The 55,481-nt window shown below is 69.9% G+C and carries 51 protein-coding genes and 3 pseudogenes (2 of these 54 only partly in view); 26 read left to right on the top strand and 28 right to left on the bottom strand.

All coding sequences use genetic code 11. The annotated features are described in order from the left end of the window. Positions 1–483 carry the 5' end (the start) of an FMN-binding glutamate synthase family protein gene (locus tag ACFO3J_RS23765; protein ID WP_386432634.1) on the bottom strand. It extends 1,098 nt beyond the left edge of the window, so 483 of the gene's 1,581 nt are visible here — the first part of the coding sequence; the start codon lies at positions 481–483; its stop codon lies beyond the left edge, outside the window. Positions 484–1,190: 707 nt separating this feature from the next. Between ACFO3J_RS23765 and ACFO3J_RS23760 the strand changes: the two genes are divergently transcribed. The 5 genes from ACFO3J_RS23760 to ACFO3J_RS23740 all read left to right on the top strand — a co-directional run bounded on the left by ACFO3J_RS23760 (position 1,191) and on the right by ACFO3J_RS23740 (position 3,511). Next, positions 1,191–1,469, top strand: a complete 279-nt coding sequence (locus ACFO3J_RS23760) for a type II toxin-antitoxin system Phd/YefM family antitoxin (RefSeq protein WP_326450736.1) — start codon at positions 1,191–1,193, stop codon at positions 1,467–1,469. After that, a complete protein-coding gene (locus ACFO3J_RS23755) occupies positions 1,462–1,866 on the top strand; it encodes a type II toxin-antitoxin system VapC family toxin (RefSeq protein ID WP_386432631.1) in 405 nt (134 codons plus the stop codon). Before ACFO3J_RS23760 ends, ACFO3J_RS23755 begins: the two co-directional genes overlap by 8 nt. A gap of 507 nt (positions 1,867–2,373) precedes the next feature. Further along, positions 2,374–2,712, top strand: a complete 339-nt coding sequence (locus ACFO3J_RS23750) for a cyclic-phosphate processing receiver domain-containing protein (RefSeq protein ID WP_386432628.1) — start codon at positions 2,374–2,376, stop codon at positions 2,710–2,712. A 138-nt stretch (positions 2,713–2,850) separates the two neighbouring features. Continuing rightward, the gene (locus ACFO3J_RS23745) at positions 2,851–3,063 is read left to right on the top strand and encodes a prevent-host-death protein (protein WP_386432625.1); all 213 of its coding nucleotides are present in this window, start codon (positions 2,851–2,853) and stop codon (positions 3,061–3,063) included. Next, positions 3,053–3,511, top strand: a complete 459-nt coding sequence (locus tag ACFO3J_RS23740) for a type II toxin-antitoxin system VapC family toxin (protein ID WP_386432622.1) — start codon at positions 3,053–3,055, stop codon at positions 3,509–3,511. Before ACFO3J_RS23745 ends, ACFO3J_RS23740 begins: the two co-directional genes overlap by 11 nt. 365 nt (positions 3,512–3,876) lie before the next feature. Here the strand turns inward: ACFO3J_RS23740 and ACFO3J_RS23735 are convergent, their stop codons facing one another. The 4 genes from ACFO3J_RS23735 to ACFO3J_RS23720 form a co-directional block, all read right to left on the bottom strand. Continuing rightward, on the bottom strand, positions 3,877–4,305 hold the full coding sequence (locus tag ACFO3J_RS23735; RefSeq protein WP_386432619.1) for a type II toxin-antitoxin system VapC family toxin: 429 nt from the start codon (positions 4,303–4,305) through the stop codon (positions 3,877–3,879). Then, entirely contained in the window at positions 4,302–4,583 is a 282-nt protein-coding gene (locus tag ACFO3J_RS23730; protein ID WP_386432616.1) for a hypothetical protein, read from the bottom strand. The genes ACFO3J_RS23735 and ACFO3J_RS23730 overlap by 4 nt, the downstream gene beginning before the upstream one ends. A 1,006-nt stretch (positions 4,584–5,589) precedes the next feature. Continuing rightward, positions 5,590–6,378 carry a class I SAM-dependent methyltransferase gene (locus tag ACFO3J_RS23725; RefSeq protein ID WP_386432613.1) on the bottom strand — a complete coding sequence of 263 codons (789 nt, stop codon included), beginning with the start codon at positions 6,376–6,378 and terminating at the stop codon, positions 5,590–5,592. Positions 6,379–6,385: 7 nt separating this feature from the next. Beyond that, positions 6,386–6,523, bottom strand: coding sequence for a hypothetical protein (locus ACFO3J_RS23720; protein ID WP_386432610.1), 138 nt, complete (start codon positions 6,521–6,523; stop codon positions 6,386–6,388). 385 nt (positions 6,524–6,908) lie between these two features. Between ACFO3J_RS23720 and ACFO3J_RS23715 the strand changes: the two genes are divergently transcribed. Further along, a complete protein-coding gene (locus ACFO3J_RS23715) occupies positions 6,909–7,418 on the top strand; it encodes a DUF302 domain-containing protein (RefSeq protein ID WP_386432607.1) in 510 nt (169 codons plus the stop codon). Positions 7,419–7,869: 451 nt separating this feature from the next. On the opposite strand, the gene ACFO3J_RS23710 is transcribed toward ACFO3J_RS23715, so the two are convergent. From ACFO3J_RS23710 to ACFO3J_RS23700, 3 genes are read right to left on the bottom strand one after another with little or no spacing between them, the layout of a single operon-like run. Then, positions 7,870–8,397, bottom strand: a complete 528-nt coding sequence (locus ACFO3J_RS23710) for a hypothetical protein (RefSeq protein WP_386432604.1) — start codon at positions 8,395–8,397, stop codon at positions 7,870–7,872. Further along, on the bottom strand, positions 8,363–8,635 hold the full coding sequence (locus ACFO3J_RS23705; protein ID WP_386432602.1) for a hypothetical protein: 273 nt from the start codon (positions 8,633–8,635) through the stop codon (positions 8,363–8,365). The genes ACFO3J_RS23710 and ACFO3J_RS23705 overlap by 35 nt, the downstream gene beginning before the upstream one ends. A gap of 58 nt (positions 8,636–8,693) precedes the next feature. Then, entirely contained in the window at positions 8,694–9,395 is a 702-nt protein-coding gene (locus ACFO3J_RS23700; RefSeq protein ID WP_386432599.1) for a Crp/Fnr family transcriptional regulator, read from the bottom strand. A gap of 509 nt (positions 9,396–9,904) precedes the next feature. On the opposite strand from ACFO3J_RS23700, the pseudogene ACFO3J_RS23695 reads away from it, so the two are divergent. The 4 genes and pseudogenes from ACFO3J_RS23695 to ACFO3J_RS23680 form a co-directional block, all read left to right on the top strand. After that, a pseudogene (locus tag ACFO3J_RS23695) lies at positions 9,905–10,090 on the top strand (VapC toxin family PIN domain ribonuclease); the annotation flags it as partial. 325 nt (positions 10,091–10,415) lie between these two features. Then, positions 10,416–11,006: a hypothetical protein gene (locus ACFO3J_RS23690; RefSeq protein ID WP_386432596.1), complete on the top strand. Its 591-nt coding sequence runs from the start codon at positions 10,416–10,418 to the stop codon at positions 11,004–11,006. A 319-nt stretch (positions 11,007–11,325) separates the two neighbouring features. Then, complete coding sequence (locus ACFO3J_RS23685) at positions 11,326–11,982, top strand: hypothetical protein (RefSeq protein ID WP_386432593.1); 657 nt, start codon at positions 11,326–11,328, stop codon at positions 11,980–11,982. Positions 11,983–12,057: 75 nt separating this feature from the next. Further along, positions 12,058–13,146 (top strand): helix-turn-helix domain-containing protein, encoded by a 1,089-nt coding sequence (locus ACFO3J_RS23680; protein WP_386432590.1) that lies wholly within the window; start codon positions 12,058–12,060, stop codon positions 13,144–13,146. Between the two features lie 63 nt (positions 13,147–13,209). Here the strand turns inward: ACFO3J_RS23680 and ACFO3J_RS23675 are convergent, their stop codons facing one another. After that, positions 13,210–14,151 carry an ADP-ribosylglycohydrolase family protein gene (locus ACFO3J_RS23675; protein ID WP_386432587.1) on the bottom strand — a complete coding sequence of 314 codons (942 nt, stop codon included), beginning with the start codon at positions 14,149–14,151 and terminating at the stop codon, positions 13,210–13,212. A gap of 167 nt (positions 14,152–14,318) precedes the next feature. On the opposite strand from ACFO3J_RS23675, the gene ACFO3J_RS23670 reads away from it, so the two are divergent. From ACFO3J_RS23670 to ACFO3J_RS23660, 3 genes and pseudogenes are all read left to right on the top strand, one after another. Next, a complete protein-coding gene (locus tag ACFO3J_RS23670; protein ID WP_386432584.1) occupies positions 14,319–14,636 on the top strand; it encodes an exonuclease domain-containing protein in 318 nt (105 codons plus the stop codon). 160 nt (positions 14,637–14,796) lie between these two features. Next, positions 14,797–15,210, top strand: a pseudogene (locus ACFO3J_RS23665) (BRCT domain-containing protein); the annotation flags it as partial. A gap of 154 nt (positions 15,211–15,364) precedes the next feature. Continuing rightward, entirely contained in the window at positions 15,365–15,868 is a 504-nt protein-coding gene (locus ACFO3J_RS23660; RefSeq protein ID WP_386432581.1) for a hypothetical protein, read from the top strand. On the opposite strand, the pseudogene ACFO3J_RS23655 reads toward ACFO3J_RS23660, so the two are convergent. Continuing rightward, positions 15,825–16,623: pseudogene (locus ACFO3J_RS23655) on the bottom strand (IS5 family transposase). The gene ACFO3J_RS23660 and the pseudogene ACFO3J_RS23655 overlap by 44 nt on opposite strands. A gap of 334 nt (positions 16,624–16,957) precedes the next feature. Between ACFO3J_RS23655 and ACFO3J_RS23650 the strand changes: the two are divergent. Further along, positions 16,958–17,263, top strand: a complete 306-nt coding sequence (locus tag ACFO3J_RS23650; RefSeq protein ID WP_386432579.1) for a hypothetical protein — start codon at positions 16,958–16,960, stop codon at positions 17,261–17,263. A gap of 44 nt (positions 17,264–17,307) precedes the next feature. Here the strand turns inward: ACFO3J_RS23650 and ACFO3J_RS23645 are convergent, their stop codons facing one another. Then, positions 17,308–17,817 (bottom strand): DUF2199 domain-containing protein, encoded by a 510-nt coding sequence (locus ACFO3J_RS23645; RefSeq protein WP_386432577.1) that lies wholly within the window; start codon positions 17,815–17,817, stop codon positions 17,308–17,310. A 770-nt stretch (positions 17,818–18,587) separates the two neighbouring features. Here ACFO3J_RS23645 and ACFO3J_RS23640 point away from each other — a divergent pair. Continuing rightward, complete coding sequence (locus tag ACFO3J_RS23640) at positions 18,588–19,319, top strand: hypothetical protein (RefSeq protein WP_386432575.1); 732 nt, start codon at positions 18,588–18,590, stop codon at positions 19,317–19,319. 176 nt (positions 19,320–19,495) lie between these two features. Here the strand turns inward: ACFO3J_RS23640 and ACFO3J_RS23635 are convergent, their stop codons facing one another. The 3 genes from ACFO3J_RS23635 to ACFO3J_RS23625 all read right to left on the bottom strand — a co-directional run bounded on the left by ACFO3J_RS23635 (position 19,496) and on the right by ACFO3J_RS23625 (position 21,315). Continuing rightward, a complete protein-coding gene (locus ACFO3J_RS23635; protein WP_386432573.1) occupies positions 19,496–19,759 on the bottom strand; it encodes a hypothetical protein in 264 nt (87 codons plus the stop codon). A gap of 336 nt (positions 19,760–20,095) precedes the next feature. Then, positions 20,096–20,458 (bottom strand): VOC family protein, encoded by a 363-nt coding sequence (locus ACFO3J_RS23630; protein ID WP_386432571.1) that lies wholly within the window; start codon positions 20,456–20,458, stop codon positions 20,096–20,098. 119 nt (positions 20,459–20,577) lie between these two features. Continuing rightward, positions 20,578–21,315, bottom strand: a complete 738-nt coding sequence (locus ACFO3J_RS23625) for an SDR family NAD(P)-dependent oxidoreductase (protein WP_386432569.1) — start codon at positions 21,313–21,315, stop codon at positions 20,578–20,580. Positions 21,316–21,728: 413 nt separating this feature from the next. Between ACFO3J_RS23625 and ACFO3J_RS23620 the strand changes: the two genes are divergently transcribed. Further along, entirely contained in the window at positions 21,729–22,310 is a 582-nt protein-coding gene (locus ACFO3J_RS23620; RefSeq protein WP_386432567.1) for a TetR/AcrR family transcriptional regulator, read from the top strand. Between the two features lie 104 nt (positions 22,311–22,414). Here the strand turns inward: ACFO3J_RS23620 and ACFO3J_RS23615 are convergent, their stop codons facing one another. Next, the gene (locus tag ACFO3J_RS23615) at positions 22,415–23,500 is read right to left on the bottom strand and encodes a DUF5937 family protein (protein WP_386432565.1); all 1,086 of its coding nucleotides are present in this window, start codon (positions 23,498–23,500) and stop codon (positions 22,415–22,417) included. Positions 23,501–23,600: 100 nt separating this feature from the next. Between ACFO3J_RS23615 and ACFO3J_RS23610 the strand changes: the two genes are divergently transcribed. The 3 genes from ACFO3J_RS23610 to ACFO3J_RS23600 are packed head-to-tail and all read left to right on the top strand — an operon-like array spanning position 23,601 to position 25,643. After that, complete coding sequence (locus tag ACFO3J_RS23610) at positions 23,601–24,929, top strand: MFS transporter (protein ID WP_386432562.1); 1,329 nt, start codon at positions 23,601–23,603, stop codon at positions 24,927–24,929. Continuing rightward, the gene (locus ACFO3J_RS23605) at positions 24,926–25,195 is read left to right on the top strand and encodes a type II toxin-antitoxin system Phd/YefM family antitoxin (protein ID WP_386432560.1); all 270 of its coding nucleotides are present in this window, start codon (positions 24,926–24,928) and stop codon (positions 25,193–25,195) included. Before ACFO3J_RS23610 ends, ACFO3J_RS23605 begins: the two co-directional genes overlap by 4 nt. Beyond that, a complete protein-coding gene (locus ACFO3J_RS23600) occupies positions 25,185–25,643 on the top strand; it encodes a type II toxin-antitoxin system VapC family toxin (protein ID WP_386432558.1) in 459 nt (152 codons plus the stop codon). Before ACFO3J_RS23605 ends, ACFO3J_RS23600 begins: the two co-directional genes overlap by 11 nt. Before the next feature lie 241 nt (positions 25,644–25,884). Here ACFO3J_RS23600 and ACFO3J_RS23595 read toward each other — a convergent pair whose 3' ends face one another. The 7 genes from ACFO3J_RS23595 to ACFO3J_RS23565 form a co-directional block, all read right to left on the bottom strand. Beyond that, the gene (locus ACFO3J_RS23595; protein ID WP_386432555.1) at positions 25,885–27,822 is read right to left on the bottom strand and encodes a hypothetical protein; all 1,938 of its coding nucleotides are present in this window, start codon (positions 27,820–27,822) and stop codon (positions 25,885–25,887) included. Between the two features lie 216 nt (positions 27,823–28,038). Beyond that, complete coding sequence (locus ACFO3J_RS23590) at positions 28,039–28,569, bottom strand: hypothetical protein (protein WP_386432552.1); 531 nt, start codon at positions 28,567–28,569, stop codon at positions 28,039–28,041. A gap of 455 nt (positions 28,570–29,024) precedes the next feature. Then, positions 29,025–30,269 carry a vWA domain-containing protein gene (locus ACFO3J_RS23585; RefSeq protein WP_386433075.1) on the bottom strand — a complete coding sequence of 415 codons (1,245 nt, stop codon included), beginning with the start codon at positions 30,267–30,269 and terminating at the stop codon, positions 29,025–29,027. Positions 30,270–30,400: 131 nt separating this feature from the next. Next, positions 30,401–31,708, bottom strand: a complete 1,308-nt coding sequence (locus tag ACFO3J_RS23580; protein WP_386432549.1) for an AAA family ATPase — start codon at positions 31,706–31,708, stop codon at positions 30,401–30,403. Positions 31,709–31,835: 127 nt separating this feature from the next. After that, on the bottom strand, positions 31,836–33,392 hold the full coding sequence (locus ACFO3J_RS23575) for a hypothetical protein (RefSeq protein WP_386432546.1): 1,557 nt from the start codon (positions 33,390–33,392) through the stop codon (positions 31,836–31,838). 570 nt (positions 33,393–33,962) lie between these two features. Next, on the bottom strand, positions 33,963–34,721 hold the full coding sequence (locus ACFO3J_RS23570) for an alpha/beta hydrolase (RefSeq protein WP_386432543.1): 759 nt from the start codon (positions 34,719–34,721) through the stop codon (positions 33,963–33,965). A gap of 237 nt (positions 34,722–34,958) precedes the next feature. Continuing rightward, on the bottom strand, positions 34,959–40,784 hold the full coding sequence (locus ACFO3J_RS23565; RefSeq protein WP_386432540.1) for a WD40 domain-containing protein: 5,826 nt from the start codon (positions 40,782–40,784) through the stop codon (positions 34,959–34,961). 174 nt (positions 40,785–40,958) lie between these two features. On the opposite strand from ACFO3J_RS23565, the gene ACFO3J_RS23560 reads away from it, so the two are divergent. Beyond that, positions 40,959–42,149, top strand: a complete 1,191-nt coding sequence (locus ACFO3J_RS23560) for an ArsB/NhaD family transporter (protein WP_386432537.1) — start codon at positions 40,959–40,961, stop codon at positions 42,147–42,149. Positions 42,150–42,182: 33 nt separating this feature from the next. Here the strand turns inward: ACFO3J_RS23560 and ACFO3J_RS23555 are convergent, their stop codons facing one another. The 4 genes from ACFO3J_RS23555 to ACFO3J_RS23540 form a co-directional block, all read right to left on the bottom strand. Beyond that, complete coding sequence (locus ACFO3J_RS23555; protein WP_386432534.1) at positions 42,183–43,043, bottom strand: inositol monophosphatase family protein; 861 nt, start codon at positions 43,041–43,043, stop codon at positions 42,183–42,185. Next, on the bottom strand, positions 43,027–43,698 hold the full coding sequence (locus tag ACFO3J_RS23550) for a hypothetical protein (protein WP_386432531.1): 672 nt from the start codon (positions 43,696–43,698) through the stop codon (positions 43,027–43,029). Before ACFO3J_RS23550 ends, ACFO3J_RS23555 begins: the two co-directional genes overlap by 17 nt. A gap of 21 nt (positions 43,699–43,719) precedes the next feature. Continuing rightward, on the bottom strand, positions 43,720–44,667 hold the full coding sequence (locus tag ACFO3J_RS23545; RefSeq protein ID WP_386432528.1) for a hypothetical protein: 948 nt from the start codon (positions 44,665–44,667) through the stop codon (positions 43,720–43,722). A gap of 268 nt (positions 44,668–44,935) precedes the next feature. Beyond that, positions 44,936–45,583: a TetR/AcrR family transcriptional regulator gene (locus ACFO3J_RS23540; RefSeq protein WP_386433072.1), complete on the bottom strand. Its 648-nt coding sequence runs from the start codon at positions 45,581–45,583 to the stop codon at positions 44,936–44,938. Positions 45,584–45,738: 155 nt separating this feature from the next. On the opposite strand from ACFO3J_RS23540, the gene ACFO3J_RS23535 reads away from it, so the two are divergent. After that, positions 45,739–47,268 (top strand): MFS transporter, encoded by a 1,530-nt coding sequence (locus ACFO3J_RS23535; protein ID WP_386432526.1) that lies wholly within the window; start codon positions 45,739–45,741, stop codon positions 47,266–47,268. 280 nt (positions 47,269–47,548) lie between these two features. After that, the gene (locus tag ACFO3J_RS23530; RefSeq protein WP_386432523.1) at positions 47,549–47,938 is read left to right on the top strand and encodes a PPOX class F420-dependent oxidoreductase; all 390 of its coding nucleotides are present in this window, start codon (positions 47,549–47,551) and stop codon (positions 47,936–47,938) included. A gap of 72 nt (positions 47,939–48,010) precedes the next feature. Here the strand turns inward: ACFO3J_RS23530 and ACFO3J_RS23525 are convergent, their stop codons facing one another. Continuing rightward, a complete protein-coding gene (locus ACFO3J_RS23525) occupies positions 48,011–49,309 on the bottom strand; it encodes an NtaA/DmoA family FMN-dependent monooxygenase (RefSeq protein WP_386432520.1) in 1,299 nt (432 codons plus the stop codon). A 589-nt stretch (positions 49,310–49,898) separates the two neighbouring features. Between ACFO3J_RS23525 and ACFO3J_RS23520 the strand changes: the two genes are divergently transcribed. From ACFO3J_RS23520 to ACFO3J_RS23505, 4 genes are all read left to right on the top strand, one after another. Then, positions 49,899–50,549 (top strand): dihydrofolate reductase family protein, encoded by a 651-nt coding sequence (locus ACFO3J_RS23520; RefSeq protein WP_386432517.1) that lies wholly within the window; start codon positions 49,899–49,901, stop codon positions 50,547–50,549. A gap of 180 nt (positions 50,550–50,729) precedes the next feature. Beyond that, complete coding sequence (locus ACFO3J_RS23515; protein WP_386432514.1) at positions 50,730–50,957, top strand: hypothetical protein; 228 nt, start codon at positions 50,730–50,732, stop codon at positions 50,955–50,957. Positions 50,958–50,969: 12 nt separating this feature from the next. Continuing rightward, complete coding sequence (locus ACFO3J_RS23510; RefSeq protein WP_386432511.1) at positions 50,970–51,911, top strand: nitroreductase family protein; 942 nt, start codon at positions 50,970–50,972, stop codon at positions 51,909–51,911. After that, positions 51,908–53,698, top strand: coding sequence for a YcaO-like family protein (locus ACFO3J_RS23505; protein WP_386432508.1), 1,791 nt, complete (start codon positions 51,908–51,910; stop codon positions 53,696–53,698). The genes ACFO3J_RS23510 and ACFO3J_RS23505 overlap by 4 nt, the downstream gene beginning before the upstream one ends. Positions 53,699–53,767: 69 nt before the next feature. Here the strand turns inward: ACFO3J_RS23505 and ACFO3J_RS23500 are convergent, their stop codons facing one another. Next, positions 53,768–55,481 carry the 3' portion of an SAV_2336 N-terminal domain-related protein gene (locus ACFO3J_RS23500; protein WP_386432506.1) on the bottom strand. 2,351 nt of this gene lie beyond the right edge of the window, so only the last 1,714 of its 4,065 coding nucleotides appear in the window; its start codon lies off the right edge, out of view — the gene reads right to left on this strand; it ends in the stop codon at positions 53,768–53,770.

Below are 55,481 nucleotides of genomic sequence, written 5' to 3'. Positions count from 1 at the left end.
GAAGCTCATGGCGGATACGTTGAGCAGCGCCATGTCGTACGGCTTGGTGCAGTCCGCGCCGCCGATCCGCACGCGTGGCGCCTCGTCGGGCACCGGCCGCGGGGCTATCGACGGTACGAGGAACTCGTGGCCCGGGCGGTAGACATCGCGCTCGGTGCCGTAGGGCTCCTCGGCGTCGGTGCCTTTGGCGCGCTCGTAGACGATGCTTCGGGTGTCGCGGTCGAACGGCCGGCCGTCGAAGTTGCGCTCAATGAAGTACTGCTGCAACTCCGGGCGGATGCTCTCCAGCAGGAAGCGGGCGTGGCCGATCACCGGGTAGTTGCGCAGCACCGAGTGGCGCCGTTGCAGCAGGTCGTACGCGCCGAGGACTCCGAGGAGGGCGATAGGCACCGCGGCCATCCACCACCAGGGCGAGGTGCCGAGGGCTGCGAGGACAGCCCCGGCAGCCAGCAGAAGGGTCGCGACCACCGCGCCGAATCTCATCACCCCGGGCGCCTAGCCGGAGAACGCGCCTCCACGCCGCACGTAGTGTCAAGCTCTGGTCATGACCGTCAGCCCGGCACCGCCCTCGGGACAAGGCGCCCTGACGCCGCTGCTGGCACACGGACGAGCCGGACCCCGCACCACATCCGCACCACGCGCAGCGGTACGGCGCGGGCAACCACGGTCACCAACAGTCTCGTGCATGTGGACGCTTCAGCACCGGACGTCCCGCTGACCAGCGCGGACGCGGAGAGAGCCCCTGTGATTCCCAAGCTCGGAGCGCGGGTTCGATTCCCGTCATCCGCTCCATTACTAAGCCCCAGGTCGAAGACCTGGGGCTTAATTCCATTCGAGGCTCGATTACCTCCCCGCCAATTTCCCGGTGAAAGAAATTCCAACGCCTCCTCCTGCCGGAGTGCGGCGGCCCCGCCACCCAGATGTCTCCACGCTGCCGACTGGAACGTCCGAGCCGCACAGGAGTGTCGGGGCGGTCCGGTGGCTTTGGGCTGCGAGCGCCCCGGCATTGCCGGCGTTCGCTCCGGGTCTTGGCGCGTTCGCAGAGTCGGACAGTCGGCCTCCTCCTGGTCGTGGACCAGCTCCGGACCTCGACCACGGCAGCCACCCGGTGGTTACAGGGCCCGTTTGCCCACCGACACCGCCCCAAACGACTCGTAGCACCGCGAGACACGACGCGCTACACTCGAGTCATGAAGACCATCACCCAGCGCGAGTTCCGCAACAGATCCGCAGCGGTCATGGACGCCGTCGAAGCCGGCGAGACCTACCACATCACCCGTAACGGCACCGAGGTCGCAGAGCTGCGCCCCCTTCACCGCAGACGTCGCCTGAGCGCCGAAGAACTGGTGGAGCGGCATCGCAGACTGCCGCGCGTCGACGCCGCCCGAATGCGGCAGGAAGCGGACGAGTTCTTCGGGACAGAAGACCGCGCCGGCGAGGACGATCCCTGGCAGCGCAGCCATGGCTGACCGCCACCCGGCCGGGGTGCTCGACACCTGCACATACATCGATTTGGACGTACTCGACCCGGAGGACCTACCAGCGGTACCCGAACTCACCGCCATCACGATGGCCGAGTTGCAGCAGGGGGTCGCCATGGCCAAGGACGCTGCCGTCCGAGCTGCCCGCATGGAAAAACTGGGCGCGGCAGTCGCCGATTTCGACCCCCTCCCCTTTAACGGGGACGCAGCCGCCCGGTACGGCACGCTCGTAGCACTTGCCATCGCCGCAGGCCGCGATCCACGCCCCCGGAGGATGGATCTCATGATCGCCGCCATCGCCTCCGTCCAGGGCCTTCCTCTCTTCACCCGCAACGCCGACGACTTCAAGGGGCTGGACAGTTCCCTGACCGTCGTCGCCGTCTGACGGACCTGCCCTGCGCGGGTTACACCACATCCGCACCACTCGCAGCGGTACATGACGGTCACCCTCGGCCAGCGCTGGAGGCTACGGCGATACCCGCTGGTCAGCCCGAAACCGCGCTGACCAGCACCTACTTCAGGACGGCTCATGTGATTCCCAAGCTCAGAGCGCGGGTTCGATTCCCGTCATCCGCTCCAGAGAAAAGGCCCAGGTCAACGACCCGGGCCTTTGTTGTTGTCCAGACCAATTGAAGAACCCGCACCACTGCCGCACCACATATGGCGGTCAATTGGCGCTGAGCCCCCGGATACCAGGCCGGCCGACGCGGAAGATCCACCGCCCCCCAACCCACCACACCGCGCCGCGCGTACATATCCGCCCTGAAATCCTCTCCCTCCGACATAGCCAACACCCCGAAAGACGGGGGCGGCTGCGTCCGCTACCCGCCGCGACGCGTCCTCGCGTGCCCTCCGACGGTTCTTGCGACCGCTCTACTGTGATGATCGTGAGATGAAAGAGAGCCTGGCCGCACCGGCACCCGTCGTCCTCGGCATTGACGACCTTCGAGAACTGCCCAGAGCCACGCGGATCGCCCGCACCAGCCGCGAAGGCATCCGGCTCCTGGAGGAGTACGGCAACCGCTTCATCGACGAACTCTGGCTCGACCACGATCTCGGCGACGACGACACCATCATGCCCGTGGTGGCCCTCATGGAAGAAGCCGCCTTCAACGGACAGCCCTTCCACATCGGAACGGTCTTCGTTCACAGCGCCAACCCCATCGGCGCCGAAACCGTCGTCCGATCGCTCACACACTGGAACTACCGGGTACAGCGAGCAACGGTCTGAGCGAATCCGAAACGAGGTCAAGGCCACGGAGAACGGCATGGGCAAGGAGCACTCAGTAGCACCTGGTGCTACGCTGCCCTTAGGGCAGCTCAGCCCGAGATTACCCAGCGAGACCTGCGCAGCCGTTCCAAAGAGATCATGGACGCCGTCCAGAACGGGCAGTCCTTCACCGTCACCCGCGACGGGCACCAGATCGGCGAGCTGATCCCGCTGCGCCGCCGTCGGCGGTTCGTCCCCCGCTCGGAGTTCGCCGCGATGTCCCGTACAGCGTCGGACGTCTCCCTGGAAGCCTTCCGGTCCGACCAGGACGCCACCGCCGAGCAGGAGACGGACGACCCCTATGCCCGCTGAGTACGCCCAGGGCCTGCTCGACACCAACATCGTGATCCTGCGCAAGTGGCTGAATCCCGAGGAACTCCCCGCCGAGGTGGCGATCACCGCCATCACCCTGGCCGAACTCTCCGCCGGCCCACACGAGGTACGTCGCAATGAGAACCAGGACCACTACGACGAACACGCCGAACGCGCCCGCCGCCTCGACATCCTGCAACGCGCCGAGAACGAATTCGACCCCATCCCCTTCGACACCGAAGCCGCCCGCCTCTACGGCAGAATCTGCGCAGCCGTCATCAGCGCCGGCCGCAAACCCCGCCGCCGGGCCGCCGACCTCATGATCGCCGCCATCGCCATCGCCGAAGAACTCCCCCTCTTCACCACCAACCCCGACCACTACAAAGGCCTCGACGACCTCCTCACCGTCGTCCCCGTCACCCGGCCCACCGTCCTCCACGACCGGTGATGCCTGGCAGCCGCACCACATCCGCCCCAGGCGCAGCGGCACGGGGCGGTCAGCCACGGTCATCAACGGCACTGGTCACGTGGGTACTTCAGGGCAGCTCATGTCGCTGACCAGCACGGATGCCAGCAAATCCCCTGTGATTCCCAAGCTCAGAGCGCGGGTTCGATTCCCGCCATCCGCTCCACAAAGACGGCCCAGGTCATGGACTTGGGCCTTCGATGTTGTCTAGTCCAATTTGAGAACCCGCACCACTTCCGCACCACATCAGGCGGTCAATTGCAGCACTCACCAGGCTGGCGTTGCCAGGTGGAGGGCGAGGGCAGACTGTTCCGCTGCTGGACATTGGATCTGCTCCAGAGGGGCTGCTACGGGTTGAAGTCCCAGGGATTGATCACCGCGGCACCGGTGCGCTCCAGATGCTTGATGTTGCGACTGGCTACGGTCCAGCCGTTGGCCAGCGCGGTGGCGGCGATGAGGGCGTCCGGCGGGTCGATACTCGTGCCGGCGGCTTTCAGCGCTTTGTGGACGGCGAGGTAGGCGGCCGCCTCTCGTTCGCCGATCGGCGCAATACGGTCCCGGTACTCCAGCCGGGCAGCCGCGAGGACCTCGGCGTACCGGCCTTGCCGTACCGGGTCCGGGGTGGCCGCTACGCCGGCTTCGATCTCGGCCACAGTGATAACGCTCAGGAAGCGGTTGGGCCGCGCGGTCGAACGGAGCCAGGCCACGACACGGGGATCGGGCCGAAGGCGCGTGGTGAGTTCCGCAACGACGTTCGTATCGAGCAGGTAGATCACCGATCGCCCGCCTGGTCGTCGTCGTAGGAGCGTGCGCCGAACTCGAGGCCTTCGAAGGGCTGGGACAGCAGGAACTCCTCGAAGCCGTCGGTAGCCAGGCGAACCCACCGGCTCAGCATCTGCGGCAGCGCCTCAAGCTCGGTGTCAGCGAGCTCCGCGTCGAAGTGCCGGGCCTGGTCCTCCGGCAGGGACTCCCGGATGTCACGGATCGTCCGCAGCGGATGCGCCGTGCTCGCAGAACCGGACGAGCGCGGTGCGCCGCCAGGTGCAGTGGTCATGTTCATCCCCTTCGCCGCATACGGGCTGCCGTCTCGTACCAGGTTAAGGGCACCAGCCACCTCCACAGGAGAGGATCCCGGCCGAGGGCGCCCCGGGCGGAGAGCCGCCGCACCACCAACGCACGCGTCAGGGGTACGCCAGGGTCAACCACAGACAACGCGGGCCGGTAGCCGCTCACCCTCATCGAGCAGCCTCGACGAGGTGAGCTGGGCAAACGCGAACCGGACCCCCGTGATTCCCAAGCTCAGAGCGCGGGTCCGATTCCCGTCATCCGCTCCATTGATAAGCCCCAGGTCAATGACCTGGGGCTTTTTGCTGCCTGAGCCAATTCAAGAATTGTCGCGGAGCCAGCGGATATCCTTCATATCCTGGCTACCATCCGCGTCCAACCATCGGCCAACCGACGAGCACACAACGAAGGGCTGTCCGCCGAGCGCCCCCGCCTCAAAGCGGGTTGCGCTCAGAGGGAGTCGCCGCTGGGCCGGGCTCGCGGCGTGCCTCGGTCAAGGACGCGGGCGACTGACCATCGGCCCGGCCTGCGGGCGCTCCGGACGCCTGACACACTGCAGTGAGGCGCTGCCGGGAAACAGGCCACGTTCAGCGGGCCGCATGCGCGAAGGCGGGCGCTGAGCGGGCGCCCCTCCCTGGCTCGTATTCAGGTTGCGCTGCGTCGTCCGGCACCGCCGCGGCGACGCCCGCCCGCCCGCTGAAGCGATCCCTCCGCATCGGCCGCGCCCGATTCTGTGCTTGCTGATTACGGCGGCATGTCGTGGGCTGATCCGTGCTGCACCGTTCCTGAGAGAGCCGAAGGGTTGTGCCCAAGCGGTCCACTCGCGTTCGGAAACGACTCGCTGTTCTTCGATGTTCGAGGCCGGCAGAACCGCCAGCGACCATCATCGGTGCGTCTGCTGGCCGTCGGCGGCACGGCCAGGTACGGACGGGGCCGGCCCGTACCCGCGCCGACCGACCGTCAGAAGCGCGCGGCGTGACCGATGCGGGCCGGCATCACATCACTGTCGCGGTGGTCAGCGTGACGACGAGCGGCCTGGTGACCTGATCATCGAACTGCTGCCGGACAAAGTCCTCGATGTCATCGAGCAGCGGCTGCCTGGCCGACGCGGTCATCATCTGCATGGTGGAGTTGGAGAGCATCAGCTTGCGGTACTCGGCTGCGGTGTAGGTCTGGTTCCAGTCGTAGGCGCGGACCTTGACGTCCGTGAACCGCGGGTCGTCGCTCAGCGCGCGGCGGATCGGAGGGTCTACCGCGTTGCGCTCGGGAGCCTGCGGCCCGACATGCCCCTGGCCGTGCCGAACGAAGACGGGCTGTACCGCGGCGAAGAACCCCTTGTCGTCGAGCGAGGTCACCTGGTTCAGGTCGACGACCGCGAGCACGCCGCCGGGCCGGAGGATACTGGCCGGCTTGTCGACCTGGGCTTTCTGGGAGATCCAGTGGTAAGCGGTGGCCGAGAACACGGCATCAAAGCGGTCTTCCCCCACGTCAATCTGCTCGAAGTCGCCAACTGTGACCGTCAGAGCGGGTGACGGGAGAGCCTCGCACAGCTTGGCGGCCATCGCGGGGCCGATCTCGACGGCGTGAACGGTCGCCCCTCGGCCGAGAAGGTCACGGGTCGCCTGACCAGTGCCCGGCCCGACCTCCAGGATTGCCGGACGGGCAGGCAACAGTCGAAACAGATCCGCGAACATGGGTGCTGGATAGCCGGGCCGTATTTCATGGTAAATCTCTACGGCACCGTCAAAGGATCTGCGCCGCTCGGAGGCAGGAGTCTTCGTCACGACGCGATTATTCCACTTGCACCGTGTTGGTCAGGAAGCGGAGCGGCTCCTCGAACCACGGAATGATCTTCGCGAGGGTGACCGGGTCAGGTCGGGACTTCACCCCGGTGACCACCGCCGAGCAGGCCACCAGTGTGACAGCCACGAAAGGGTGACGCCGCCCAGGCCGGCACCGCGGATCGGCCAGCGTCCGCAGTCGATCGGCCAGGGGATCGATCGCGCGATGCCGACGGGTGGGCGACTTGGTCATGCAGACAGCGGGAGACTGGCGGCACACCGGAGCTCCGTTGGGCGAAGACGACTTGGGAAAGGTCACCTGCGCAACGGAGCTTCGGTGCGTACGTCGCGCGCCCACCGCACATTGTCACACCGCCGCGACTTGCACACCTACAAGATCTTCACGCCTTTGACATCGCCCTGGATACGAGTTGCGGAGGTTCGCCACGACGCCTAGCGTCGAAGTTCGTGGGAACGATTTTTGCCGGTGGCGAGGCGGTTCCCGCGCAATTGCGGCACTGGAGAGGATGGAAATGCCCAGCGAGATTATCACGGTCAAACGGGTTGATGTCCATACAGGTCTGCCGTATGCGGAGTTCGTCACCGCTCTGGAGAAAGCTGCTCCTCCTCTCGATCCGGGAGTGTTCGAACTCATTGAAGAAGAGGGCGGTAGCTGGGACGACGTTCGTGCGGCCATGGCGAAGATCGCTCCCCACCACCTGATTCGCTACTGGCGGATCAATGGTACGCAGGTACTGAAACTGGCCGGCGGCCCGACCAGGTCGGTCGAGTACCTGATCGGAAATCACGTGATTGCCCAGAGTATGTTCCAGTACAATCCTCGGGCATTGCTGTACGCGCCTCTGCGTATGATGGTATGGAGCGAAGACAACGGCGACGCCGTTTGCACCATGCACCGCCCCAGTGATGAATTCAGGAGTCTGGGAAACTCGGAAGTGGCGAAGATCGGCGAAGATCTCGACAGATATGTGATCGAGCTTTTCCGTCTGTGCGGGGTCGACGCGGAGCAGGACTTCGCCTGAGGTGGCAGCGATCACGTGGACGGAGACCGGAACTCTCCGGCACCGCGCCCGTCCCGTATGCCGACGGTTGGAGGGTACGAGCAGGGGGTGGTCCGGTTCGATTTCCCGTCATCCGCTCCACAAAGAAGGCCCAGGTCAATGACCCGGGCCTTTATTGTCATCTGAACCAATTGAAGAACCCGCACTGCTTCCGCATCAGACGCAGCGGTCCATCTCTGGGAGCAGCACTCGCCTTCCCAGATCCGCTTCAGCGGCCTGCGCGGACCGTCAACACCGACCCGGGGCATCACCGACCGCACCCGAACCTTCCTCGTCGAGGCCGGACACGACGACCGGGTGAACGTCGTCCTGGCCGAGGGCGATGAGGGCGCCCGCGAACACGCCCCCTACAACCGGACTTTTTTGACCGTTGCGGCCTGGACCCGTGAAAGGGAACAGCGGTCGGTTCCGGTCATGGGGTCCTTGAAACTGGCGGCGTGGAAACGAGCGAGCACATTGACGGGCATTGCTCACGCTGCATCGCGGCCGGAGCCGGCACCACGCCGAGGTCCTGCAACATTTCGATGTCCTGCTGGTCTTTTGGGCGGTTGAGGAGCTGCTTGTAGGCCAGGACGTTTTCGATCCGGGCGAACGGAAGGCCTCGGATGGTCTCGGCTCGGTCAATCAGCTCTGCGGCCTTCCAGTCATCCGATACCCATCCCGCGGAGAACTGGATACGGCCATCGCAGAACTGCGCGATGCGGGCATGGTTCGCCTGGCCGATGGATCGGGCACCGTGCCGTTTGACCCGGCACCAGGTCTTGCTGCGAGCGACGATGTCGAGGTCATGGATGTCCGCTCGCAGCCCCTTTGCCAGGAGGGGCCCGCTGCCAAAGATCACCATGTCGCTCAAGTCCAGGTCATACTCGTTGACCAGGGCGAGAAGATCATGAATGAGTGGATGCTCACGCAGGCGGGCGTTCTGTGAAAGATTGGGCATTTTCAGTCCTGGTGCGATCTTCGGTGCGGATGCTGCTGGATTCAGGCCCATGCTTGCTTTCCGGATGCTTTTCTGCCTCACCCCAGGCGCGGATGAGCTCCGCTCGCTGCTCCGGCTTGGAGTCCTTGACCGCACTCCCGAGCCGGATGGTGTAGGCGCGTTCCTTCACCCAGATGGTCAGCACTCGCGTGATCGCCAATGTGAGAGGAATGCAGGCGGTTGCGACGGTGTAGATCATGACGGTCCCCGGGCTCCAGGCGGCGGCAATGGCGTCGTCATTTGCTTAACCTGGACGCCTAACTGACCTGCTCAAGGCCGTCGGCGATGAAGCGCAGCGCCGACAGCTTGCGGATCGTGATTTCCAGCCGCCGGTCGGTGCCAAGGATACCCTTGTCCCTGAGCTTACCGATGGCCTTCTTGACCGATTGGAGCTTGCGCTCGCCGAGCAAGGACGAGATTTCCGCCTGGCTCATAGGCACTCGTGAGCTGTCCTCGTCATCTTCGGCGATCCGCTCTCCGACGCCGTAGTCGACCAGTTCGGTCAGCTCAATGGCGAGCTGCTGCTCAATCGGGAGTTCTGATTCGGCGCGCTTGGCATTTGCCCGCTCGGTTCGCTTGTACGCCGCCGCTGACACAGCGATGAGGATGTCCGGGTGGGCGTGAAGGAACTCCAACCATGGGCCCTTCGGCAGGTAGACGGCCCTGACATCGTTGAGTGCGATGATGCTTGCCGACCGCGGGTTCCCGCTGAACACGCCGGCTTCGCCGACGATCGCGCCCTTCCCTCGGATATCGATGATCCGTCCCGGGGCACCCTGCACGACCATGACATGGCCTTGCTTGATCAGCAGTGCATGGTCGCTCGTCTCGTGTTCCTTGAAAAACGGCTCCCGACGGGCGCGGCCGAGCAGGTGCCCGACGGCTTCCATGTCAGCCAGGTCTTTCTCGGAGCACTGGTCGCCGAGGTCATGCTCTCTCCAACGAGTTCCCCTGGACATGTACGAAAGTGTAGTCCGACACCTTCGTAGGCGCAAGCAGATCCCCGGCGACGTCTACACGTACTCCTCGCCCTCTGGGTCTCCAAGCGGCAAGCTTTGACCGTTCCCATGGCCCTGCTGTGCAGGTGGAAGTTGGCCTCGGGCCGAATCGTGATCACGTGCGGCCACATGGGGGTCTGCCGGTCTTCGGCAGCCCGGCCCTTTCTCTTCGATGTTCAGCCCAGGCGACGGTTCTCATCTGTCTGTGCGTCCACAGGCCAGACGTTGCTGCGGCACTTACCGCCGCTACCGCTGTCCCCAACGCACCGAGTACTGCGGCCCAATCGGATGGTCACAAGCGTGGACAAGCACAGCCTCTGACGTCGGGCGGATCGGTCAAACGCCGACCCATGCCGTGGCGCCGGCCGTGGCCGATCTTCAGCGACTCTCAGCAACGTACGGCTGGGCTACGCCGCCGTCGGCGGTTCGTCCCGCGTACGGAGTTCGCCGCGATGTCCGGTACAGCGTCGGTCTGCGCAGCGGTGATCGGCGCCGGCCGCAAACCACGCCGCCGCGTCGCCGACCTCATGATCGCCGCCATCGCCATCGCCGAAGAACTCCCCCTCTTCACCACCAACCCCGACGACTACAAGGGCCTCGACGGACTGCTTACCGTCGTACCCGTCACCCGGTCCACCGTCCTGCACGACCGGTAGGGCTTGGCAGCCGCACCACTTCCGCACCACGCACAGCGGTACAGGGCGGGCACCCACTTTCACCAACGGCACCGTTCCAGTGGGCACTTCAGGACCACACACGCCGCCGGCCAGTACGGATGCCGAGAAGACCCCCGTGATTCCCAAGCTCAGAGCGCGGATTCGATTCCCGTCATCCGCTCCATGAAGAAGGCCCAGGCCATGGACTTGAGCCTTTGTTGTTGTCTGGACCAATTGACGAACTCGCACCACTCCCGCATCAGACGCAGCGGTCCATCCCTCTGATGAACAAGCGAAGTCAGGCGCTCTGGAAGACTGGACCCTCATGACGAGGTTTTCCGAGGACCCCCGAACGCCGCCGCCGGTGGAACCTCTGCGCGGCCACGAACCTGTCCTCGGCGTGCCCGGTGCCGCCGTCATCGACTTCTGGCGATTCGCCATGCCGGACCTCAGGGTGAACAACACCCGTGGACTGTTCGCCGAGTTCCTCGTCCACCGGGCGGTCGGGTCGCACCGGCCTCGGGTGGAATGGGCCGGTCACGATGTCGAGACCGACGACGGACTCCGTGTCGAGGTGAAGGCCAGCGGCTACCTCCAGGCATGGGACCAGCGCTCACCCTCCGACATCCGCTTCAGCGGCCTGCGCGCCCGCACCTGGACACCGATCGGCGGGTACTCCGCCGCGCGCTCGTACAACGCCGACGTCTACGTCTTCGCCCTCGAAACCGCCCACGACCACGCCGACTACGACCCCCTCGACACCACCCAATGGGAGTTCTACGTCCTCCCCCGGTCCGCACTGGAAGCACTGGCGGTCAGCAGCCTGGGACTGGCCGGCGTCCGGGCCGCGGCCGGCGAGTCGGTGCCCTTCGCCGACCTCGGGTTCCGGATCCGAGCCGTCGGCAAGGCGCGCTGAGGGAATCTCCGCACAGCTTTCGCGGACTCGCGCCCCCAGGCCCTCCACGTCGCCGACCTTTTCGCGGTTCGTTTCCCCTTGGAGGGGATGCTCAGTCCTCGTGCTGCGTGCGGGGTACCGCTCGCGTGGGGTGCCGTGCTGCTTTGCCGCCCCCGCTCCGTGCAGCAGCGCACCGGACCGGGAAAAGCCCTTCGGACGACCGTTCCGATCGACCTCGAACGCCCCATCAACACGCGGCAGTTCTTATAAAGTCGCTCCCACAAGTGCGGTAGAGTCCTTATAAGATCAGCATTGATGGCATCTGGATACCGGAGGCTCCATGGCTCAGCCCTACGTCGCGCCGCTGCCCGACGACCAGCACAGTCGGCTTCGCGCCGTGGGCACCAAGCTGGAGTACCTGCAGTCCGCCCTTTATGCCGGTGAGGCAGCCCGGCGTACGGCGACGCCCAACCACCCGGCCAACACTGCGGGCACGCGGGCCTACCAGGAGCATGTCCGGGTCCTCCGTGAGACTCACATCCAGCACGAGGGGTGGCAGCGTCTTCGGCTGGACTACCTGGAGCTGGTCTGCAATCCGGATCGGACCAAGTCCATCGGGGTCATGATCGGTGACGCGGCTACCGGCAACCCCCGGTTCGTGGCCACGAACCTGCACCGGCGAGGAGGCGCGACCCAACGAGCCGCCGAGAACAATGCGCAGCTCGCGCTGTTCCCCGAGCCGGCCCTGCCGGATGAAGTTCTCCTTGGCACGGAAGAATCGACGCGCCTGGAAAGGTGGTTCCTCGTGTCCTACCGGGTGCAGGTGGACGAGGCCGTCCGGATCCACAGCGAGCTATCGCTGCCGCGGCGCGTCGAGGGCGGGTTCGTCGTCGAGTGGCAGGACCGTATTCTTCTCCCGGTCCTGGAGATGGAGGGCGTCAGTCTGCCGGACGAGGACGGGCCCGACGAGATCGACATCTCCGTCGACTTCCGCTGACGAACATCAGTGTGCGGCGCCGGACCGACCGGAGCCGCACCACGCCCGCTCACCTACCGCTGAGGCAGTCACACCATGGTGACCCCATCCCGCATCACGCTGGCCCGCAAGCGACGGGGCCTGACGCTCGGGGAACTGTCCGAGCTCACGGGGATCTCCCTCCAGAGTCTTTCCAACTACGAGACAGGCCGTACCGGGCCGCGTGTCGGCACGGTAGGACGACTGTCGCAGGCACTTGGCTTCCCCGTCGACTTTTTCGAAGGCCCGGAGATCGATGAACTGCCCGTGGACGGCATCTCGTGGCGTGCCCGGACGAAGACCCCAGTCCGCACACTGGACGCAGCAAAGGCGGCCGGGACCCTGGCGACCCAGCTCTACGAATGGATCGACGAACGCTTCCGCCTCCCCGCTCCCGACGTGCCGACCCTGGGCAAACCCGACCCTGAGACGGCCGCGCAGATGGTCCGCACCCGCTGGGGCCTTGGCAGCGTGCCGGCACCGAACATGGTCCACCTCCTGGAATCCCACGGCGTCAGGGTGTTCTCCCTGGCTCCCGACTACGCGGAGGTGGACGCCTTCGCGCTGTGGCGTGGAGCAGTGCCCTTCGTCTTCCTCAACACCGGCAAGACGGTGGAGCGCGGACGTTTCGACGCTGCCCACGAACTCGGCCACCTCGTCATGCACGGCCCCGACCGGCAGTGCGTCGGGCCGGAGGCCGAACGGCAGGCCAATGACTTCGCCAGTGCCTTTCTGATGCCGACATCGAGCGTGCTGGGCCACATGCCGCACGGCGCCCATGTAGATCAGATCATCAAGGGCAAGCGCATCTGGAAAGTGTCCGCCATGGCACTGACCTACCGGCTGCACGACCTGCATCTGCTCACCGACTGGCAGTACCGGTCGGCGTGCACCGAGCTGAGCAGTCGCGGATACCGCACCGACGAGCCCCAGGGCCTGAAGAAGCGCGAGACCTCGCAAATCCTGACCAAGGTCTTCCAAGGACTGCGCGCCACTGGTGTCCGCCCCAGTACGGTAGCGGCCGAACTGGGCATCACCATGGACGAACTGAACACCATGCTGTTCGGCCTGACGATCACCGCCGTCGACGGCGGGGGGGAGACCACCGCGTCCGACGGGAAGCGGGCACTTGCCTTGGTCACCTGACCGGGGACACATGGACCCAGCCCACCACCTGTCCGGCCCGCCGGCCAGATCCGTTCCCGGTGATCACCTATGTGCGCTGTCGGCCAGGCGCTCAGCCAGCGTCAGCAGGTCCGGGAGGCGGAGCACTCGACCGCCGGAGCCCGGCAAGGGGACATGAAGGGGCGCGCTCCAGCGGACTGGGATGGCTTCCGCTCCGTGGAGAGCGCCGGCCAGGGCGCCGGTGACCGCGGCGACGGTGTCGGTATCACCGCCCAGGTCGATCGCGGCGCGTACGGCATCCTCGTACGAGCCGGTGGTCCGCACGGCCCAGACGGCGGAGCCGAGGCAGGGCCACACCGCGCCGTTGAACTCCGTGGCCATCTCCGGCTGCCAGTACGGGGCCAGTACGGTCGCGTAACGCTCGCGGTGATCGGGATCAGCCGCGCTCAGAACGTCCGGAATCGCGGCGGTCGGATCGTCGCCGTTCAGCGCGACGCGCAGCAACTCGTGGAAGATCGCGGTGCCCTCCCACGCGGCGGGGTCCCCGTGCGTGAGGGCCGCCAGCCGGCGCCCGGCCTCCATCGTGGCCACACGGCCATGCCCGGCGAAGTACACCCCGGAAGTCGCCGCCCGCATCAACGCACCGTTCCCGGCCGCCCGGCGGTTGGTCCGCAAGTGCGCCTCGGCCGCGCGGTCCCACGGCAAGCCGTTGGTCAGGACATCCTCGGTCTGCAGTCCGACGTCCTTCGGATCGGCCGCCGCCCACCGCTGGAAGCGCGCGAACACATCCGGCAGATCCAGCCCACCCCGCTCCAGCAGCGACTCGGCCACGCACACCGCCATCTGCGTGTCATCCGTGGCCTCACCCGGCTCCCAGCCGCCACCCCCGCACATCTCACCGCCACCCCCCGGCTCCGGGAACCGCGCGGAGAACACCTCCGCGGCACCGAACTCGAACGGCGCCCCCAGCGCGTCCCCCACCGCCGAACCCACCAGCGCGCCCCCGGCACGATCCACACCATCCATTCCCGCAGCGTAGAAGCCCGGACGCCCGGCAGAAAGAGGAATTGGCTCTCGCTCGACGCTCCCCCACCGCAGGGGGTCGGCTCCAAGCCGAGTACCCGTTCCGCGGAAGTGACGTATCCGTGTGGCTGCCTATGCCAGGATCAGGCAGGGCGCATCAGGGGATACCTATGGTGGATTGGGTCACGATCGACTTCGAGACCGCCAACTACTCGGGCAGCAGCATCTGCTCCGTCGGCATGGCCGCGGTCAAGGACGGTGAGATCAAGGGCCGCTTCACCAGCTTCGTTCGCCCTGCGGACGGAGACGGGTTCGCCTCGTTCAACATGGGGCTCCATGGCATCACCCCCGAGATGGTCCGGGAAGCGCCTACCTGGTCAGAGACCCTGACCGGGATTCTCGCCTTCGCCGACGGACGCCCCATGGTCGCGCACAACGCGGCCTTCGACTTCGGTCGCCTGCACGAGAACCATTACGACGTGGCCTGACCCCCAGTATGCCTGTCCTCTGGTCGTCGCCCGTCGTACTTGGAGGCTCCTGTCCTACCGCCTTCCGTTCGTCGCGGAAGCCGCCGGCGTACCGATCCAGGGTTCCCATCACAATGCCCAGGATGATGCGGACACCGCCGCCCGAGTGATCGTCGCCGCCATGCGTGCGCACAGCGTGGAGAACCTCGACGACCTGCTTAGGAGGCTCCAGATCCAGTACGGCAGGCACTACTCCACCTCGGACTCCTGGAACAACTGCCGCCACCGCACCCATGAGCGGCGCGCACCCATTCCGCAGGCGAACCCGAACGCCGACCCCGACGGCCCGCTCTACGGGCTCAGTGTCTGCCTGACCGGCACCCTGGGCTCGATGACGCGGGCTGCGGCACAGGATCAATTGGCGGCAGCCGGCGCACAAGCCACTCAATCAGTCGGCCGCAAGACCGACCTCCTCGTCGTCGGAAGCCCTGACCCCTCACGCCTCGCCCCCGGTATGACGCTCAGCGGCAAGCACCGCAGAGCGCAAGAACTCCTCGACGCGGGGCACAGCATCGAGGTCATCACGGAAGCGGAGCTCCTGGAACTGCTGTCCCTTTCAAGCCCGGTCTCGGCCTCAGTCGCTGTTGTCGTTCCGAACTTGAGGGCGGCGTTTTCGCTGGTCAGGCATGGGATCGGTGGTTCTGTGGGAGGTGTGGCCTGTCTGGTTGTCGCTCGCTGGGGAGGCCGGGATGCCGTCGATTGTCGGACTGCTGGAACAGCACGAGATCGCTGCTCGTCGTCGTGTCGACGGGCTGCGGGAGGAGGCCGACCGGATCCAGGCCGAGCTGGCCGCGGCCGAGCTGGAATGGCAGGAGTGGTCGGTCGCCCGCAGGAGGGTCGACACGGTGCTGGTTCCCGGCGGCGAGGACGACACGGAAGCCTGCCGAAGCTCGCGGGACGCGGTGAAACCGAGGTCGCAGGTGCCGGTGTGGCGTGATGGGCTTGCGTGGTCGGTGCTCTCGGTGGACTACCAGCGGATCGTGCAGGCCCTCGCGGATCGGTCCCGGCTTCGCCAAGGGCCCCTGACCTGCCAGGGGATGGCCGCGATGTTCGGGATGGACATGGTGCCGGCGCGGGTGGAGGCCTTGCGGTCGAAGGCGAAACGCCTGGTCGCGCGGGGATGGCTCGCCGAACTGCGGCCGGGCCAGTTCATGCTCGCGAAGGGTGCGGCCGGGCCAGACGGCGGGTCATGAGCCCGATCATCGACCAGTAGACCATCGCCTCCGCACTGATGGTGCGGCGTTCGTAGTCGCGTGCCAGCCGGCGGGTGCGCATCAGCCATGCGTTGGTCCGCTCAACGATCCACCGCTTGGGCAGGACCACGAAGCCGCGTCGGTTGTCACTTCGCTTGACGACTTGCAGGACCACCGCGAGGACCGCCGGGCAGTGCTCGACGAGGCTGCCGGTGTAGCCGCCGTCGGCCCAGACCAGAGCCAGACGATGATGTGCCTCGGCCACCCGCTGGAGCAGGACCTGGGCTGCGGTGCGGTCGCCGACGTCCGCGGCGGTGACCATCACCGCGAGCAGCAGGCCGAGCGTGTCGACCACGAGGTGCCGTTTGCGGCCGTTGATCAGCTTGCCGCCGTCGAAGCCGCGGCTGTCGGATCCGACCACCGCGTCCGCCTTGACCGACTGCGAGTCGATCACCCCAGCCGTCGGCTCGGTGTCCCGGCCCGCGCGGATGCGAACCTGCCCGCGCAGTCGGTCGTGGAACTCCCCGACCAGGCCGTAGTCCGTGGTCACGCCAGCGGCGGAAGAAGGCGTAGACCCGGTCCCACGGCGGGAAATCGGCTGGCGTCGCGCGCCACTTGATTCCGTTGTCCACCAGATAGCGGACCGCGTCCAGTAGGGCCCGGTGGCAGTACGCCTCCGGCTGTCCGCCCCGGCCCCGCATCCAGCCCGGCACCGGCAGCAACGGCCGGACCACCGCCCACTCCGCGTCCGTCATGTCCGACGGATACCGCCGTCGGCGCGTGCCGCTGTCAGCGGCGTTCCCGAACCGGTGTGCCAGGCAGTCGCACCCCGGAGTGAACGAACTGGACTGCCCGCCCATCGACACGGAACACTCCAAGACCGGGGCCTCCTGACGTTGTTCGTTGATTCGACACCATCGAACTGTTCAGAAGGCCCCACCCTTATGCGCCGGCCCCGCAGCCACTACCCGAACGGGAACCCTGGTTCGAAACGCATCCCACACGGTCGGTACAACAACAGCGACTAACCGCAAGACCGCCCCGTTGGGCGTGGGCGAGCCCGACCCAACAGCCGAGGGGTCCTGCCCCATGGCCTTCACCGGGCTTGACCCTGAACGAGTTGCGCGGCTTTCGGTACTCGTCGCCGAGCTCCGCCCCATGCTGGAGAGGGGTACGGACATGCCAGTCATCCAGCAGATGCTGAGTGCTCGTGGCATCGGGGTGATGGACTCGATCATCGTTACCCGCGAACTGCTCGGGGCAGGCCCCGAGGCTCTCGGGCAGGCGAAGACCTTGGTCTTGACGAGGCCGGGACATCAGGTCGAACGGGAAATACACCGGGCGCTGGTCGAGGAACCGACGCTCGCAATCAACCGGATCAACCATGAGAACTGATCGTCGCCCCAAGGACCGGAAGATCAGCCGGTCACCAAGAGGGGTCATGCCGGATGCAGCACGGCCGTGGCGATCTCACGCACACGGTCTGGCGTGATCCCCTTACGCTGTTCGATGGCGAGCGGGTGGTCGGTGGGCTCCAGTTCGATGAAGGGGCGCCTGCCGACCGGTCGCGTATGGGCGTTGGTCTTCAAATTGGTGGTGCTCTCGGAGTAGAGCGCAAGCTCGGTGCTGAGCCAGCCGAAGTACGGCTTCTCGGCCTCGCGGCCCTCCGTGTTCCATACCTCAAGGGCCTGGGCAAAGTTGTCCTTGCTCACAGAGACCCAGACGCCCCACGAGAAGACGTCCTCGCTGCCGATCACAGGTATCTCGATCAGGCCCCTGATGAAGAAGTGCGAGCTCTTGATCACGCACTGGTCGGACGACAGCGTGCTGTCCGGATCCGTCTCAAAACGGGGATCCCAGACATCGGGAGCCATGGTCGAGTAGCCCATTGGGGGCTTTGCGTGTCGGTCGCCGCAGTGTGAGCAAGTGAAGCCGAGATCGCCAGACATGGCGCGAGCTTAGCGACCACCCAGCACCCGGTAGGCGCCGCGCGGTGCCGTCATCATCCAGGCCCGGCTCGATGACCCCACGGCCCGTCGCAAACGATGTGGCGGCATGACGGCAGCAGTCTGACGCCCCTACTGCACCATCGTAAGGATCAGGGCCTGCTGACACCCCCGGCAAGCCGCTGGCGCCTTCGAAGGCGCCAGCCGCTCCCGTACCCAGGCCGGCCGCCACCACGCCCAGGACCTCGACGGACTGATTACCGTCGTATCCGTCACCCGGCCCACGGTCCCGCACGACCGGTAAGGCTTGGCCGCCGCACCGCTTCCGCGCCATGCGCAACGGTCCGGTGCGGCCAACCGGGGTCACCAATGGCATTGTTCCGGCGGCTACTTTGCTGTCCAGACAAATTCGCGAGACGCGTGCCATATCCGTGCCATTGGGCCGGCAATTCCGGGGCCTGGGAGAACTGCGCAGCGCAGCCGAATGACAGTGGCGGGGATTTCCCACATGGCGAAACGCATTTCCGGTGACCTGCATCACATGTTGATGGTCGACATGGCCGATTAGATGCTTGAATGTCGAGTTTCTCGGCAAGCGGACGACGACAATTCGCTCCTCTCGCATCCGGTCGCGAAGCGCCCTGAGGGCCGTGCCGGTTCCGTGCCAGATAGTGCGGGACGAGTGGTCCCGGTGGCCGAAGCCGAGCAGGGCCTCGTTGCTGCGCTGGGGAAACCGAGTTCGACCGCTGCGGCGTGACGCGTACTGTGACCGCGTGACCTTCTTCGCCTACCAAGACTCCGAAAGTTTCTACGGCGAACCGGAACCGGCGCCGGGGGAGCACGTGCAATTCGTGCCCGAGAAACTCTTCGCCCACCGTCAGCGCGGTACCGAACACCCGTTGGAGCGCCGACTGCACCGCGACGAGGGGCTGGTCGTGCACGAAGTCGCCACGGATGTCCTGGCGTGGCCGTCCAGTTTGTGGCGCGTGGATGATCTCGAAAAACCGATACGCCTGCGACCGGGCAACCGTTGGATGCGCTGCCGGGCCTTCACGGTCGTGGAGCAGGCACCCGCGTGGCTTATCGCCGGCCCGCACGGGGATGCCGTGGAATGGGTGATCACCCAAGCGCGGATGCTGACCGACGCCCAGGTTGATGCTCTTGCGTCGCTGCCGGATGAAGGCGAAAGCTCCCTGACACGGGCGCTGTGGGCTGGTTGGACACGGAAGCATCGCGGCTCGGGTTCCCCGGTCGGATGCGGTCTTACGACTCTGAACGAAGCGGTAACAGAGGCCGCACACCAACGCGGACCGCGGTTGTTCGGTCGGGATGAGCAGGACGAGGTCGAAGTCCTCAGCGATCCTGCCTGGTTGCGGGCCTCTCATGCGGCGCACGCAGCCGCACTGGGGCTCGGCGCCCCCGAACTCCTCACGCCCCAGGAAAACGCGGTGCTCACCCGCCGATGGATCACCGTGTTCGGCATACCTGATCTGCCCGAACGATAACGAGGGCGCAGGACTTCGCTCATGGTCGGCACTCGCGTGCAGTCAAAGACAGGCGCTGACCGTTCACAGCCCCGAGGTCAGCTCATGCGAAAGCTTTTCTTCGGCCTGCCCGGCAGATCCTGCGGGGGCGGGACGCACGGCGGCTCCCGGTGCACCTGCGAGCCAGCGACTGGCGGCTACTCCGACTCATCTGCCGACGACTCTTTCTCCCCGTCCACATTCGCAGTGTATGAGCGCTCGGGGAGTTCCTCCAGGAGGATGAAGATCGCGTCGCTCTCGGCCACCGACGCGGCGCCGTCCTCCCCCCAGACGACCGCGCCGGCCGCCACCTCGGCCGCCTCCTTGCTGACGAGGGGCCCGTACTCCTCACCGCCCCCGTCCTCTTCGCCTTCGGTATAGCCGAAGGAGTCGAGCGAGAACGCCTGAAGCTGGGGCGCCATCGCGCGCAGCCTACGCCGCATCGTGTCGGCTTCCGCATCGTCGAGCTTGCCGCCGTCCGGCCCCGGGCCGCCCTCCGGGTGCCGCCTGGCCCGCTCGGCGAAGTCATCCGGTGGAGCGTCCGGTCCGTCAGTCGGCCGAGTGCCATACCCGTGCAATGGGGCGGCAAATCCAGGGCCCTGGCGGGATGCCCTCGCCCTGTCGGGAAGTACGGTGCGCGCGGATCCCGTCTTGGGGACGAGTTGGAGTCGCGGTCCACGGCAGCCCGGCCCGGCGCCTTGCGGTGATGGATGGAGTCGACCGGGACCACCACGCCGTCGCGTGATCTGCCGGACGGGTCACTGGGTGTTGACGAGGTCGAACTCATTGCCTTCCGGGTCGGCGAAGGTGGTCCAGCGGACGCGGCCTTCCTCGGTGTTGTCGTTGAGTCGTGTTGCTCCGAGAGCGAGCAGCCGCTGGGTTTCAGCGTCCAGGTCAGCTGTGCTCAGGTCGAGGTGGAGCCGGTTCTTGACGGTTTTGCCTTCAGGGACTTTGTGGAACATCAGGAGCGGGCCGGAGGTGGCGGGGTCGGCGGCGGCGATGGCCGCGAAATCGGCCGACGCCCCGTCACTGACCTTTCGTCCCAGGGCCTGGGCCCAGAACTCGGCGATGGCCTCGGGCCGCGTGGCGTCGTAGCTGACACCGATGAAGGAGATGCTCATGTCTGACTTTCTCGGGTGGGTACGGGTGGATGCGGGTTGATACGGGTGGAGCTGCGGAACCCGCGGGCCCCCGAGGTCAGGTCCCGGCGCGGGGCGTGGGGACCTGACGTGGGCGGGTGTCACACCGCTGTCCGGCCGCCGTCGACGGCGATGACCGTCCCGGTGATGTAGGCGGACTTCGGTGAGGCCAGGAATGCGATGGTGTCGCCGATCTCCTCGACCGCGGCGCCGCGGTTCATCAAGGTGGTGGTGGCGAGCTGCTCGATGAGGCCCCGGTCGGAGCCGTCGCTGAAGGTCGGCCCGGGAGCGACCGCATTGACCCGGACCCCGGCGGGGCTGAACTCCGCCGCCCACGCCCGCGTCATCGCCTCAAGAGCGACCTTGGAAGCGCTGTAGGCGGCGCCCCCGCCCAGGCCGACCTTGCCGGCCATGCTGCTCAGGCTGATGATGCTGCCACCGCCCCGCTTGGCCATGGCCGGGGCAAGCGCGGCGACCAGGTAGTAGGCGGCACGGACGTTCGTGGCGAACATCGCGTCGAATGTCGCGGGATCCAGGTCGGGCGTCGCCCCGAACCACGAGATGCCGCCGTTGTTCACGAGTACGTCCACCTCACCGACCTCCGCCGCGAGCTGCCGCACGCCGTGGACGTCCGTCAGGTCCGCGGCGACGAACCTGCCGTGGCCACCGGCGAGCTCGATCGCCTCTATGGTGGCCGCGCCGCGGCCCGCGTCCCGACCGTGCACGAACACGTAGAAACCGTCTGCGGCCAGGGCCAGCGCCGCCGCCCGTCCGATGCCCGAAGTGGCGCCTGTCACAAGAGCGGTTCGCCGCGTGTCCACGCTGACTGCCTCAACCATGATCCGTCTCCCTGGCCTTGCGACTGAACTCGATGTCCAACCGGTGACATGAAACTAGACCGTGCAGTCTGGCCGTGTCAACTCCTGTAGGGATCAAGATTCCCGTCCGGAACGACCCGTTCAGAGAGCTTCCTGCCTGTTGGCGGACAGGAGCCACATGGGGGACGACGCCCCGTCCAACGAGGTCCAGGCCAAGTCAGAGATTGCATTTGCGCAGGCCAAGCCACCAGTGGACGCGGAACTGCGAACCGCTGGAGGTCGGGCTCTTTGAGACGCGAGAGGCGGGGCGGCTGGCGGCTTCGGGGGTGTGCCGCCCCTTCGGGCCAGAGCGCCGGACCGCTCATAATGTACTCATCGGTCTAGTGCCTAAGTCCATCCTTTTCCTAGACTGACCAGTCTGGTATGGTGCGGTCATGGCAGAGGAGAAGAAGAGCAGGGGATCGGCTCGGGAGCGCTTGCTGGCCGCGGCCAACGAGCTGTTCTACGCCGAGGGTGTGAACTCGGTCAGCATCGACCGGGTGATCGAGCACGCAGGCGTGGCGAAGGCCTCCCTCTACAACACCTTCGGCAGCAAGGAAGAACTGGTCCGCGCCTACCTCAAGGACCGCCATGCCCGCACACGCGAACGCATGGCCCGCGAACTCCAGGCCCGTTACAGCACGCCCCGTGAACGGCTGGTCGGGGTCTTCGAGGTCCAAGGTCTGTCCTTCACCGAACCGGACTTCCGCGGTTGCGCGTTCGTGACCGCCAGCGCGGAGTCCGAGGCGGGCAAAGCCGTACAGCAGACCACCGAGGAGTACCGGATCTGGGTGCGTTCGTTGTTCCTCGACCTCGCCTACGCCGCCGAGGCGCCGCAGCCCGAAGCGCTGGCCAAACGGCTCGTCGTGCTCTACGACGGGGCCGGCATCTCCTCGTGGATGGACCACGACCCCAGCATCGCCGAGGCCTCCCGCGACGTGGCCCAAGGACTCATCGACGCCGCCTTCGCTCGATGATCACCTGCCGGTCCACGCCCTGGAGGGACCGCGCCGCGCGATCCCTGCGCGAAGAAGGCCAGGTCCGCGACTCGCGCCCTTGCTGTTGTCCAGACCGAAGCCACTCAGCGCAGCACGGCCGACAGCAGGTCGGCCCCCAGCGTCGTCAACGCGGACGGGTCGAGGGTGTAGTGGACGTAGCGACCGCGCCGCCGGGCCGTGAGCAGGCCGGCGCGGCGCAGGACGGCGAGGTGGCGGGATACCTCCGGGGGTGAGAGTTCCCAGGCGTGCGCCAGCTCACCGGTGGTGTGCGGGCCGCGGGCCAGGGTGCGCAGCAGCCGCAGCCGTACCGGATGCGCGAGTGCCTCCAGCCGCAGGGTGACCGTTTCCAGCGGTACCGGCTCTGCCGGACCCGCCTCGGCCACGGGGTAGTGCACCACCGGCTGCCACCCGGGCGCGTGGACCACCACCAGGTGCGGGCGGCCGAAGACGCTGGGGACGAAGGTGACCCCGGTGCCGTGGGCGGTGGTCGCGTTGTCCTGGAGCTTGTCCACGATGATGCTGTCGCCGTCCGGCGCCAGGGTGACCGCGTCGGAGACCGAGGCGAGTGCCGCCCCGATGCCCTGGCGCTTCAGCAGGTCGTTCTTCAGGCGCAGGTCGGTGGCGAGTCGCACGGCGACGCCGGTCCAGGCGGCGTCGAAGAATGCCTCGGCGCACTGTTCGAGGGTGCGGCGCACTCGCGTCCGCACAGCGGCGGGATCTGCGAGCAGCCGTTCCGCGAAGGCCTCTTGCAGCGGGCCGCGGGCCTGGGCCAGGTCCAGGGCCCGCTCGCGCGCGGTCGCGTCGGCGAGCGGCGACGGCGCGGCGAAGTGGACCCGGTTGCTGCCGCACGTGGTGACGAGCGCGGACGTCACATACGTTTCGTCGTCGATCCGGTCCATGTCGTCCAACTCCTCGACGAGGGTCTGCCGGGGACGAGCAGGGACCAGGAAATCGGCTCGTGAGGAACGCCAGAGGAACTCCGCCTCCCGCAACCGCTCGGCCAGCTCCGGCCGCAGCCCGGCCCAGACATCCCCGGCCCAGCCGGCGAGGCGCGGATGATGCCCGGGTTCGGCCAGCACGTGCAGCATCGCCGTCAGCTCGGCCAGGGGGGAGGCGGCGAACCGCAATCGTTCGGACGGCAGGCCGCTGATGTCGATCCTCAACGTCACGCCCTCATCATCACCGACCGTACGGCCGGCGACGGCGTCGGTTGACCGTTTCCGTCAACCGACGTGCCCCAGCCCGGCGGCCGAACCCACCGTTGAGGTCATGGCAACCACCACCAAGATCCGGCCCCGCGCCCTCGTCCGTGCCTCCGGAGGCCGCCGCTATGTCGCCGCCCTGGCCGTGGACGCGCTCGGGACCGGCATGCTGCGGCCCTTTCTGCTCCTCTACGGACTGACGGTGCTGAGGCTGTCCGCGTCGGTCACCGGCATCGCCATGACGGTCAGCGCCGTCGTGGGTCTGGCGTGCATGCCCGCTGTCGGCCGATGGCTGGACCGGGGCGCACGCAGCACGGTCGTGGCGGCGTCGATGCTGGTGCGGGTGCTGGGCGTGGCGCTGCTGCTGGCCGCCCCGGCGGGACACGTCTGGCTCTTCGCGGCGGCGGCGCTCTTCCTCGGCATCGGCAACCAGGCATGGCCGGCCGCCCACGCGGCTCTCGTGGCCACGGTCGCCCACGGCCGGGAACGCGACACCGCTCTCGCGGCAGGCCGCGCCCTGCGCAACGCCGGCATGGGCCTGGGCGCGCTCCTCGCCACCGCATGCCTGGCGGGCGGCGCCGCCGCAATGCACGCGCTGGCAGCCGTCACCGGGCTCGCCTATCTCACCGCGGCGGCCCTGGCATGGTCGGTTCACCTGCGCGCGCATCCGGCCACTCTTCCGGCCAAGGACAAGGCCAAGGTCAAGGTCAAGGACAAGGCCAAGGTCAAGGACAAGGCCGACGCGCCCGCACCCCGGATGCGCGCGCTGCTGGCCGCCAACGTGGTCTACGTCTTCTGCCTCAACATCACCGAAATCGCGCTCCCTCTGGTCCTGGTGACACAGTTGCACGCATCCCCGGTGTGGTCGGCAGCCGTCTTCGTGGCGAACACGGTGCTGGTGGTCACCCTCCAGGTTCCGGTCACCGTCCTGATGGCCCGCTTCTCCCGGCGGACCATGCTGGCTCTTGCCGGCGTGCTACTCACCGCGTCCTACCTGGGCTTCCTCGCGGCCACCTCACTCGGACACGGCTGGGGCGCCCCCGCCGTCGCCACCGTGTCCGTCGTCTGCACCATCGGCGAGATCGTCTACGCCGGCAGCGCCACCGCGCTCGTCACCGTCCTCGCCCCGGCCCACGTCCTGGGACGCGCCCTCGCCCGCTTCCAGCTCTCCACGGGCTTCGGCCTCGCCGTCTCCCCGGCCGTCATCACCGCTCTCGCCCCCCACGGCCCGGCCGCCCTCTGGGGCAGCCTCGCCGCTGCGACACTCCTCTCCGCCTCCGCCGTCGCCACCGAGAAGGATCGAGGCGCGGCCCGGCGGTTGCGGATCCCAGCCTGTGCCGGGCCCAGATCGGCGTCACAGCACCCAGTGCTACCTGGTGCTACCGTGAAGCCATGACAGCGCAGCCCGAGATCACGCAGCGCGACCTGCGCAGCCGTTCCAAAGAGATCATGGACGCCGTCCAGAACGGGCAGTCCTTCACCGTCACCCGAGACGGGCACCAGATCGGGGAACTCATCCCGCTGCGCCGCCGTCGGCGGTTCGTCCCCCGCTCGGAGTTCGCCGCGATGTCCCGTACCGCATCGGACGTCTCCCTCGAAGCCTTCCGGGCCGACCAGGACGCCACCGCCGAGCAGGAGACGGACGACCCCTATGCCCGCTGAACACGCGCAAGGGCTGCTCGACACCAACATCGTGATCCTGCGCAAGTGGCTGAATCCCGAGGAGCTGCCCGCCGAGGTGGCGATCACCGCCATCACCCTGGCCGAACTCTCCGCCGGCCCGCACGAGGTACGCAGAAACGAGGAGCAGGACGACTACGACGAACACGCCGAACGCGCCCGCCGCCTCGACATCCTGCAACGCGCCGAGAACGAGTTCGACCCCATCCCCTTCGACACCGAAGCCGCCCGCCTCTACGGCAGAATCTGCGCAGCCGTCATCGGCGCCGGCCGCAAACCCCGCCGCCGCGTCGCCGACCTCATGATCGCCGCCATCGCCATCGCCCAAGAACTCCCCCTCTTCACCACCAACCCCGACGACTACAAAGCCCTCGACGACCTCCTCACCGTCGTCCCCGTCACCCGGCCCACCGTCCTCCACGACCGGTAAGGCGACGTCACCCTCGTCAGTGACGTGTCAGCGGCTGGGGGATGTCCGGCCCATCGCGGTGGGGGCGTAGCGACGTCGTTGGCGTGCGGCTGCGGCAGCGCTTCGACACATGCTCGCGAACAGGCGTTGAGCAGGAGCGGCAGCACGTCGGTGGCAAGGCGCAAGGAGATCCGCACCTGGTGCGGTCCCGAGGTTGCTCCGGAGGCCCGCAGCCGGCTCAGCACGATCATCCGGCGGTGGATCAGTGGCAGGTCACCGAGGAGCTGGTGGCCGTGCCCTTGGCGTATCCGGCGCGGGAGACGGTGACGGTCACGGTGATCCGCCCTCCCTTGTCGGCCTTGGCCAGGGTGTAGGTGGACCTGTTCGCTCCGGAAATCGGCTTGCCGTTCCGCTTCCACACGTAGCCGTAGGACGTGGGGGCCGGCGACCAGGTGCCGTGGGCCGCCGAGAGTTTTCCGCCGACACGGGGCGAACCGCTGAGCGTAGGGGCCTTGGTCGCCTTCGGAGCCGGTCCGGCGGCGACCGTGAGCGGGGCGGAGACCGAGGAGGCCGAACCGGCGCCGTTGGCAACGGTGATGCGGCAGGCCGCCTTGTGGCCGTAGTCGGCGGCGGTCAGTACGTAGGAGGCCGTGGTCGCGCCGGTGATCGGCTTCCCGTCGCGCAGCCAGGCACGGGAGACGCTGACGCCGGTACCGTGCCAGGAGGCCGCGCAGGTGAGCGCGCTCCCGGTACGCGCCGCACCCGTGATGCGGGCAGCCGCCGTGAACACCGGCTTGGGCACCAGGGTCTGGTACTGGGTCAATACCTGGGAGGAGTAGCTGCCGGGCGAGGAGTAGAGCGCCTGGATCCACACCGCGGTAGCGCGCCCGTCGGGACCGGCGGCCACCTTGCCGGCCAGGGCGTCCGTACTGGGGACCGCGGGTACCGGGGTGGCGTTGAGCGCTTTCGCGGTGCTCCACGCACCGCCGGAACGTACCGACCACTCCAGGTAGTTGTCGTTTCCGTTCTCGATACTGGGGGTCTGCGTCCACAGCGCCTGAACCGTGCCGTCACCGCCGATCGACGCCGAGACGTGCCAGTTGACGTATCCGGTGGAGAGTATGCGCGGCGCACCCCAGACACCGGTGGTGGCCGTACGAGTGACCGCCTCGACCACCGGTGTGCCGTACGTGTCGCTCCACGGCACCCATACGAAGGTGATGTCGCCGTTGGGGCCGATCAGGGGTCCGCTGCCGTCGCCCGTGGTGTAGGACGAGACCACCGTCTGGGCGGTGCCCCAGTTGCCGGACGGAAGCGGGCGCAGCGACGATTTGAGGTCACCCGTCGAGGAGTCCCACAGCACGACGGTGCTGTCCGTGCCGGAGACCGCGACCTGTTCGAGACCGGAGTGGGCGTCGGTTCCCGGCAGGACGGAGGCGTTGCCGAACCGGGCGGTGCGAGCCAGGCGGGTGGCCGTCCGGAGGAGGTGGGTGCCGTCGTAAGGATTCCACCGGTCCCAGGCCGCTACCGCTGTCCCGTCCGGAGCGACACCGACGTTCAGCGAGTAGACCGAGTCCAGGGACGCCGCGTCCAGTTGCTGCGGCACGGACCACGTCCGGGCACCGGCGGCGCGCGTGGCGGCCATCACCTGGTACTGCATTCCGTCGGCCTGCTGCCACACCGCGGTGAGCGAACCGTCGGCCGCCGCTCCGAGCGATTGCCCGCCGATGTACAACCCGGGTGAAGCGGTCAGGAGCTCCGGTTCCGACCATGCCGCAGACGCCGGGTCCCAGTCCGACGTCAAGATGACCGGGGTGACCGCCGCGGAAAGGTCGTTCACCCAGGCGACGGTGGCATGGCCGTCCCGGGTGACGACCAGCGACGGAGGCGGGGTCAGGGCTGAGACTCCCGCGAACACCGTGTGGGGAGCGCCCCATACCCCGCTGCCCGCTCGCCGCACGGCGATCTGGAACTGCCAGTCGGACGCGCCCGCCGCCCTGTCCCGCCACAGGGCGAAGACGGTACCGTCTCCGGCGGCCTTGACGTCGACAACGCTCTGCTGCCCGGTGGAGTCCGTCAGACCGACCGGGGCGCTCCAGGGCCCGGCCGATGAGGCGTACCCGGCCGCGGCAGCGGGGGCCGCGGGAACGAGCGCGGCCATGGCCGCCAGCGCCACCGCCGCTGTTCCGGCCCATCGCATGGTGAGTGACAAGGTAACCCCCGGATTGAGTCTCCCAGCGTTCACGGCTGGGCACTGTTCGGCGGTCCCCCCGCCCCCACCACATATCATATGTTCGGCACGGGAACTTCGGGCGTCCGATCCCCCGCCCACGGCACGCGGGCCCTTGCCCGTTACGACCGACCAGCGCTGGCCGGTGACGCCCGATACCACTGACGCCACCGGCCAGTTCGGTCCTTAGCCGATGCCGGTGACGCTGAGCGCGGTGGTCCAGTTGTTCTTGATCGCGGTACGCGCGGCGGACAGCGTGATGGTGCCCTTGCAGACGGCGTTCTTGAGCTTGGTCTCCACGCCGTCCTTGGTGGTGGCGGTCTTGGTGCCGGAGTACGGCTCGGGCCACAGATTGCCGGGGTCGCGGGGGGATCCGCCCAGCTCAAGGGGGATCTGGTGGTCTTCCTCGTAGGAGGACAGGCTCTTGTCCGCGTAGCCGTAGTCGATGATTCCCTGCGTCTTCAGCGCGTTGGTGTACGAGGTGGGCGGGCGTACGGTCGCCGTCCAGCCGGAGACGCAGATCGTGGAGTTGATCGTCGACTGGGTGACGGCGGAGTTGTACACACCCGGTGTGCAGTGCGGGTCGGGCAGCGGCAGGTAGGACTGCGAGCAGGTGCTGGCCTGGGCCGTACCGGCGCTGACGCCGAGGATGAGGCCACTGAATGTCAGGGCGAGAGCCGAACCGGCTGCGGCCGGTATTCGGGGGATGCGGCGCATGAGTGCCTCCAGGGACGACGAGGTTCGACGAGGTTCGACGGGGTCATGCCCATGACATCCCTTCAGGCGCTACGCGGGTAGACTCCGGAGGTGAATTCCTTGTGATCGAACGGTTTCCGGTCGGTCAACCCCGTTGTCAGGCCGGCTCACTCAAAACCGCGATCCGCCGGACGGGACCCTGAACGGACGACCGTACGGGTGCTCTCTCACCCGGTCGTAGATCCCGCGCAGCCACGGCTGTCCGACGGCGGGCAGCCGCGCGAGCGTGTGCGGGAACACTTCGCCGTCCGGCCGGAACGGCCGCCAGGGGTGCAGCGGCAGCGGGTCGTCGCGGAGGACGCCGTCGGGCATTCCGCCTGTCACGGGAACCGGCAGCAGACGTGACGCAGGCCGACGCGCACGGCGGTCCGGGGGCTGTACCGCGCCGCCGCGCGTACTCGGCTGACTGCGCTGACTCAGCTGATGGTGACGACCCGCGCCCAGGACGGCGGGGTGTCCGGGACATAGTCGGGGTTCTCCTCGTCCACGGCGCGCGCGGGACGGGGAAAGAGACCGACGACGGTGCGGCAGGGCGGCCGCGCGGAGGGCCACGGTGTCTGACCGTCCGTCAGGGCGACGATCACGTCCGGACGGGGCCGGGTGCGGAGCGCCCGGGCGAAACCGGAACGCAGATCCGTCCCCCCGCCACCGACCAGTTCGATGTTCTCGGCCCGGCAGAGCGGGACGGCGACCCCGGCCGCCGCGTCGCAGGAGATCACCGAGACCAGGTCCCGCCGACCGCCCACCGCTCGCGAGATCGCCGCCACCTCCAGGAGCGCGCTGCCCAGCTCGGCATCGCTCACCGAGCCGGAGGTGTCGATCACGACACAGACCCGGGGCGGCGTACGGCGCAGGCTCGGCAGCAGCACACCGGGGACACCGGCCGACCGCCGGGACGGACGCCGGTAGCTGTGGTTCTCGCCCGCCCCCGGTGCGCCCGTCGCGGAGCGGATCGCCGCCCCCAGCAACTGCCGCCACGGCTGCGGCAGGTGAAACGCCTGGTCGGCCCACCGGCGCCAGCCCTCCGGCGCGTCGCCCGGCCGGCCCCTGATCCCCTCGGCGACCCGGAAGCGGACCGCGTCCCGCTGCTGCCTGCTCAACCCGTGCGCCCCGTCAGGTCCCAGCTCCCACGGCCGGTCCTGCCCGTCGGCGCCACTGCCGCAGTCCAGCCAGGCCAGGTCAGCGGTGAGCCCTGACATCGACGCCGTCCGCAGGTACTCCTCCATCAGCAGCCCGTCGGGCAGCCGCAGCAGCGACGGCAGCACCGCCCCGGCGGGCAGGGGCAGACCGTCACCGTAGATGTCGTCGTTGATCTCGAAGTCGGCGGCGATGTTCCTCCGCAGCCTCCCCCAGCCTTCGGCCGGGGGGACCCCCGTCTCGCCTCGCCCGCCCGGCCCGTGTTCCTCGTGCTCCCGCGCGTACCGCTCGCCCCGGCCGTGGTGGTCCCGGAGCAGATGGGAGACCTCGTGCACCCAGACCCCCGCCAGCTCCTCCACCGGTGTGCGCGCCACGAAGCCGGGGGAGACGTAGCAGCGCCAGTGCGCGTCCACCGCCATCGTCGGCACCGACCGGTCCTCCACCACGTGCAGCGCGAAGAGTGCGCTTGCCAGGTAGGGACGGACCTTCACCGCGTGCAGCCGGGCGGCCAGCAGCTTCTCCATGTCCAGTGGGAGACCGGGCGGACCGTACGGCGTGCCGGAGCCGGCCGGCGGCGTCGGAGCGGTGGCCCGCACCGGGCGCGGCGGCGCGGGCCGGGACATCGGGTGCGGCAGCGGGCGCTTCGCGGCCCCCGTCATCGGCCCGCACCCTTCGCAGGCCCGGCGTCGGCCGCCGCTGCGGCCCGCCCCACCGACCGGTCCGCCCGTTGGGCGATACCGATCACCCCGACCAGCCGCTCCACCGCTTCCGGCACCTCCCAGTCGTCGCGCCGCAGCGCGGCCAGCGCCGTCGCCGGGGCGACCAGCAGGTCCGGGGCGCCGGTCTCCAGCGCCCGGACCAGCACCGCCCACCCGGCCTCCCATCTCGCCCGCTCCGGTCGCGCCCCGACAGCGGCCACCACCGCCTCCAGCGCTGCCTGCCGCAGATCGCCCCTGACCGGCAGTTCCGCCGAGGCCGGATCGGCCAGCAGCGACTCCGGGTCCGGCAGCTCCATCCGGTCCAGGTGGGCGAGGAGTTCGAGCCCCGGCCCGTCCCCCACCGCGCCCCGCACCAGCAGCGCCAGCACCTCCCGGGAGACGGAGGCCGCCGTGCCGAAGGCCAGCAGGGCCAACGCGGCCTCCCAGCTCCGCGGCGAGGGCCAGGCACCGCCGCGCCGCGTCTCCGTGCTCGGCAGCCGGTGGATCAGCGTCGGCCGGGCTTCCAGGAATCCGCAGACCGCGCGCCGGGCGAAAGCCACCGCCTCCGGCAACCGCTCCGGCGCCAGCCGGGGCAGCTCCGCCCGGGGCCAGACCCCGCCCAGCCCGCGCACCACCACCTCCCGGTCGTGCACCCAGTACAGATGCACGAACCGGTTGGCCAGCGGCGGGCTCAGCTCCCACCCGTCCGCCGCCGACGCGCTCGGATTGGCCGCGGCCACGATCCGCACCTCCGGCGGCAGCCGCAGCGCGCCGACCCTCCGCTCCAGGACGACCCGGAGCAGCGCGGCCTGGACTGCTGGCGTGGCGGTGGAGAGTTCGTCCAGGAAGAGCAGCCCCCGCCCGGCCCGTACGAGTTCCACGGCCCACTGCGGCGGCGCCATCGGTACCCCTCGCACCGCCGGGTCGTCGCCGACGATGGGCAGCCCGGAGAAGTCGGTCGGCTCGTGGACGCTGGCGATCACGGTCGTCAGCGGAAGGTTGAGGGAGGCGGCGAGCTGCGTCAGGGCCGCGGTCTTGCCGATGCCCGGCTCACCCCAGAGCAGTACGGGCAGATCGGCCGCGACGGCCAAGGTGAGCGCTTCGAGCTGCTCGTCAGGGCGCGACTCGGTGGTGGTCGACCGCAGGAGGGCCAGGAGGTCGTCGGCGAGGGCGAGTTGGACGCCGGTTTCGGATGCTCCGGCGGGGGCGGGGGCGGGCCTGCCGTCGGCCGGGGCCGGCGCGGGCAGGAGGGTGCTGGGGGTCATGGGCATCACCTGGAGTGGGAGAAGGGGAACGAGCGGGCCCGTCCCGGATGTCGTGGGGCGTGCGGCGCGGAATTCGTGGTGTGGTCAGGGAACTTGGGGAGGGGCAGCCGGTCGGGCGGCCGCCCGGTCAGCAGGTCTGGCCGGTGCGGGGCCGGGCGCGGCTGTTCCGCTTGCTGCGGATCGCGGGAGGCGTACGGCGGTCGATTCGGGGACGGTGGCCCGCCTCCGCGTGCCTCACGTCCGAGGCGGCTCCGCCCCCGTCTCCGCCCCCTACCGCGCCAGCGCGGGGGTGCGCGTCGAGCAGCCCCGAGCGGAAGAGCCCGTGGTCGACGCGGCGGGCGGCGGCCGACTCCAGTTCCTCCCGGAGCGGCCCGTCGCGCAGGACCGCATCGTGACCGAGCAGCCCCTCGACCACGGCCAGCGCCCCGGCGACGTCACCGTGGCCCAGCCGCTCCCGGACCGCGGGCAGTGCCTCCGGGTTACGGTGCGCCTCGTCGATCGCCCGCAGGCAGGGCAGCGCGGGCCCGCCGAGCGCCACCAGCAGTTCCTCCCGGCGCAGTTGTGCCAGGTCGTGATCGATCGCCGTCAGCGCCCCGTCCCGCAGCGCGATCCGGTGGACCTCGCCCTGGCACTCCACCCGGTGCGGATCGCCGGGCCGGGCGGCGGGGCCGGCCGCCGGTCCCGGGCCGGACGCCGTCACCGAGCCGGACGCCGCCAGCGAGCCGGACGCCGCCAACGCCGCGGCGACCAGCGGGTGCAGCCGATCGGTCGCGATCAGCCCGGCCCGCAGCAGCTCCAGATCCGGAAGGACCCGGGCCGCCGCCTCCGGCAGCACCGGAAGCGCCGCGACCTCCTGCGGCGGCAGCGCCTCCCGCAGCGGCCGGACCGTCGGGGCATGGCTGTCGTCGGGGGCGACGAGTTCGAGCACGGCGCGGCTCCGCGCACCGAGCCGCACGGTGAAGGCCCCGCGCGGGCGACCCTCGGCCCACAAGAGCAACTCCGCCTCGGCGGCCCAACTTGCCGAAGCCCACGAGGGATCGTGGACCGCGGGCCGATCCGGAAGGCCTGGCCGGGCGGGTGCGTGGGACCGGTCGGGCAGCGCCATGGACGGCGCCATGCCCGCACCGCACCGCCGCGCCAGTTCGCCGCTCCGCTCGGAGTCCCAGAGATGCCGGTGCAGGTCGAGCCGGAAACGCCGGTCGGGATGGGGATGGGGATGGGGATGCGGGTGCGGATGCGGATGCGAAAGGTGTCCGCGAGCGCCGTTCCCGGGCTCCTCGAACAGGGCCAGGGATATCCGCTGTCCGGCGTCCGCCCAGGCCGGCGGCGTCCGCACCACCAGCTGCAGCGGTGTGCCGCCGGAACCGCGGTAACGGGCAAGGGAGATGGTGAGGCCCGGCCGGAGCCACCCGTCGGGGGCGATCCGGGGCAGGTGCCAGCGAAGCAGATCCGGCGCCAGCCGGCGCAGATCAGCACGGAGGTGAGTGGTGAGATCGGTGCCGTGGCGGTCACGCACGGCGCGCAGATCGAGATCGACGTCGACCCGGGCGGCGGCGCAGGCCCCGGCCCAGTCACCGACCGCACGCCGTGCGGTCGCGATCATGGACGGTGGCACGGCGTACTCGCGCACGCGCTGCCACATCAACAGGTGGGCCGGAATCGAGTCCGCGAAGTGATGTGCCATCAGCACTCACCTTGCGCGAACGATTCCCCCGATCCGTACGAGGAGTAGTTCTTCATCCCCGGCATCATAAGCACGACGCTGAGGATCTGTCAGTCCCCCTCGACCACCCATCCCGACGCCTACAAAGGCCTCGACGGACTGCTGACCGTCATACCCGCACACCGGCCCACCGTCCCGCACGACCGGTCCGCGCGGAAATCGTAGGAGTGGCTCAGCGGTTGCAGAAGGCCCAGTAGGCAGATCATCACGGCGCGACTCACATCGTCCACGGGCCCAATGTGGCAAGAAGGCGGGTGGATACGAAGCCCTCGCCGCAGTGGCAGCCAGACGTTGCGGGTGCCGCTCCTCGGAATTCTCCGCTCTCCGGGCTGCCGACCGAGCTAGGGGACGTGGAGGGACGCGATTCAGCGGCTGGGTACGGCCCCGAGGCCGTACATCGCGCCGGCCAGGGCGCCGGTGGGCGCGCTCGAAGCTCCGCACAGGTCGAACCGTTCATGACGCCAGGCCGCCCGGGCCCCTGCCGGGAGTTCGGCAGGGGCCCGGGGCTGCTGCCGGTCCGTGCGCCCGGCTCTACTTCAGATGCCGGGTGAGGAACTGGGCCGCGGCGTCCCCCGCGGACTGCGGGACGCCGGTGTGGCCGCCGAGATGGGCGTGCAGGGACTTCTCCTTGGAGCCGAAGGCGTCGAAGAGGTCCAGGGCCGCCTGGCGGTCGTTGCCTTCGTCGTCCCATTGCAGCAGGACGTGCAGCGGGATGGTGACCCGCCGGGCCTCCTCGACCACGGCGCGGGGCACGAAGCTTCCGGCGAACAGAACGGCGGCCGAGATGCGGGGTTCGGCCACCGCCAGCCGGATGCCGATGGAGATCAGTCCCCCGGAGTAGCCGACCGGGCCGCCGATCCCGGGCAGCGGAAGGAGGGCGTCCAGGGCCGCCCGCCATTCCGGGACCGCCTTGTCGACCAGCGGGAGGACGAGGGCGTCGACGATCTCGTCGCCGACCGGCCGGCCGGCCGCCATCGCCCGGCGCAGGTCGGCGCGGGCCTGCTCGACAGCCGGCCAGCGGGGCCGGTCGCCGCTTCCGGGGAGTTCGATGGTGGCCGCGGCGAAGCCCTCCGCCGCGGCGTGCCGGGCCCGGGCCACCAGCCGGGGGTACATCTTCCCCAGCCCGAGGGGAGGGTGGCCGAGCAGGATCAGCGGCCACGGTGCCGGGGCTATTCCCGGTGCGGACGCGGATCCCGATGCGGGCGTCCACAGGATGCCGGGGATCTCGCCGAGGGTGAATTCGCGTTCGAGGACGCCGTCGTCAAGGCGCCGCTCGGAAGTGAAACGCATGGTCGTGCCTTTCGGGAGTGCGCTGGAGAGGCGCTCCCGGACGACCTGCCTATCGCCCGACCGTGACCCCGGAGGGGAGCACCCTTGTCGATACTGCGTTCACGGGTACCACCTCCTCGGTCTCTCGCACGGGCCACCGGAAAAGTAGCAGTGGCCGCCCTCGTCCGCCAAGCGGGTTTCCGGGGCGCGTCCGGAGGGCGGGGCGCGGGTGCCACCGAGCGGCACCCGGCCCGTCGGTCACAACTCCTCGCCCAGGGCCAGCCGGCGTGCGCCGGGGAGATGATGGTCCAACTCGCCCGGGGCGAACCGCGCCATTCCGACGACGTGCCAGAACTCGCCGTCCACCTCTCCCTCGGACTTGTAGCCGCCGTCCGGCGTGAGCGCCGCCCAGCCGCCGGGTGAACCGATCAAGGTGGCCTTCAGCGCGGGCGACGATGTCCCGGAGCCGCTGTCGGCCACTTCGTCGAACCGCCACATCCGGACCGTGCCGTCGTCACCGCCGCTGGCCAGGAGCGAGCCGTCGGGGCTGAATGCCAGCGAGTAGATCCGGCCGCGGTGACCGGTGAGGACGGGGCCGGGCTGCCCGCTCTCCGCGTTCCACAGGCGGATGACGCGGTCGTCGCCCGCCGTGGCCAGCAGCGGCCGCGACGGATGGGCGGCGGCCGTCCACAGCTTGCCGGTGTGGCCGCGCAGGACGTGCCTGGCCTCCTGGCCCCGCCACACCACAGCGGTACCGTCCCAGGAAGCGCTGCCGATCCACGAGCTGTCCGAGCCGAAGGCCACGGCGTAGACCCGATCCGTGTGGGCCGACAGCGTCGCGGTCAGGCTGCTGTCCCCGCTGTCCTCGACCTTCCACACCCGGACGCGTCCGTCGTCGCAGCCCGTGGCGACAGTGGCGCCGTCCGAGGCGAAGGAGATGGAGCGCACCCGCCCCTGATGCCCCGCCAGTCTGGTGACGTGGGAGCCGGTCCCACGCCACCACAGGCGGACCGTGTCGTCGTCGTTGGCGGTGGCGATCATGTCGCCGTCCGCGCTGAAGGCCTCCGCCCAGGTGTGATCGGTCTCCACGTCCAGCTCGCGCAGGAAGGCCCCGCTCTCGGCGTTCCACAAAGACACGTGACCGGTGCTGGCCGCGGTGGCGAGGACCGGGCCGGCCGGACTGAACACGGCCGACACCAGGCGGTCCCCGCTCCCGGTCAGCTCGTTGAGGCGCCGGCCCGTGCGTACGTCCCACAGCCGTACGACGCCGTCACTGCCGCCGCTGGCCAGCCGGGATCCGTCGGACCCGAACGCGACCGCGTTGACGCGCCTCCCGTGCCCCCGCAGGATCCGCTTGCCCTGCCCTGTCTCGGCGTCCCAGATCTGCACCAGCCCGTCGCCGCCGGCGGTGACGAGCTGGCTGTCGTGGGGGCGGAACCGGCACGCCCACGCCGACCCCTGGTGGGCGGTCGGCTGGAGGCTCGCGAAGGTCGCCTCGTAGCCGCCCCGGCCCGCGGCCACGTGCCACAGCCGTACCGCGCCGTCGCTGTCGCAGGCGGCGAGCTGCCGCCCGTCGGACCGGAAGACGACCTGGTACACGGGACCGGAGCCCTGCTCCAGCGGCTGCCCGGGCGCTCCCGACCCCGGGTTCCACAGCCGTACCCGGCCGGAGGTGTCGCCGCTGACCAGGAGGTCGCCGTCGGGGTGGAAGTCGAGCGTGTAGACCCTGCCGGTGTGGCCGGTCAGCTCATGCAGCAGGACCGCGTCGGAGGCCCGCCAGATCCGGACCGTGCCACGATCGCCCGCACCCTGGTCGGCGGTGGCCAGCAGCTTGCCGTCGGGGCTGTAGCGCACCCGGTACACCGCCCCCTGATGGCCGCCCATCTCGAACATGCGCCGGCCGGTGGCGGTTTCCCACAGCCGTACCGCGCCGCCCGCGTCGCCGGTGACCAGGGTGCGTCCGTCCGGGCTGAAGACGGCGGTGTAGACGGGCGCGGTGTGGCCCGGGAGGGAGTGCAGCAGCGTGCCCGCCGCGGTGTCCCACAGTCTGACCACACCGTCGGGGTCTCCCGTGGCCAGCAGACCGCCGGTCTCGTCGAGGGAGACCGGCCACACCCCGCGGCTGTGCACCCGCAGCACGGAGCGGCACCGGCCCGTCACCGGGTCCCACAGCCGGACCGTCCCGTCGGCGCTGCCCGTCGCGAGCACCGAGGCGCGGAATTTGATCGCGTACACCCGGCCCTGGTGGCCGTGGAGCGCGCGCAACGCCTCGCCGTTCTCCGGCGCGCAGATCAGCACACTGCCGTCCTCGCTGCCGACCGCCAGCAGCTCGCCGTCCGGGCTGTAGGCGATCGGTTCGGGCAGCCGGCCGGTGCGCATGTCGAAGCCGTAGGGGACGCTGACGGCGGCCGGCCGGAAGGCCGTCTCCAGCGGTACGTCCGGCGCGATCGTCGCCGTGGCCAGCTCCGGCGAGGAGCGGGCCGACTCGTCGAGGTCGGCGTCGATGAGCACCGCGCGGCGCCAGCGGCTGCCCTCGACCCGTGCTCCGCGCAGGTCCGTCGAGAGGAGCCGCGCCCGGCGCAGGTCGGCGCCCCGCAGATCGCTGCCGCGCAGATCGGCGCCGTCGAGCCGGGCCCCGCTCAACCGCGCGTCGCGGAGCACCGCGTGGGAGAGGTTCGTGCCGATCAGTTGCGCGTCGGTCAGATTGGCGCCGGTGAGGTCCAGGCCGGAGAGATCGCGTCCGGACAGGTCGTCGCCGGAGAAGCGGACCCCGCGCAGATCGGCCTCGGCATGCACGCGCATTCGCTTGTTGATCCGGTAGGCGTTGGTACGGGCGACCTCCGTCACTCCCTCCCCGGGCTTCTCCAGCGTCCGCCGCACCCAGGCGGCGCACACGTCCCGGTCGGCGAGATCGCAGAAGAACTCGACGGCGAGCGTGGGCAGTTCCCGCAGGCTCAGCAGGGTGTCGTCCTGCCGTGCCAGTCGCAGCGCGGCCTCCCGCGCCACGAGCCATTCGATCACCGACTCGTGGATGAAGTGGAAGATGCCGTCGTCGACACGCACCAGCAGGGTGCCCGCCCCCACGGCCTGTGTCTCCTGGGCGAACAGCCCGCTGTCGTCCCAGCGCCCGAAGGTGCCGGCGACGATGTCGGTCAGTTCGTCCAGACGCAGGCTGCTCTGGCCGGTCTCCCACAGCCGCAGCGCTATCGCGGTCACGACGGTCCACAGCTGCTCCAGCTCCAGGCCGGGCGCGGCACCCGGACCGCCTTGGCCGCGCTGCTCCTCGTGGCGCAGCCAGCTGCTGAAGATGTCCTCGTACAGCCGGGCCGCACTCAGCGTCCGGCCCGATCCGGCCACGGCGCCCAGGTGTTCCTCTTCGAGCTCGGCCACGAAGCTCAGCAGCCGCGGATTGGCGCACAGCGCGAGGAGCTGCGGGATCCCCCGCAGCAGTTCGAAGCGGCGGTCGGCGATTCCCGCCTTCCCATAGCGATTGACCAGGAAGCGGTGGATCTGGTCGGGGACGAAGCCCTCCACCGACAGCAGCCGGCGCTGCGGCAGCAGCCCCACCCGTTCGCCGAGCGGGGTGAGCACCTGCTCCCGGGAACGGAAGTGCTGGGTACGGCCGCTCACCACGATCTTGGCCCGGTCCACCGCCGCGTTCAGCAGCCTTTGCAGGTGGTCGGCCGCCCGCTCGTAGCTGACCCGGTTGACCAGCTCGTCGAAGCCGTCGAACAGCAGGACCACCCGGCCCTGGCCGAGCATGTACTTCAGCGCGCGCAGGTCGATGACGTCGACACCGTGGTTGGCCAGGTGCGCCGCCACCAGACCGAGCAGGCTGTGCGAACGGTCCAGGCTGCGCAGCGGGATGAGCAGCGGCACCAGGTGCGGCAGTCGCTGCGGGATACGGCGGGCCAGCTCGCGCAACGCGAAGGTCTTGCCGTGGCCGAAGTTGCCGAGCAGCAGGATGACGCGGCCCTGGTCGGTCTCCAGCAGGTGGAGCATCTCCTCCACGAGGTCGTTCTGCTCTTCGCTGCCCAGCCGCAGTTCGTCGCGGAAGCGCTGCGGAAGGTACTGGTCCGGAGCGTAGGCCTGGCTGCTCTCCAGCTCGGCGGTCTGCGCCGCGACGTACTCGCGCAGGTCGAGCAGTCCCTGGAGTTCCAGGAAGCTGCGGAGCCGCACTCCTCCGCGCGCGGCCCGCTCACGCAGCCCGGCGTCGGGCTGACGGCCGCTGAAGACGAGTTCTGCCTCGGTGCCGGGGTCGTCGGCGTGCACCTGGACCAGGAAACGTTCGAGTTCCCCCGCGTCGGGGGTGCCCGGGTGGACGGCGATGCGCTGCAACCGCACCACTCCTTCCTCGTCCCACCAGGCGAAGACCTGGGCCAGGTCCTCCGGCGCGGTCCGGTGGACGTCGCGCAGCCGCACACCCTGCTGACGGACCCGCAGCACGTCCTTGACGCGCTCGGCCAGCAGCACGCCCGGGTCGGCGACCACGCGGTTGTCGGTCGGCTCGTCCGAAGGCGCCGGAGACTCGGCGCTGTCGGGCTCGCCGGGCAGCCGGGGCGCGGAGCGCCAATGGACCGGGAACACCGCCGGATGCCCGTCGCCCTGCGGTGTCCACCGCTCGACGCCCTCGGCGCCGACGCGCAGCAGGGTGAACCGGGCCGGGGCGGCCGCACCGAACAGCGGCAGGTCGCCGGACGCCCCGGGCAGCAGGACATGGCCGGGCTCCGCGCCGGTCGCGCGCGGGTCGCCGCTCGGGCCGTGCAGCAGCAGGTGCAGCCGGGGAGCGAGCAGCCGCTGGAAGGTATCGGTGTCACGGAGCGGCCCGGGCCCGCCGCTGCCGGCTCGTCCTCGGTCGAGCAGCGGATGGCGGATGACGCCGACCCGCAGCCACCCCTCGTCCTCGTAGGCGCGCAACGCCTCGGCGAACCAGGTGGCCTGGGCCCGACCCAGTTGCCCGTACTGGTCTTCGAGCCGGTGGGTGCAGGCGATGGACGAGTTGAACCCGGCGACCACGGTGCGCAGTTCGGGCACCGGGAAGAGCGTCCAGGGCTGGTCGCTGTCGAAGACCGCGTCCATGCCCTGGTAGAGCTCGCGGAACAGGCGGCTGAAATGGCGCCACTTCGGCCAGTACGGCGGCTGCGGCCGTTCCTCGTCGGCCTCACAGGTGTGGAAGTACGCCTGGCTGGCCGCGCTGTTGACGTCCTGGTTGCCGGGGACGATGAGGAGGCGCCCGGGTGGCAGATTCAGCTGGGCCCGCAGGCCGGTGAGGAAGGCCAGGGCCTGCTCGCAGGTACGCGGCGAACCCGAGGCCGTCAGGTCGCCGCTGACCACCACCAGGTCGGGCTGCGGGGCCCCGGCGTCCCGCAGCTCGATCAGGTCGCCCTGGATGTCGCGGCGCAGCTCCTCCGGATCGTGTCCGCGCCCGAACTCGGGTCCGGCCAGGTGGAGGACGGTCACCGCGTCCTGGCGCGCGCCGGCGGGGGCGGCCAGGGGATAGAGCGGGGTCGCGTTCGGACGGCGCCGCCCGACCCATCCGGTACGCCCGGGCGCCCGCTGCCGTTCCTGGCGCGGCAGGGCCCCGGCGGCGGTCGGGGAGACCGGCCCGCCGCCCGGGTAGGTGGGACCGCTGGAGGGGCGGGCATGGCCGTCGATGGCCTGCTCGATACGGGTCAGCAGCATGCCGCTGGCGGTGTTCGGGTCCGTGACCCCGACGAGGTCGACGTAGGTGATGGTGGCGAGCAGCCCCTCCACGGGCGACTCGTCCACCCGCACGGTCAGCAGCCGTCGCTCGGGCTGGTCCGGCTCGGCGCGCAGGGCGGCCTGCCATTCCATGCGCCCGTACCGGGAGCCGGCGTAGTGGCCGGACAGCACCGCGATGACCGCGGCCGACTCGCTGACGCCGCGGTCCATGTAGTCGATGAAGTTGGTGCCCGCCACGAAGTCCCAGGCCTGGATCACCGTGCGGTATCCGGCCTCCTCCAACGTCCAGGCGATCCACGCGGCCCAGGGCTCGTCGGCCGGGGAGTAGCTGATGAAGAAGCTGACCGCACGGTCTGCCGGGTCCTCGCTGGCGTTCTGCATCCTGTCATGGTAGGAGTCCGGCAGGTGCACGCACCGGTGCACAACCGGCCAACTCGGACCCGATTGTGACGGCGCATCAGTACGTCACCGATCAGGGCTTTCTCTCCTGTGGCGGCTTCGGGCGGAGGAAGGGCAGCCTTCTTCCGCGGGCCATCGATGTGCGAACCTGTCGCCGTGCTGTCACCCAAACGAGTGCACTTCCTCGACTGGTTCGCCCTCGGACTGCTCTTATGCGGGCTGTGCTGCGTGGCCACCGGCCTGCTCCCCGCGCACGCGGCGGCGGAGGTGACACGACGCACGGCGCCCCTGCTGGCTTTTCTCGCCACCGTCATCGTGATGGCCGAACTCACCGGTCAGGCCGAGGTGTTCGACTTCGTCGCCGGATGGATCTCCCGGACCGGCAGAGGAAGCTATGCGCGTTTGTTCGGCCTCTGCGTGGTCTTCGCCGCCGCGACCGCCGCGATCTTGAACCTCGACACCACGGCCGTACTGCTCACCCCGGTGATGCTGGCCATGGCGGGCCGGGTGGGGATCGCGCCCGTGCCCCTGGCGATGACCACGGTCTGGCTCGCCAACACCGCCAGCCTGCTGCTGCCGGTCTCCAACCTCACCAACCTCCTCGCCGCGGACCGTGTCGGGCTGTCGGCCGGCGGTCTGGCGGCCAGGATGTGGGCGCCGCAGGCAGCGGCGACAGCGGCCACGACCGCGTGTCTGTGGGCCTTCTACTGGCGCCGGGGCCGCCGCGGCGCCGACGCGTACCGGCCTCCCTCGGCGTTCCGTCCCGCCGACCGGGTGCTCTTCCGGACCTGTGCGCTGGCCTGCGCCGGCTTCCTGCTGCTCATCCTGGCCGCACCGGTGCCTTTGTGGGCGGACTCACTGGCCGCGACGCTCGTGGTGGCCGCCACGTTCGCGGTCCGGCGGCCCGCCGCACTGACACCGTCCCTCGTACCCTGGCGACTCCTGCTGATGGTGCCGGGCATGTTCCTGGTGGTGGAGACGGTCAACGCCCATGGCCTGCACCACCTGTTGACCCGAGCGGTGGGCACGGGCGGGGGAGCCGGCGGCATGTTCCGCTCCGCCGCGGTCGGCGCCGGCCTCTCCAACGGGCTCAACAACCTTCCGGTGTACCTCGCCGGGGAGGCTGCGATCCCCACCGGGCACCGTGACCAGCTGCTGGCCCTGCTCGTCGGCACCAACGTCGGCCCGCTGGTGACCCCCTGGGCATCGCTGGCCACCCTGCTGTGGTTCGAGCGCTGCCGTGGCTACGGGGTGCGGGTGCCCCTCGCGCGCTTCACCGTGTCCAGCCTGGTGCTGGCCGTCACGGGGACGGCGGCGGCCACGGGCGCCCTGATCCTCACCCGCTGACCGCGGTGCCGCTCGCGCTGTGACCGGAAGGGTTCACCCCGTCGGCAGCACCGTGCGTCCGGCCATGACACCGGAGGTGAGCTCCACCAGGCGCTCCAGCGCCCCCGGGCGGCCGGCGACGAAGCAGCGGGTGGAGTCCGGTCCGCTGAAGCCCACACGGAAAGGGCCGCCCAGCAACGTCCGGAACTCCGCCCCCGCCTCCATGGCCAGCAGGGCGCCGGGCGGGAAGTCCACCGCCTCGGCGCAGTAGCCGACGAACCCGTCGATGCTTCCGCGGGCCAGCATCGTCCAGCCGAGCAGCGGAGCCCACAGCGGCAGCACGCGCCGGGTGTGGCGCTCCAGCACGCCGCGCAGCTCGGCGGCGGGGACATCATCCCGGGACACCGCGTGTCCCTGGGTCCACGCCACCACCAGTCCCGACGACGAGGACGGCGGCGGCGGATCGAGCGGCCGCGCCCCCTGGAAGACGCCTCCGCCCAGGATCGCATGCCAGGTGGAGCCGGTATGCGGCTCGTGGACGACGCCCACCATCGGCATGCCGTCGACGCACAGCCCGATGCCCACCGCGTACACGGGCAGGCCGATGGCGACGTTGTTGCTCCCGTCCAGCGGGTCCACCAGCCACGTCCGGGCGGCGGAGCCGTCCAGCACCCCGGCCTCCTCCGACCAGATCCGGTCGCCGGGGAAAGCGTCTCGCAGCCTGCCGAGGACGATCCTCTCGGCCGCCAGGTCGAGTTCCGTCACCACGTCCCCGTCGTCGCCCTTGGGGCGCACCTCCCACACGTCGTTGAAACGGGCGCGCAGCATCTCTCCGGCCTCCTCAGCCGCGGCCCGCGCCACCCGCAGTTCACGGCCGTACCATCCGTAGCCATCCGGATCAGTCGTCCCGGGCATTGATCCTCCTGAGGGCGGTCTGTACCGCGGACACGGTCTCCGGCCGGTTGCAGGCTCCCCGCACCGATCGGTGCCCCCCGCCGTGCAGCGGCCCCAGGGAGAGGTCCGTACGACCGGGCAGGCTCCTGCCGAGCACCAGTGTGGCCGCCGGCCGGCCGCCTTCCACCATGGTCGCGTGGAACTCACCCGGCTGGACGGTGTACACCTCCCCGCTGCCGTTCCTTCGCAGGTCCAGCGGTTCGCTGTGCACCAGGCGTGCGGTCGGGCGCACCTCATCGGCACCGTCCGGCTCGCTGTGCACCTCGAATACGCGATGGGTCGGAGCGGCGGGGCGGTCCCGCACCCGCACCGACAGGTTCGTCACCCGGCCGTGGAGGACAAGGCTGGTGAGCGCCCAGCTGTGCGCGTGGACGAGGGGCTCGGGCCCGGGACCGGACCCGCCGTCGAAGAGGTGGACGCACACCCCCTTGAGGCCGTCCCTGACGAGAGGCAGGCACAGGAAGCCGAGCGGGTGCCGGATCGCCGGCAGTTCCCGGCGACCGTCGGCGATGTCGCGGAGCGCCGCGACGGCCAGGCCGCTGGCCGCCGCGCGTGCCGGACCGGACCGGAGCATGCCGTGCAGGGTGTCGAAGTCGATCGAGGCTGTGGAGTCCATGGCACCACGCAGTTGGGCCTCTCAGTTCGGGTAGGGATTCTCGGGGCGCAGGGCCTTCGTCTTGATCTGCACCACGTCGGTGTCGGAGAAGGAGGAGGGAAGGGGCAGGCCGAGTTCGGCGAAGAAGGCCCGTGTCTGGTCGACCGTCGGGTCCTCGTCCAGGGACCGGGCGGAGCTGAGTTCGATATTCCTGGCCTGGTTCCGGCTCTGCTGCAATTCCACGATGTAGTACCTGTAGAGCGGGTGGTTCCTGGTCACCAGGAGTCCCGGTCGCGCGGGGTCGTCCTGGGTGATGATCAGACAGGAATGCGAGCCGTCGAACCGCAGGGTCGGTGCCGTCGAGGAGAGGTAGAGGTGGATGGCCATCCCGGGCAGGCGCTGGAGGTGCCAGCGGGCCGCGAGGATGGTCGCGTACGACTCCTTGCTCGTCCGCTCCGGCGTCCAGTGCTCCGGATCGGACGATCCGCCGGCGGTTCCGTACGACTCGCGGAACAGGGCGTACGCGGCGCACGCGCGATCGTCGCTCGGATCGACGATGTCGATGTCGAAGGTCAGGTTCGAGCGGTCGGCCCTGGCGCGCTCCACGCACTTCGGCAGTGTCATGGCGCGGAGGTAGGTACCCGTACCGCCCTTGAAAGCCCAGAAATCGGTCTGCTCGCGGGCTTCCCGCAGTTCCCTGCCGATCTCACCGCCGGTGAGTGATCTGACCATCTCCATTCCCTCAAAGGTGCGCTGGACCTTCCACACCGCCTCCGCGAGGTTCGAATCGCGGTGACGCTCCCGCAGGGAGCCGGCGGCGATGGCACCCAGCACCAGCACGGTCGCGCCGGAGGTCGCCCGAAAACCGATGGTGTCGCCGAAGAGGTCCATGAAGGCGACCGTCGCCGAACCGACCACGGCGAGCAGGAGCTCGATGTTGTCGACGGCCCAGGTGAGCGCCGTCACCAATTTTCTTGATGCGGAAGACATACACGGCCCCGTCTCTCCCGATGGGGACGATCGTACGGTCGCCGGTCACGGGTCCGCCAGGACACCTTCGGCCAACCCGAGCGCGCGGAATCCGCCTCGGGCGGGGCACGCGTCACGGGGTGTCGGCGGCCGGATCGGTCAGCGCCCGGTAACGGCGGATGGCCCCGGATTCCTCCAGCTGACGTACCTCCACGCCCGTCTGAGCGGCCGTTCCCGCCGCGCCGGGGGCGCCGTTGCCCACTCGCCGAGGCTGCGGGGACCGAACCGCTCAGGCTCCCGCCTGCAGGCGGAGGCCCGTCAGGGTCAGGTCCAGGGCGGAGCGGAACTGGTCGACGTCGTCGTGGCCGTCGAACTCGTCGACGATCTCGTGGACGTAGGGGAAGTCCCCGGGGTCGAGCTCCCGCCAGGCCCGGGCGTAGCGGCCGAGGAACTCGTCGCGGTCGACGGCGCCGTCGAGGACCTCCTGGGGCGGCTCCTGGCCCATGTCCATGGCGGAGCCGATGACGACCCCCACGACCGCGGACACGGCGTGGAACCGCTGCCGCGCGCTGAGATCGAGGCGGAGGGTCTGCTGGCCGAGCCGCTCGTACAGGCGCAGGGAGTTGCTCTGGACATCGATGTTGCGCATGAAGTAGGCGCCCAGCCAGGGCCGGTCCACGATCGCGTCGAACAGCGTCACGGCCATCGCGCGGAGGTCGTCGATCGGGTCGCCGCTGACCGGAAGTCCTTCGACATCGGCCAGCACCGTGCCGATCACATGGTCGGTGGCGCGGTCGAGCAGTTCGTCCTTGCTCGCGACGTACCAGTAGATGCTGGCCACGCCGCCGCCGAGGCGCTGCGCGAGCGCCCGGAACGTCAGCGCCGGGACCCCGGCCTCGTCGAGCAGGGCCACCGCCTCGGCGAGGACGGACTCCATCGAGTGCGAAGCCCGTCGGCGTCCCTCGCTCGAGCGGTTCTGCAGGCGTGCCATGGCTCACATCCCCTCGCGTCTTGCACCGTATCGAACCATGTTCTATTCTAACCTATCGTACGTTGTTCGATAGCCGAACGACGTTCGATGGGAGGACTGTCATGACCACCGCCACGCTTCCGACCCCGTCACCCACTTATCCGTCCCTGCGCGCGGCGTGGATTCCGCTGGCCGCCCTCTGCCTGGCCTTCTTCGTCGAGATGGTCGACAACACGCTGCTGTCGATCGCGCTGCCCACGATCGGCCGGGACCTCGGCAGTGGGACGACCGCGCTGCAGTGGGTCACCGGGGCGTACTCGCTGACCTTCGGCGGCCTGCTGCTCACCGCCGGGTCGATGGCCGACCGGCTCGGCCGCCGCCGGGTGCTGCTGGTCGGACTCGCCGTGTTCGGCTCGCTGAGCCTGTGCGTCATCCTCGTCACCACGGCGGGCGAGCTCATCGCCCTGCGGGCCGCGCTCGGCATCGCCGCCGCGGCGATGGCACCGATCACGAACTCGCTGGTCTTCCGCCTGTTCGACGACAAGGCCCTGCGGATGCGGGCCATGACGGTGATGATCGTCGTCGGCATGTCCGGCTTCGTCCTCGGACCGCTGCTCGGTGGCACCGCGCTGGCCCATGTGCGGTGGGAGTGGCTGCTCGTCGTCAACGCCCCGATCGCGGCGATCGCCTGCCTCGGCGTCCGGCTCGGCGTCCCGGCCGACCGGCCGGAGGACCTGACCAAGGACACGCTCGACCTGCCGGGCGCCGTCCTGAGCGTCAGTGCCATCGGGCTCGCCTGCTACTCGCTGACCAGCGGTGTGGACCGCGGCTGGCTGTCCTCGATCACCCTCGGGTCGATCGTGGGGGCCGTCGCGGCGGCGATCGCGTTCGTGCGGCACGAGCGGCGCAGCCCGGCGCCCATGCTGGATCTGGGCCTCTTCTCCAACGGCACGGTCCGCGGCGCCGCCATCGCCCAGATCGGGACGTCCATAGCGATGGCCAGCGTGATGTTCGGGCTGATCCTCCACTTCCAGTACGCCTATGGGTGGAGCCCGGTGCGGGCCGGCCTGGCCAACCTGCCGATCATCGTGACGATGCTCGCCGCGACCCCCCTGTCCGAGTGGCTGGCGCGCCGGTTCGGCCATCGCGTCGCCTGCCTGACCGGCGCGGCCTGTCTGGCCGGCTCGCTGGCGGGTCTCTCCTGGGGCGTCGACCACGGGTACGCCGCCATCGCCGTCTGCATGGTGCTCATGACCATTGGGCTGCGCACCGTGATGACGATCTGCGCGGTCGCCCTCGTCGACGCGATGCCGAGCAACCGCACCTCCATCGGTGCGGCCCTCAACGACACCGCCCAGGAGGTCGGTTCCAGCGTCGGCACCGCTGTGGTCGGCACCCTGATCGCCGCGCTGGTCACCACGCGGCTCCCGGCCGGCACCTGGAGCAGCGGCCTCGTCGCGTCGTTCTTCCACGGCGAGCGGATCACCTACGCCCTGCTCGCGGTCGTCGTCGGACTGATCGCGGCCGGCGGCGCGCTGAGCCTGACCGACTCCCGCATCATCGAGGAACCCGCAGCCGAGGAATCCGCCGACCAGGAATCCGCCGACAAGGAAGCCGCCGCGCGGGAAGCCGCCGTCGAAGAACCCGCCTGACGGAGGAAGAGGAGTCACCATTCCCGGGGCGCCGGGGCGACCGGCCCCGCGCCCCTTCCGGCCGAACGCGTCGTACTCGGTGACCATGAGGGCGGCGTGCTCCCGGCGGTGAAGACCGATGCCCACGCGGTCGCCCCGCGGGCGTTCTCCGCTCCCGCGGGGCGGGAGCGGGGAGCCCGAAGCCGGCTCCCGGCGGCGCCGACGCGGTGAGCGGGGCCGACCCGCGCGGTGCGGGGCTCAACTCCATTGCGGGCAGCGGTTTTTGGCATAGCCTTCCGCCATGACAGCTGGCCGGGCGGACCTCGAACACCTCACCTCGGGCAAGTACGTTCTGATCACCACCTTCCGTCGGGACGGCAGCGAGGTCCCGACCCCGGTATGGGTGATCCGCGACGGTGACGCCCTCGGTATCTGGACGGTCGCCACCTCCGGCAAGGTCAAGCGGCTCCGCAACCGCGCCGATGTCCTGGTGTCCGCCTGCGACGTACGGGGCAACCCCTCGGGCGAGCCGGTCCCGGGACATGCGGAGATACTCGACGGCGAGCGGACCCGGCACTACCGCGGTCTCCTGGGCCGCAAGTACGGACTGCTCGGAAGGCTCACCCTCCTGGGCAGCCGCCTGCGGCGGGGCGCGGACGGGACCGTCGGCATCCGGATCACCCTCGACTGACCGGGCGGCTGCCGTGGCCGCCCGGCCGACCGCCGACCGGCCGCCCCGCCGCCCCCGCCGACCGGCTGACTGTCAGCCGGCGTCCGGCGGCAGTTCGAGGCCGAGGTTCTCGCGCAGCGTCGTCCCGGCGTAGTCCTCGGCGACGATCCTCCGTTTGCGCAGCTCGTGCAGCAGTCCGTTGACGGCGAAGTCGTGCTCGCGCGGGTCGGCGAGGCCGCCGAGCGTGATGACGTCGAGCACACCGGCCCGGAAGCGCTCCTCCACCGCGTCGGCCAGCTGCTCCGGCGTGCCCGCTGCCGCCCAGTGGCCGGTGTCCTGCGCGGCGACGATCAGCTCCCTCAACGTGTAGCCCTGCCGCGCGTATCGGGCGAAGATGTCCACGCGGCCGCGCCGCCGGTTCACCGTCGTGACGTCCGGCAGCAGGCTCTCCGGCAGCTTCGCGTCCAGCGGCAGCTCCGAGAGGTCGACGTCACCGCCGAGCATGTCGGCCACCTGCGCCCGGCCGCGCTCGAAGTCGATCGCCGCGCGCCGCTCGCGCACCAGCCGCCGTGCCTCCTCCTCCGTCGCGCCGTAGGTGGCGTGGAAGGAGCTGAAGATCAGCGGCAGTCCGCCGGGCCGGCCGAACTCCTCGGCCTGGCCGCGGATCTTGCGGGTGAAGTCCAGCGCGGTATCCAGCGTGGGCAGCGAGGTGAACACCACTTCGGCGTACCGCGCGCCCAGCGTCCGGCCCGCGTCGGACTGCCCGGCCTGGAACTGCACCGGGCGGCGCTGCGGCAGCGGCGGGATGTTGAGCGGGCCGGCCACCGAGAAGTAGCGGCCGGTGTGGTCGATGGGCCGGACCTTGGCGGGGTCCAGCACCGCCGTGCCGTCCGGCCGACGGGTCAGCGCGCCCGGCTGCCAGCTGTCCCACAGCGCGTTGACGACCTCCATCGTCTCGGCGGCCCGCGCGTAGCGCTCATCGGGGCTCGGCAGTCCGCCGGGACCGAAGTTCTCCTCGCCGAGCGAGGACGTCACCAGATTCCACGCGGCCCGCCCGTTGCTGACGTGGTCCAGCGTGCCGAACAGCCGAGCGAGGTTGTACGGGTGGTGGAAGGTACTGGACACGGTCGCGATCAGGCCGATCCGCGAGGTCACGGCGCTCAGCGCCGACACGAACACCAGCGGCTCCTGCGAGCCGATCGCCCCCTGTGCGCCGAAGCTCAGCAGGTCGGCGGTGAACAGCGCGTCGATCCGCGCCGCCTCGGCGAGCGCCGCGACCCGCACGGCGGTGTCCAGGGTGGACCGCTCCGGATCGACGGCCAGGTCGTACGTCTCCGACACACCGCCGGCTCCGGTCACGGTCTTCAGTGTCCTGGGAAGCTTCGCGCTCACGGGTGGTCCCTTCCCACCGGCGGCGACGGCGCCGGTGGCGTCACATGGCTCAGGATCGCCGTCTGCCACGGCGGAGGCGGGCGGCGGCCGGAGCCGAGCGGGCAGGCCGCCGCCGAGCGCGCGCGAACGCGCGGAGGGGTGAAGGGTGCGGGGCCGTCAGGGACGGCGGATCGTCAACGACAGAGCGTGGCGTGGGTCCGGCACAGATCGACGTGCCGACGCTTCGTCCAGCCGGGCCGCAGCACCGCGACCCCGACCGCCACGACGCGCGATGCCCTCACGACGACTCCGATCGGCCCGACCCCGAAGACCGGACGACGCTCTGCGGCCACGGGCGGGCGCCCCGGCCGCGTGATGCGTGATGCCTGTTGACGGTGCGGAACGAACGTACGTGCCCGGTGGCGGGGCTTGTCAAGACCGCACGGCTGTGGCCCACCGGCTCAATATCTCCGGCAGCGCCTCAAGCTCCGTGTCGGCCGACTCCGCCGCGAAGTGCCGGACCTGGTCGGGTGCTGGCGCGGCGATGAGTCCGCGGGCGCGGGCGGGTCTACCTTCTGACCGCAGGAAACCGACCCGTCGGGAGCGACGCATGGGACTCATCCACATCGAGATGTTCGCGACCCTCGACCTCGTCGGGCAGTCGCCCGGCGGGCCCGAGGAGGACCCGGTGGGGTTTTCCTTCGGGGGGTGGCAGGCGCCGCTGCTGGACGAGGTCGCCGGGGCGCAGGTCGGTGCCGCGTACGAGGGGACGGACGCCCTGCTGCTCGGCCGGCGGACGTATGACATCTTCGCCGCCTACTGGCCGCATCAGGAGGGCGGCCAGGACGACGACATCGCCACGCTCTTCAACCGCGTCCCGAAGTACGTGGCCTCGCGCGGCAGGCCCGACCTCTCGTGGGCCGGGTCCACGCGGCTCGGCCCGGATCTGGCAGGCGCGGTGCGCGAGATCCGCGACCGGCACGAGCAGGTGAAGGTCGTCGGGAGCCTGAACTTCGTGCAGACCCTCCTGCGCGAGAGGCTCTTCGACCGTCTGGACCTCTGGCTGCACCCGATCGTGCTCGGCACCGGGAAGAAGGTGTTCGACGGCGGCGCCGTGCCCACGAACCTCACGCTCCTGGAGCCGCCTGCGGCCAGTCCGAAGGGCACCGTCCACCTGCGCTACGGACTCGCCGACGGCACCCCCGGGACGGGGGACATGACCGCGCCCGATCGCGGCGCCGGGCGCGACATCACGAATTAACCTCGGCGGCTCCGAATTAACCATTCGGGGTCAAGATAGCCCCGCATTCAGGCATTCAATCGCCGCCGACAATGGAGTTGGCGTCGGTCCCGAGCGGTCAAAGTCCACCGGCATATGAGGCTTGTGCGGCCGTCTTACCGACCCTAGAGTGACTGCCCAGCCAACGTGACAGGAGCAGGGATGAAGATCACTGTGGTCCGGCAGCACCAGCAGGAGACGGCCCCGCTAGCCGACTCCCATCTGTGGTTGGAACATCAGAAGGAAAGCCAGTGCGGTTGCGACGAGTGCGCACCCAGCAATGACCTCTCGTATTGTCTCTTCTGTTCCGGCAACTGCGCGGCCGGCCGTCAGGCCCCCACCGCGGCGGCGGACGGCCTTCTTGACGAACTGCGCCCCCCGCTGAGCTGAGGCCTTACGACAGTGGCATTTCCAACGTTCGTCGGGAATCTGACGGACAATGTCGACCACCTCCTGATCCGAGGATCGGGAGGAGAGGTTCGGATCGACGGGACCAGGGACGAGATCGAGCAGATCTTGTCCCTGGTCCGCGGTCTGACCCAGCCGGCGGCGGATGGATCCGGGCCGGCGGACCTGCCGAATCCCGCCCAGGAACTGCTCACCGCGCTGGAAAAGATCGGCGCCGTCGTCGGCGGCCGGGACAGCTGGCTGCGCTTTCACGCCTCCTCGTCCAGTCCTCTTCGGTTGCCCCCGGGCCACGATCCGTTCCAGGCCTACGACATGCCGAGAATGGCCGTGCCCGGAGAGCCCGCGCAGGACGCGAAGCCGGTCGAGGACCCGGGGCGGATCGACGACTTGGCGGCACGCCGGCGGTCCGCCGATCTCGGCTCGGTGGTCCCGCGCCCCCTCGCAAGCCTGGAGGCCGCGATCGGGCTGGCCTACGGTGCCTACCGGCCGCATCCGGACGGCCACCGTGCCGTCGCCTCGGGCGGAGCCCTCTACCCGCTGCACTTCTGGGTCATCGGCGCCGACGACGCCGGGGCGCCGCGCCGGATCCTCGCGGTGGACCACGACCGCGCCGCGGTCCTCGAAGTCGGCACGATCGACGCCACCGAGCTGCCCCGGCTGTTCGGGCCCGAACCGGGGGTGTCGCGTGCCCTCGGCCTGGGCGCCGCGGCCGTCCTCATCGCCGCGGACCCGACCCGGACCGTCCACAAGTACGGCGACCGCGGCTGGCGGTTCGCCCTCATGGAATGCGGGGCGGCGATGCACCACATCAGCCTGGCCGCGACGGCACTGGGCCTCGCGGTCCGGCCGGTCGGCGGCTTCAACGACCGGGCGGTGCAGGCTCTGCTGACCGGTCCGGCCGTACCGCTGCTCTTCCTGGTCGTGGCCGCCCCGTGACCGACTTCCTCAACTCCCGGGTGCTCGTCGCCGCCGAACCGTCGCATGTCGCCGTCATCGACGGGGCGACGCGCGCGGACATCGAGTTGGACGGCGCCTATCCGCCGGCGGCCCTGTGCGAGGCGCTGCACCACAGCGTCAAGCGGTTCGCCGATCTCGTCGGCGAGGACGCCGGGGCGATCGCCGAAGGGCTGGAGGCGGCCGGCCTCCTCGGTGCCGCGTGGGAGCCCCCGTCCCTCGTCGCGGACACCGCCGCGTTGGCGGACGTTTTGCGGCATCCCGACCTCCTGGCGGCGGGAACACTCGTATACACCGCGGACGAAGCCTTCTGGCCGGGTGACCAACCCGAGCTGGCCCGGGCCGCGTTCCGGGTCTTCGTCTCCCGGCTGCGGGGTCTGGACCGGTGCCAGGCCTACGCACGGCTGGCCGCCGGCCGCGACCTGTCCATAGCGGGCGACCGCCCCGACGCCGGAGCGCTGGAGGCGGCCCGGCGAGCGGCGTCCCTCAGCGACCATCCCCGCGCCATCGATCTGCGCACCGGGTCGACGACCGGCGTGGTCCGGGAGCCGGGCGACATCTGGAACGCGCGCGCCGGAAGGCTGAGCGTGACGGCGAGCACGCCCAGCGAGCGCTGGCAGATCACCGCCGCCCGGACGATCACGGTGGTCAGCGGTTGGAGCGCCTTCCCGAACCTCACGAACTTCCCCGAGCTGGCCGACCGCGACACCCTGCGCGGCAACGGCTACCCACGGGCGGCCGGCATCGCCACCGACCCCCTGCTCGCGGAGGCCAAATGCCAGGCCGAGGGCGCCGAGCGCTTCGCGGCCGGTGACGTCCCCGCCGATGACCTGCTGCTGGCCTCGGCCCGCGACCTGTCGGGGCCCTGGCTGGACCCGCGATCGATCATCGACTACGCGCCGCCGCAGCGCGATCGCCTCGGCCTCGACACGTTCGACCCGGCGGGCCCGGAGTGGTGGGTACGCGGCGAGGACCGGAGCGGCCCCGTCTGGATCCCCGCGGCCCTGGTGTTCTTCCCGTTCACCCGCGTGCCCTCCTGGCTGAGCCCCTCGGCGGTCTCCTCCAACGGGGTCGCGGCCTATCCGACGCATGACGGAGCCCGCCACCGCGCATGGCTGGAGCTCGTGGAGCGCGACGCCTTCCAGCGGGCACGGTTCACCGGCCCCGCCCGGCCCCCGTCCCGGATCCGCCGCTCCTCCCTGCGCGGAGAGGCACGCGAACTGATGGACCACCTGGCCGGGTTGGCGTCCGCACACGCGCTCGTCCTGCCCAGCCCGACCGGCGTCCCGGTCGTCCTCGTACGCGCCGACACAGCGCGCGCGGTCGCCCTCGGGGCCGCCGCGGCCGATGATCTCGAAAGCGCGGTCGCCAAGGCCGCGACCGAGGCCATCCTGCAGACCCGCCACCCCATCGAGCTGGACATCGACGTCACCGAGGTGTTCCGGCCGCCGGACCACGCGGGCCTGTACAACCAGCCCCGGTGGCGTCCCAAGCTCGACTGGATGACCGAGGGCCCGGAACTCGACCTCGACGCCTTCCCGTTCCCCTCCCCCACCGACGCGCCCGGGCCGATCGGCGAGCACGCCTGCTGGTACACCTTCCCCTCCGGAGGACCGGACCTGCACGTCGTACGCGTCCTTGATCCGGAGCTGATCCCGCTGACCTTCGGGTACGACTCGGATCCCACGGCGCGCGACGATGTCCGGACTCTCCTCCGGGACGCGGGATTCGGCGACGACGAGCCCCTCGACCCCCACGCTTTCGCCTGACGGCCCCGAGCCGCCTGCCGCACCGCCTCCGCACCGGTTCCGGCGGACCGCCGGTCGGCGCGGAGCGGATCAGGCTGCGTCGAGGGCCTGGCGCAGGCGGCGCCGGAGGGGTTCGAGTCTTTCCGGGTCAAGGGAGATGGTGGCGGCCAATTCCGCCAGATCCGTCAGGGCCTCGGTCGTCCGCTGCCGTCCCGGGGAGGACGCGAGGAAGATCTCCAGTTGTTCCGCCGCCGCCGTCCACTCCCTCATCGCGCAGAGGACCACCATGTAGTTACCCCTGGCGTGCGCCGCGCCAGGGCCGTCCTGGGCCGTCTCCGCGAGGAGTATCCGCACCGCCCGCTGCCACTCCTCCTCGGCTCCGGTCTTCCCGGAAAGGGTCAGGGCCAGCGCCGTCTCGTGGTGCAGCCAGTCGTCCTCGGGGGCGAGTTCGATGGACCGGCGGAAGTCCGTCAGCGCGTCCTCGTAGCGCTTCATCTGACGGTAAGTCAGACCGCGGTCCGCGAGGGCCCAGGGATCGGAGGGGTCCAGCTCGGCGGCGGCCGTCAGATCGGCCACGGACTCGTCGTAGCGGCCCATGAGGCGGTAGGCCTCCCCCCGCTGGGCCAGCGCCCACTCGTCGTCGGAGTCGAGGCCGAGGGAGGCGGTGAAGTCGGCGACCGCCTCCTCGTAGCGACCGGCCAGCCGATGGGTGATGCCGCGTTGGACGAGGGTCCAGGCCCAGTCGGACCTGAGGCCGAGGGAAGCGGTGAAGTCGGCGACCGACTCGTCGTACCGACCCATCAGGCGGTGGACCAGACCGCGGTCGTCGAGCGCCCAGGCATAGCGGGGCTCCAGGCCCAGCGAAGCCGTCAGGTCGGCGAGGGCCTCCTCGTACCGCCCCGCCAGCCGATGGGCCTGTCCCCGGGAGCCGAGGGCCCAGCCGTCCGTGGGGTCCAGTTCGAGGGCGGCCGTCAGGTCGGCGACGGCCTCGTCGTACCGCTCCGCCAGCCGATGGGTCTCCCCGCGCTGGACGAGCGCCCAGGCGTAGTCGGGCTTGAGGCCGAGGGCGGCCGTGAAGTCGGCGACCGCCTCGTCGTACCGGCCCAGCAGGCGGTGGGCCACACCACGCTCGCCGAGCACCCAGGCGAAGTCGGGCCCGAGGGCGATGGCGGCCGTCAGATCGGCGACCGCCTCCTCGTACCGCCCCGCCAACCGGTGGGTGATGCCCCGCTGCCCCAAGGTCCAGGCATCGCTGGGTCGGAGAGCGAGGGAAGCGGTGAAGTCGGCGACCGCTTCCTCGTACCGGCCCATGAAGCGGTAGGCCAGACCCCGGTCACTGAGTACCCAGGCGTAGCCCGGCTCCAGGCCGATGGCGGCCGTCAGATCGGCGACCGCCTCCTCGTACCGCCCCGCCAACCGGTGGGCGATGCCCCGCTGCGCCAAGGTCCAGGCGTCGCCGGGTTCGAGTTCGAGGGCGGTCGTCAGGTCGGCGACCGCCTCCTCGTACCGCTCCGCCAACCGGTAGGTGACGCCCCGCTGCCCCAGGGCCCAGGCGTCGCCGGGTTCGAGTTCGAGGGCTGCGGTGAAGTCGGTGAGCGCCTCCTCGTACCGTTCCGGAAGCCGGTAGGTCTGCCCCCGGTGGGCGAGCGCCCAGGCATAGCCGGGCCTCAGTTCGAGGGCGGCCGTGAAGTCGGCGAGCGCCTCCTCGAAGCGCCCCGCCAGCCGATGGGCCTCTCCCCGCTGGGCGAGCGCCCAGGCGGAGGCGGGGTCCAGCGTGAGACTGGCCGTCAGATCGGCGACCGCC

The sequence above is a fragment of the Streptomyces polygonati genome (assembly GCF_042650325.1).
GTDB classification, from domain to species: domain Bacteria; phylum Actinomycetota; class Actinomycetes; order Streptomycetales; family Streptomycetaceae; genus Actinacidiphila; species Actinacidiphila polygonati.
Note: the sequence above shows the minus strand (reverse complement) of the source record. Positions and strands in the feature narration are given on the sequence as shown.

Bases quoted from the DNA above. Each gene is read 5' to 3' on its own strand.
- ACFO3J_RS23745 (WP_386432625.1), top strand. From the start codon at position 2,851: ATGGACGCCGTCCAGAACGGGCAGTCCTTCACCGTCACCCGCGACGGG.
- ACFO3J_RS23730 (WP_386432616.1), bottom strand. From the start codon at position 4,583: ATGACCACTGCACCTGGCGGCGCACCGCGCTCGTCCGGTTCTGCGAGC.
- ACFO3J_RS23700 (WP_386432599.1), bottom strand. From the start codon at position 9,395: ATGTCCAGGGGAACTCGTTGGAGAGAGCATGACCTCGGCGACCAGTGC.
- ACFO3J_RS23575 (WP_386432546.1), bottom strand. From the start codon at position 33,392: ATGGCACATCACTTCGCGGACTCGATTCCGGCCCACCTGTTGATGTGG.
- ACFO3J_RS23740 (WP_386432622.1), top strand. From the start codon at position 3,053: ATGCCCGCTGAGTACGCCCAGGGCCTGCTCGACACCAACATCGTGATC.
- ACFO3J_RS23635 (WP_386432573.1), bottom strand. From the start codon at position 19,759: ATGGCGCCCCAGCTTCAGGCGTTCTCGCTCGACTCCTTCGGCTATACC.
- ACFO3J_RS23555 (WP_386432534.1), bottom strand. From the start codon at position 43,043: ATGCCCGGGACGACTGATCCGGATGGCTACGGATGGTACGGCCGTGAA.
- ACFO3J_RS23650 (WP_386432579.1), top strand. From the start codon at position 16,958: ATGGCCTTCACCGGGCTTGACCCTGAACGAGTTGCGCGGCTTTCGGTA.
- ACFO3J_RS23690 (WP_386432596.1), top strand. From the start codon at position 10,416: ATGACGAGGTTTTCCGAGGACCCCCGAACGCCGCCGCCGGTGGAACCT.
- ACFO3J_RS23570 (WP_386432543.1), bottom strand. From the start codon at position 34,721: ATGCGTTTCACTTCCGAGCGGCGCCTTGACGACGGCGTCCTCGAACGC.
- ACFO3J_RS23565 (WP_386432540.1), bottom strand. From the start codon at position 40,784: ATGCAGAACGCCAGCGAGGACCCGGCAGACCGTGCGGTCAGCTTCTTC.
- ACFO3J_RS23760 (WP_326450736.1), top strand. From the start codon at position 1,191: ATGAAGACCATCACCCAGCGCGAGTTCCGCAACAGATCCGCAGCGGTC.
- ACFO3J_RS23580 (WP_386432549.1), bottom strand. From the start codon at position 31,708: ATGACCCCCAGCACCCTCCTGCCCGCGCCGGCCCCGGCCGACGGCAGG.
- ACFO3J_RS23630 (WP_386432571.1), bottom strand. From the start codon at position 20,458: ATGAGCATCTCCTTCATCGGTGTCAGCTACGACGCCACGCGGCCCGAG.
- ACFO3J_RS23620 (WP_386432567.1), top strand. From the start codon at position 21,729: ATGGCAGAGGAGAAGAAGAGCAGGGGATCGGCTCGGGAGCGCTTGCTG.
- ACFO3J_RS23645 (WP_386432577.1), bottom strand. From the start codon at position 17,817: ATGTCTGGCGATCTCGGCTTCACTTGCTCACACTGCGGCGACCGACAC.
- ACFO3J_RS23530 (WP_386432523.1), top strand. From the start codon at position 47,549: ATGACAGCTGGCCGGGCGGACCTCGAACACCTCACCTCGGGCAAGTAC.
- ACFO3J_RS23680 (WP_386432590.1), top strand. From the start codon at position 12,058: ATGGTGACCCCATCCCGCATCACGCTGGCCCGCAAGCGACGGGGCCTG.
- ACFO3J_RS23595 (WP_386432555.1), bottom strand. From the start codon at position 27,822: ATGCGATGGGCCGGAACAGCGGCGGTGGCGCTGGCGGCCATGGCCGCG.
- ACFO3J_RS23625 (WP_386432569.1), bottom strand. From the start codon at position 21,315: ATGGTTGAGGCAGTCAGCGTGGACACGCGGCGAACCGCTCTTGTGACA.
- ACFO3J_RS23715 (WP_386432607.1), top strand. From the start codon at position 6,909: ATGCCCAGCGAGATTATCACGGTCAAACGGGTTGATGTCCATACAGGT.
- ACFO3J_RS23675 (WP_386432587.1), bottom strand. From the start codon at position 14,151: ATGGATGGTGTGGATCGTGCCGGGGGCGCGCTGGTGGGTTCGGCGGTG.
- ACFO3J_RS23610 (WP_386432562.1), top strand. From the start codon at position 23,601: ATGGCAACCACCACCAAGATCCGGCCCCGCGCCCTCGTCCGTGCCTCC.
- ACFO3J_RS23600 (WP_386432558.1), top strand. From the start codon at position 25,185: ATGCCCGCTGAACACGCGCAAGGGCTGCTCGACACCAACATCGTGATC.
- ACFO3J_RS23590 (WP_386432552.1), bottom strand. From the start codon at position 28,569: ATGCGCCGCATCCCCCGAATACCGGCCGCAGCCGGTTCGGCTCTCGCC.
- ACFO3J_RS23520 (WP_386432517.1), top strand. From the start codon at position 49,899: ATGGGACTCATCCACATCGAGATGTTCGCGACCCTCGACCTCGTCGGG.
- ACFO3J_RS23585 (WP_386433075.1), bottom strand. From the start codon at position 30,269: ATGGAGAAGCTGCTGGCCGCCCGGCTGCACGCGGTGAAGGTCCGTCCC.
- ACFO3J_RS23605 (WP_386432560.1), top strand. From the start codon at position 24,926: ATGACAGCGCAGCCCGAGATCACGCAGCGCGACCTGCGCAGCCGTTCC.
- ACFO3J_RS23515 (WP_386432514.1), top strand. From the start codon at position 50,730: ATGAAGATCACTGTGGTCCGGCAGCACCAGCAGGAGACGGCCCCGCTA.
- ACFO3J_RS23550 (WP_386432531.1), bottom strand. From the start codon at position 43,698: ATGGACTCCACAGCCTCGATCGACTTCGACACCCTGCACGGCATGCTC.
- ACFO3J_RS23750 (WP_386432628.1), top strand. From the start codon at position 2,374: ATGAAAGAGAGCCTGGCCGCACCGGCACCCGTCGTCCTCGGCATTGAC.
- ACFO3J_RS23685 (WP_386432593.1), top strand. From the start codon at position 11,326: ATGGCTCAGCCCTACGTCGCGCCGCTGCCCGACGACCAGCACAGTCGG.
- ACFO3J_RS23540 (WP_386433072.1), bottom strand. From the start codon at position 45,583: ATGGAGTCCGTCCTCGCCGAGGCGGTGGCCCTGCTCGACGAGGCCGGG.
- ACFO3J_RS23535 (WP_386432526.1), top strand. From the start codon at position 45,739: ATGACCACCGCCACGCTTCCGACCCCGTCACCCACTTATCCGTCCCTG.
- ACFO3J_RS23660 (WP_386432581.1), top strand. From the start codon at position 15,365: ATGCCGTCGATTGTCGGACTGCTGGAACAGCACGAGATCGCTGCTCGT.
- ACFO3J_RS23710 (WP_386432604.1), bottom strand. From the start codon at position 8,397: ATGCCCAATCTTTCACAGAACGCCCGCCTGCGTGAGCATCCACTCATT.
- ACFO3J_RS23670 (WP_386432584.1), top strand. From the start codon at position 14,319: ATGGTGGATTGGGTCACGATCGACTTCGAGACCGCCAACTACTCGGGC.
- ACFO3J_RS23545 (WP_386432528.1), bottom strand. From the start codon at position 44,667: ATGTCTTCCGCATCAAGAAAATTGGTGACGGCGCTCACCTGGGCCGTC.
- ACFO3J_RS23705 (WP_386432602.1), bottom strand. From the start codon at position 8,635: ATGATCTACACCGTCGCAACCGCCTGCATTCCTCTCACATTGGCGATC.
- ACFO3J_RS23755 (WP_386432631.1), top strand. From the start codon at position 1,462: ATGGCTGACCGCCACCCGGCCGGGGTGCTCGACACCTGCACATACATC.